Annotated in this window: 54 protein-coding genes (2 of these 54 only partly in view); 32 read left to right on the forward strand and 22 right to left on the reverse strand. The window is 70.6% G+C overall.

Annotated features, from left to right (window positions below):
* Positions 1-173 carry the beginning of a LysR family transcriptional regulator gene (locus tag DFR41_RS18070; protein ID WP_170159411.1) on the reverse strand. The gene continues 706 nt to the left of window position 1, outside the view, so the window shows 173 of its 879 coding nt (coding positions 1-173); it begins with the start codon at positions 171-173; its stop codon lies off the left edge, out of view.
* Between the two features lie 165 nt (positions 174-338).
* Here DFR41_RS18070 and DFR41_RS18075 point away from each other — a divergent pair, with 165 nt between their 5' ends.
* Genes DFR41_RS18075 through DFR41_RS18095 form a run of 5 tightly spaced genes read left to right on the forward strand, consistent with a single transcriptional unit; the run spans position 339 to position 4,973 of the window.
* Entirely contained in the window at positions 339-1,436 is a 1,098-nt protein-coding gene (locus tag DFR41_RS18075) for a mandelate racemase/muconate lactonizing enzyme family protein (RefSeq protein ID WP_114803745.1), read from the forward strand.
* Between the two features lie 36 nt (positions 1,437-1,472).
* Positions 1,473-2,447 (forward strand): tripartite tricarboxylate transporter substrate-binding protein, encoded by a 975-nt coding sequence (locus DFR41_RS18080; RefSeq protein WP_244917793.1) that lies wholly within the window; start codon positions 1,473-1,475, stop codon positions 2,445-2,447.
* Complete coding sequence (locus tag DFR41_RS18085) at positions 2,422-2,979, forward strand: carboxymuconolactone decarboxylase family protein (protein ID WP_114803747.1); 558 nt, start codon at positions 2,422-2,424, stop codon at positions 2,977-2,979. The genes DFR41_RS18080 and DFR41_RS18085 overlap by 26 nt, the downstream gene beginning before the upstream one ends.
* A gap of 31 nt (positions 2,980-3,010) precedes the next feature.
* The gene (locus tag DFR41_RS18090) at positions 3,011-4,000 is read left to right on the forward strand and encodes a Bug family tripartite tricarboxylate transporter substrate binding protein (protein WP_170159412.1); all 990 of its coding nucleotides are present in this window, start codon (positions 3,011-3,013) and stop codon (positions 3,998-4,000) included.
* A 28-nt stretch (positions 4,001-4,028) separates the two neighbouring features.
* Positions 4,029-4,973 (forward strand): amidohydrolase family protein, encoded by a 945-nt coding sequence (locus tag DFR41_RS18095; protein ID WP_017757922.1) that lies wholly within the window; start codon positions 4,029-4,031, stop codon positions 4,971-4,973.
* A gap of 12 nt (positions 4,974-4,985) precedes the next feature.
* Here the strand turns inward: DFR41_RS18095 and DFR41_RS18100 are convergent, their stop codons facing one another.
* Positions 4,986-5,741, reverse strand: coding sequence for an IclR family transcriptional regulator (locus tag DFR41_RS18100; RefSeq protein WP_017757923.1), 756 nt, complete (start codon positions 5,739-5,741; stop codon positions 4,986-4,988).
* 72 nt (positions 5,742-5,813) lie between these two features.
* Between DFR41_RS18100 and DFR41_RS18105 the strand changes: the two genes are divergently transcribed.
* From DFR41_RS18105 to DFR41_RS18125, 5 genes are read left to right on the forward strand one after another with little or no spacing between them, the layout of a single operon-like run.
* Positions 5,814-6,596, forward strand: coding sequence for an enoyl-CoA hydratase/isomerase family protein (locus DFR41_RS18105; protein ID WP_114803749.1), 783 nt, complete (start codon positions 5,814-5,816; stop codon positions 6,594-6,596).
* 1 nt (position 6,597) lies between these two features.
* Complete coding sequence (locus DFR41_RS18110; RefSeq protein WP_114803750.1) at positions 6,598-7,791, forward strand: CaiB/BaiF CoA transferase family protein; 1,194 nt, start codon at positions 6,598-6,600, stop codon at positions 7,789-7,791.
* 43 nt (positions 7,792-7,834) lie between these two features.
* Positions 7,835-8,824 carry a Bug family tripartite tricarboxylate transporter substrate binding protein gene (locus tag DFR41_RS18115; protein ID WP_170159413.1) on the forward strand — a complete coding sequence of 330 codons (990 nt, stop codon included), beginning with the start codon at positions 7,835-7,837 and terminating at the stop codon, positions 8,822-8,824.
* On the forward strand, positions 8,821-9,813 hold the full coding sequence (locus DFR41_RS18120; protein ID WP_231394106.1) for a quinone oxidoreductase family protein: 993 nt from the start codon (positions 8,821-8,823) through the stop codon (positions 9,811-9,813). Before DFR41_RS18115 ends, DFR41_RS18120 begins: the two co-directional genes overlap by 4 nt.
* Before the next feature lie 30 nt (positions 9,814-9,843).
* Positions 9,844-10,695 carry a cupin domain-containing protein gene (locus tag DFR41_RS18125; protein WP_017759834.1) on the forward strand — a complete coding sequence of 284 codons (852 nt, stop codon included), beginning with the start codon at positions 9,844-9,846 and terminating at the stop codon, positions 10,693-10,695.
* A 58-nt stretch (positions 10,696-10,753) separates the two neighbouring features.
* Here DFR41_RS18125 and DFR41_RS18130 read toward each other — a convergent pair whose 3' ends face one another.
* The 6 genes from DFR41_RS18130 to DFR41_RS18155 form a co-directional block, all read right to left on the reverse strand.
* Positions 10,754-11,311 carry a cytochrome b/b6 domain-containing protein gene (locus tag DFR41_RS18130; RefSeq protein WP_114803752.1) on the reverse strand — a complete coding sequence of 186 codons (558 nt, stop codon included), beginning with the start codon at positions 11,309-11,311 and terminating at the stop codon, positions 10,754-10,756.
* On the reverse strand, positions 11,295-11,558 hold the full coding sequence (locus DFR41_RS18135; protein ID WP_114803753.1) for a PepSY domain-containing protein: 264 nt from the start codon (positions 11,556-11,558) through the stop codon (positions 11,295-11,297). The genes DFR41_RS18130 and DFR41_RS18135 overlap by 17 nt, the downstream gene beginning before the upstream one ends.
* Positions 11,559-11,681: 123 nt before the next feature.
* The gene (locus DFR41_RS18140) at positions 11,682-12,365 is read right to left on the reverse strand and encodes a Fe2+-dependent dioxygenase (protein WP_017759837.1); all 684 of its coding nucleotides are present in this window, start codon (positions 12,363-12,365) and stop codon (positions 11,682-11,684) included.
* Between the two features lie 13 nt (positions 12,366-12,378).
* The gene (locus DFR41_RS18145; protein ID WP_017759838.1) at positions 12,379-13,536 is read right to left on the reverse strand and encodes an alpha-hydroxy acid oxidase; all 1,158 of its coding nucleotides are present in this window, start codon (positions 13,534-13,536) and stop codon (positions 12,379-12,381) included.
* Between the two features lie 82 nt (positions 13,537-13,618).
* A complete protein-coding gene (locus DFR41_RS18150; RefSeq protein ID WP_114803754.1) occupies positions 13,619-15,946 on the reverse strand; it encodes a TonB-dependent receptor in 2,328 nt (775 codons plus the stop codon).
* A gap of 470 nt (positions 15,947-16,416) precedes the next feature.
* A complete protein-coding gene (locus DFR41_RS18155) occupies positions 16,417-17,217 on the reverse strand; it encodes an IclR family transcriptional regulator (protein ID WP_114803755.1) in 801 nt (266 codons plus the stop codon).
* A gap of 158 nt (positions 17,218-17,375) precedes the next feature.
* Between DFR41_RS18155 and DFR41_RS18160 the strand changes: the two genes are divergently transcribed.
* From DFR41_RS18160 to DFR41_RS18180, 5 genes are read left to right on the forward strand one after another with little or no spacing between them, the layout of a single operon-like run.
* A complete protein-coding gene (locus DFR41_RS18160; RefSeq protein WP_017759841.1) occupies positions 17,376-18,350 on the forward strand; it encodes a tripartite tricarboxylate transporter substrate binding protein in 975 nt (324 codons plus the stop codon).
* A 40-nt stretch (positions 18,351-18,390) separates the two neighbouring features.
* Positions 18,391-19,182: an enoyl-CoA hydratase/isomerase family protein gene (locus DFR41_RS18165; protein ID WP_017761511.1), complete on the forward strand. Its 792-nt coding sequence runs from the start codon at positions 18,391-18,393 to the stop codon at positions 19,180-19,182.
* A 4-nt stretch (positions 19,183-19,186) separates the two neighbouring features.
* Complete coding sequence (locus DFR41_RS18170; protein WP_114803756.1) at positions 19,187-21,286, forward strand: acetate--CoA ligase family protein; 2,100 nt, start codon at positions 19,187-19,189, stop codon at positions 21,284-21,286.
* Between the two features lie 15 nt (positions 21,287-21,301).
* Positions 21,302-22,198, forward strand: a complete 897-nt coding sequence (locus DFR41_RS18175; protein ID WP_114803757.1) for an alpha/beta fold hydrolase — start codon at positions 21,302-21,304, stop codon at positions 22,196-22,198.
* Between the two features lie 41 nt (positions 22,199-22,239).
* A complete protein-coding gene (locus DFR41_RS18180; protein WP_114803758.1) occupies positions 22,240-23,580 on the forward strand; it encodes an MmgE/PrpD family protein in 1,341 nt (446 codons plus the stop codon).
* 132 nt (positions 23,581-23,712) lie between these two features.
* Here the strand turns inward: DFR41_RS18180 and DFR41_RS18185 are convergent, their stop codons facing one another.
* Positions 23,713-24,372 carry a TetR/AcrR family transcriptional regulator gene (locus tag DFR41_RS18185; protein WP_114803759.1) on the reverse strand — a complete coding sequence of 220 codons (660 nt, stop codon included), beginning with the start codon at positions 24,370-24,372 and terminating at the stop codon, positions 23,713-23,715.
* Positions 24,373-24,495: 123 nt separating this feature from the next.
* On the opposite strand from DFR41_RS18185, the gene DFR41_RS18190 reads away from it, so the two are divergent.
* The 10 genes from DFR41_RS18190 (at position 24,496) to DFR41_RS18235 (ending at position 33,163) form a co-directional block, all read left to right on the forward strand.
* Positions 24,496-26,250, forward strand: a complete 1,755-nt coding sequence (locus DFR41_RS18190) for an FAD-dependent monooxygenase (RefSeq protein WP_114803760.1) — start codon at positions 24,496-24,498, stop codon at positions 26,248-26,250.
* Complete coding sequence (locus DFR41_RS18195) at positions 26,247-26,822, forward strand: VOC family protein (RefSeq protein WP_244917794.1); 576 nt, start codon at positions 26,247-26,249, stop codon at positions 26,820-26,822. Before DFR41_RS18190 ends, DFR41_RS18195 begins: the two co-directional genes overlap by 4 nt.
* A gap of 26 nt (positions 26,823-26,848) precedes the next feature.
* On the forward strand, positions 26,849-27,853 hold the full coding sequence (locus DFR41_RS18200; protein ID WP_114803761.1) for an ABC transporter substrate-binding protein: 1,005 nt from the start codon (positions 26,849-26,851) through the stop codon (positions 27,851-27,853).
* 8 nt (positions 27,854-27,861) lie between these two features.
* Entirely contained in the window at positions 27,862-28,647 is a 786-nt protein-coding gene (locus DFR41_RS18205; protein ID WP_114803762.1) for an ABC transporter permease, read from the forward strand.
* A 3-nt stretch (positions 28,648-28,650) separates the two neighbouring features.
* Entirely contained in the window at positions 28,651-29,481 is an 831-nt protein-coding gene (locus DFR41_RS18210; protein ID WP_114803763.1) for an ABC transporter ATP-binding protein, read from the forward strand.
* On the forward strand, positions 29,478-30,224 hold the full coding sequence (locus DFR41_RS18215) for an ABC transporter permease (RefSeq protein WP_114803764.1): 747 nt from the start codon (positions 29,478-29,480) through the stop codon (positions 30,222-30,224). The genes DFR41_RS18210 and DFR41_RS18215 overlap by 4 nt, the downstream gene beginning before the upstream one ends.
* A 16-nt stretch (positions 30,225-30,240) precedes the next feature.
* Positions 30,241-31,023 carry a fumarylacetoacetate hydrolase family protein gene (locus DFR41_RS18220; protein ID WP_114803765.1) on the forward strand — a complete coding sequence of 261 codons (783 nt, stop codon included), beginning with the start codon at positions 30,241-30,243 and terminating at the stop codon, positions 31,021-31,023.
* Complete coding sequence (locus DFR41_RS18225; RefSeq protein ID WP_114803766.1) at positions 31,020-31,415, forward strand: nuclear transport factor 2 family protein; 396 nt, start codon at positions 31,020-31,022, stop codon at positions 31,413-31,415. The genes DFR41_RS18220 and DFR41_RS18225 overlap by 4 nt, the downstream gene beginning before the upstream one ends.
* Positions 31,416-31,465: 50 nt before the next feature.
* On the forward strand, positions 31,466-32,449 hold the full coding sequence (locus tag DFR41_RS18230) for a Bug family tripartite tricarboxylate transporter substrate binding protein (RefSeq protein WP_170159415.1): 984 nt from the start codon (positions 31,466-31,468) through the stop codon (positions 32,447-32,449).
* A 117-nt stretch (positions 32,450-32,566) separates the two neighbouring features.
* Positions 32,567-33,163: a nitroreductase family protein gene (locus DFR41_RS18235; RefSeq protein ID WP_114803768.1), complete on the forward strand. Its 597-nt coding sequence runs from the start codon at positions 32,567-32,569 to the stop codon at positions 33,161-33,163.
* A gap of 19 nt (positions 33,164-33,182) precedes the next feature.
* Here the strand turns inward: DFR41_RS18235 and DFR41_RS18240 are convergent, their stop codons facing one another.
* Genes DFR41_RS18240 through DFR41_RS18270 form a run of 7 tightly spaced genes read right to left on the reverse strand, consistent with a single transcriptional unit; the run spans position 33,183 to position 39,695 of the window.
* Complete coding sequence (locus DFR41_RS18240) at positions 33,183-34,127, reverse strand: NAD(P)-dependent oxidoreductase (RefSeq protein WP_114803769.1); 945 nt, start codon at positions 34,125-34,127, stop codon at positions 33,183-33,185.
* Between the two features lie 13 nt (positions 34,128-34,140).
* The gene (locus DFR41_RS18245; protein ID WP_017760220.1) at positions 34,141-35,118 is read right to left on the reverse strand and encodes a Bug family tripartite tricarboxylate transporter substrate binding protein; all 978 of its coding nucleotides are present in this window, start codon (positions 35,116-35,118) and stop codon (positions 34,141-34,143) included.
* 43 nt (positions 35,119-35,161) lie between these two features.
* Positions 35,162-36,139 (reverse strand): MBL fold metallo-hydrolase, encoded by a 978-nt coding sequence (locus tag DFR41_RS18250; protein WP_017760221.1) that lies wholly within the window; start codon positions 36,137-36,139, stop codon positions 35,162-35,164.
* Positions 36,136-36,336, reverse strand: coding sequence for a DUF2783 domain-containing protein (locus DFR41_RS18255; RefSeq protein ID WP_017760222.1), 201 nt, complete (start codon positions 36,334-36,336; stop codon positions 36,136-36,138). Before DFR41_RS18255 ends, DFR41_RS18250 begins: the two co-directional genes overlap by 4 nt.
* Complete coding sequence (locus DFR41_RS18260) at positions 36,333-38,006, reverse strand: FAD-dependent oxidoreductase (protein ID WP_114803770.1); 1,674 nt, start codon at positions 38,004-38,006, stop codon at positions 36,333-36,335. The genes DFR41_RS18255 and DFR41_RS18260 overlap by 4 nt, the downstream gene beginning before the upstream one ends.
* A gap of 20 nt (positions 38,007-38,026) precedes the next feature.
* Positions 38,027-39,148 carry an alpha/beta hydrolase family protein gene (locus DFR41_RS18265; RefSeq protein WP_114803771.1) on the reverse strand — a complete coding sequence of 374 codons (1,122 nt, stop codon included), beginning with the start codon at positions 39,146-39,148 and terminating at the stop codon, positions 38,027-38,029.
* Positions 39,141-39,695 carry a VOC family protein gene (locus DFR41_RS18270; protein WP_114803772.1) on the reverse strand — a complete coding sequence of 185 codons (555 nt, stop codon included), beginning with the start codon at positions 39,693-39,695 and terminating at the stop codon, positions 39,141-39,143. The genes DFR41_RS18265 and DFR41_RS18270 overlap by 8 nt, the downstream gene beginning before the upstream one ends.
* 108 nt (positions 39,696-39,803) lie before the next feature.
* Between DFR41_RS18270 and DFR41_RS18275 the strand changes: the two genes are divergently transcribed.
* The 4 genes from DFR41_RS18275 (at position 39,804) to DFR41_RS18290 (ending at position 45,424) form a co-directional block, all read left to right on the forward strand.
* The gene (locus tag DFR41_RS18275) at positions 39,804-40,700 is read left to right on the forward strand and encodes a LysR family transcriptional regulator (protein ID WP_114803773.1); all 897 of its coding nucleotides are present in this window, start codon (positions 39,804-39,806) and stop codon (positions 40,698-40,700) included.
* 12 nt (positions 40,701-40,712) lie between these two features.
* The gene (locus tag DFR41_RS18280) at positions 40,713-41,666 is read left to right on the forward strand and encodes a LysR family transcriptional regulator (protein WP_017762060.1); all 954 of its coding nucleotides are present in this window, start codon (positions 40,713-40,715) and stop codon (positions 41,664-41,666) included.
* A gap of 103 nt (positions 41,667-41,769) precedes the next feature.
* A complete protein-coding gene (locus DFR41_RS18285; protein ID WP_114803774.1) occupies positions 41,770-42,558 on the forward strand; it encodes a class II aldolase/adducin family protein in 789 nt (262 codons plus the stop codon).
* Between the two features lie 622 nt (positions 42,559-43,180).
* The gene (locus DFR41_RS18290) at positions 43,181-45,424 is read left to right on the forward strand and encodes a gamma-glutamyltransferase family protein (RefSeq protein WP_114803775.1); all 2,244 of its coding nucleotides are present in this window, start codon (positions 43,181-43,183) and stop codon (positions 45,422-45,424) included.
* 48 nt (positions 45,425-45,472) lie between these two features.
* On the opposite strand, the gene DFR41_RS18295 is transcribed toward DFR41_RS18290, so the two are convergent.
* Together DFR41_RS18295 and DFR41_RS18300 are read right to left on the reverse strand one after the other, a co-directional pair.
* A complete protein-coding gene (locus DFR41_RS18295; RefSeq protein WP_114803776.1) occupies positions 45,473-46,798 on the reverse strand; it encodes a lyase family protein in 1,326 nt (441 codons plus the stop codon).
* 23 nt (positions 46,799-46,821) lie between these two features.
* A complete protein-coding gene (locus DFR41_RS18300) occupies positions 46,822-47,829 on the reverse strand; it encodes a Bug family tripartite tricarboxylate transporter substrate binding protein (RefSeq protein ID WP_114803777.1) in 1,008 nt (335 codons plus the stop codon).
* Positions 47,830-47,944: 115 nt separating this feature from the next.
* On the opposite strand from DFR41_RS18300, the gene DFR41_RS18305 reads away from it, so the two are divergent.
* On the forward strand, positions 47,945-48,916 hold the full coding sequence (locus tag DFR41_RS18305; protein ID WP_114803778.1) for a LysR family transcriptional regulator: 972 nt from the start codon (positions 47,945-47,947) through the stop codon (positions 48,914-48,916).
* On the opposite strand, the gene hpaI is transcribed toward DFR41_RS18305, so the two are convergent.
* The 4 genes from hpaI to DFR41_RS18325 all read right to left on the reverse strand — a co-directional run bounded on the left by hpaI (position 48,910) and on the right by DFR41_RS18325 (position 53,848).
* Complete coding sequence (hpaI, locus tag DFR41_RS18310; RefSeq protein ID WP_017757491.1) at positions 48,910-49,707, reverse strand: 4-hydroxy-2-oxoheptanedioate aldolase; 798 nt, start codon at positions 49,705-49,707, stop codon at positions 48,910-48,912. The two genes, DFR41_RS18305 and hpaI, sit on opposite strands and share 7 nt — an antisense overlap.
* A gap of 24 nt (positions 49,708-49,731) precedes the next feature.
* The gene (locus DFR41_RS18315) at positions 49,732-51,201 is read right to left on the reverse strand and encodes an NAD-dependent succinate-semialdehyde dehydrogenase (RefSeq protein WP_114803779.1); all 1,470 of its coding nucleotides are present in this window, start codon (positions 51,199-51,201) and stop codon (positions 49,732-49,734) included.
* Positions 51,202-51,282: 81 nt separating this feature from the next.
* Positions 51,283-52,809 (reverse strand): UxaA family hydrolase, encoded by a 1,527-nt coding sequence (locus DFR41_RS18320; RefSeq protein WP_114803780.1) that lies wholly within the window; start codon positions 52,807-52,809, stop codon positions 51,283-51,285.
* Positions 52,810-52,864: 55 nt separating this feature from the next.
* Positions 52,865-53,848 carry a tripartite tricarboxylate transporter substrate binding protein gene (locus DFR41_RS18325; RefSeq protein ID WP_114803781.1) on the reverse strand — a complete coding sequence of 328 codons (984 nt, stop codon included), beginning with the start codon at positions 53,846-53,848 and terminating at the stop codon, positions 52,865-52,867.
* Between the two features lie 107 nt (positions 53,849-53,955).
* On the opposite strand from DFR41_RS18325, the gene DFR41_RS18330 reads away from it, so the two are divergent.
* Both DFR41_RS18330 and DFR41_RS18335 read left to right on the forward strand, forming a co-directional pair.
* Positions 53,956-54,939, forward strand: coding sequence for a LysR substrate-binding domain-containing protein (locus tag DFR41_RS18330; protein ID WP_114803811.1), 984 nt, complete (start codon positions 53,956-53,958; stop codon positions 54,937-54,939).
* Positions 54,940-54,949: 10 nt separating this feature from the next.
* A protein-coding gene (locus DFR41_RS18335) for a diguanylate cyclase domain-containing protein (RefSeq protein ID WP_211322621.1) crosses the window boundary here: on the forward strand, positions 54,950-55,307 show its start. Its footprint extends 1,067 nt past the window's final position; 358 of the gene's 1,425 nt are visible here — the first part of the coding sequence; it begins with the start codon at positions 54,950-54,952; its stop codon lies beyond the right edge, outside the window.

The raw sequence follows: 55,307 nt of genomic DNA on the forward strand, positions 1-55,307 counted from the left end.
CCCCGGCCCTTGGCCGACAGGCTCAGCCGGCGCCGGTCGCGGTCGAAGACCTGAAAGCCCAGGCGCGCGTCCAGCTGCCGCAGCATGAGGCTGGCCGCGGGCTGGGTCATGGCCAGCACGTCCGCAGCGGCCGTGACCGAGCCTGTGCGGTGCACTTCCCAGATCAGACGCATCTCGCGCAATTTCATATCTATTCGCATATGGAAACGGCCAAAAACCCAATTTGACCGCGTTCGGCATGCGCTCCCACACTCCGGGCACCGGCCGGTCATGGATTTTCGGCCGGCGTTGCATACCCAGAGGCTCTGCACGGGCCCATTCCGGAGACATCCCGCGTCATGAACGCTGCCCGTATCGCGGCCATCCGCTGCTTCGCTGTCCGCCTGCCTTTCGACCACGGTGCGCCGGCGCCCCGCTTTGCCGGCACGCCACGCACGACCCTGGACAGCGTGTGGATGCGCGTCGAGCTCGACGATGGCCTGGCGGGGTGGGGCGAGGCCTATGCACCCGATCCCGAGGCCCTGGCCTCGCTGGTGCGCAGCCGTGTCGCGCCGCTGGCGTTGGGCCAGGATCCGTTGGACGAACAGCTGTGCGAACGGCTGGAGCGCGTGTTGCACAACGCGGGGCGCTCCGGTCCGGTGCTGCATGCGCTGAGCGGCCTGGACATCGCGCTGTGGGATCTGCGCGGCAAGCGCGCCGGGCTGCCGGTCAGTGAGCTGCTGGGCGGCCGACGCCGCGAGCAGGTGAGCGCCTATGCCTCGCTGCTGCAGTACTACGGCGATGTGGGCCCGCTGGAGCGCCAGCTGCATGCCGCGCTCGAAGCCGGCTTCACCCAGGTCAAGCTGCATGAGCGCGACGCGGCCTCGGTCGAGGCCACGCGCCGGGCCATCGGCGTTGGCGTGCCGATGATGGTCGACACCAACTGTGCCTGGCTGCCCGCCGAGGCCGAGGCGCCCGTGCGCGCGATGAAGGCCTTCAGTCCTCTTTGGATCGAAGAGCCGCTGTGGCCGCCCGAGGACCTCGCGTCGCTCGGCGCGCTCGGCCGGGCGACGGGTGTGCCCATGGCGGCGGGAGAGAACGCCGCCAGCCTGCACGAGCTGCTTCAGATGGCCCATGGCGGCAGCGCGGACTGGCTGCAGCCCAGCGCCATCAAGTGCGGCGGCCTCAGCGCCTTGCGTCGCGTGGCTGCCGAATGTGCGGCACACGGCCGGGTGCGACTGAGCCCGCAGACCGCCTTCTTCGGCCCGGGATTCCTGGCCACCTTGCACCTGATGGCCACGCTGCCGGAGCCGACCGCCATCGAGCGGCTGTTCTGCGGGCTGGCCACCGTGCCCTATGCGCAAGCCGTGCCGCTGGAGCAGGGCACCTTCACGCTGCCCCGTGGCTCCGGCCTGGGCGCCGAGCCCGACGCGTCGCTGCTGAACGCGCCGCTGTAGTTCCCGCTGCACACCCTCATCTCCGGAGACATCGCCTTGACCCACCTGACCCGACGCGCTGCCCTGTTCGGTGCCGCCGCTGTGCTGACGCCCTGGCACGCCACCGCGCAGGACGCACGCGGTACCGTGCGCCTGATCGTGCCGTATCCGCCCGGCGCCGCCACCGATGCGCTGGCACGGCTGCTCGCGCAGGCGCTGCAATCGGAGCTGGGCGGCAGCATGATCGTCGAGAACAAGGGCGGCGCGGCCACTCAGATCGGCACCAAGGCCATCGCCGTGGCCAAGTCCGATGGGCAGACCCTGGGCTTCGTCGACACCTCCTTCGTCATCAACCCCGGGCTCTTCGGCGCGGCGCTGCCCTACCGGACGCCGCAGGACTTCACGGCCATTTCGCTGCTTGCCACCGCGCCCCTGGTGCTGGTGGCGCACAAGTCGGTTGCGGCCACGGACATGAAGGGCTTCCTGGCGCTGGCGCGGGCCCAGCCGGGTGCTTTCGGCTTCGGCTCGGCAGGCGTGGGCAGCGCACCGCATCTGGCGGGCGAGCAGTTCAAGCGCGTGGCCCAGGTCGACGTGCGGCATATCCCGTATCGAGGTGGCTCCACCGTCATCACCGACCTCATCGCGGGCCATGTGCAGTTCGGCTTCACCACGGTGCCGACCATGCTGGACCACATCCGCGCCGGCACCGTGCACGCGCTGGCGGTGACCGGTACCCAGCGCGCCGCCCAACTGCCCGAGGTGCCCACGATGGCCGAGCTGGGGATGGCCGGCGTGGACACCAAGCCGCTCTTCGGGCTCATCGGCCCAGCGGGCTTGCCCGACGACCTGGTGCGGCGTCTGGGCGATGCGACGACTCGGGCCGTGCAGCGCGGCGACCTTGGCAAACGGCTGGAGGGCCTGGGCTTCGAGCCCGTCGGCAGCAGCCCCGCCGTGTTCGCCGAGCGCATTCGCGCCGAGATCGCCAAATGGACCGAGGTCATCCAACGTGCCGACATCAAGCCCGCCTCCTGAGCGCTACCCGCTGCCGCAGGCCACCGATGGCGCGTCCTTTGCGGCGCTGCAGGCCATCACCGGTGCGCGTGGCAAGCTGCCGCGTCCGTACGGCGCGGCGCTTGGCGCGCCCGACGGTGCGCTGGCCCTCGATGCGTTGTCGCGGTCGCTGTGGCGATCGAAGACGCTGCCGACCGACCTGCGCGAGGCGATCTATCTGCTGGTCGCGCGGCAGTCTGCCTGTGCGCATCAGTGGCGCAACCACCTCGGCCCGGCACGCACCGCGGGCGTGTCCGAGGCCGATCTGCAGGCCATTGCACGGGGCCGGCCCCTGCCTGCCTCGTCCCGGCTGGCAGACGGCCTGGAGTTCGTGCGGCAGCTCTGCGAAGAAGGCCGCGTGAGCGACGGCATCTGGGCCGCGGTGCGCCAGCGCCACGGTGCTGCCGGCGTGGCGGAACTGCCGCTCTTCGTGAGCCTGGCGCAGGCCATCGCGTGGCTCATCAATGTGCAGCACACGGATGCGCAGCCCGACGAGGCGCCCTGGACGGCCTGAGGGCTATCGCACGCAACCGGAGACCTCTCTCATGATTCCGAGAACCATGTTCGATCGCCGCCGCGTCCTGGCCGGCCTGCTGGCCCTGATGGCCGCCGGCGCAGGCCCGGCGCATGCCCAGGACAACGCCTATCCCAGCCGCCCGGTCAAGCTGGTGGTGGGTGCCCCGCCCGGTGGCGCGCCGGACACGGTGGCACGGCTGGTGGCCCAGCGCATGCAGCTGGGCCAGCCGGTGGTGGTGGAAAACCGCAACGGCGCCGCCTCGCTCATTGCCACCGAATACGTGGCCAAGGCGCCGGCCGATGGCTACACGCTGTTGCTGACAAGCCAGACCGGGTTGGCCGTCTCGCCCATCATCAACCGCAGCAAGGCCTTCGACGGACGCCGCGACTTCACCGGCGTCGGCTACATCGGCAGTGCGCCGCTGGTGCTGGTGGCCGGGCCGGCGCTGCAGGCCAACACGGTGGCCGAGGTGATCGCGCTGGCCAAGGCCCGGCCGGGCGCCCTGGACTATGGCAACGGCGGCGTGGGCACGTCACCCTACATGGCGGGTGCGCTGTTCTCCGTCATGACCGGCACGAAGATCACGAGCATCCCCTTTCCGGGCGAGCAGGCCGCCATGGTCGAGATCATGGCCGGCCGGCTGCCGATGATGTTCGCCAACGCGGCCTCGGCCATGCCCCACATCAAGGCCGGCAAGCTGCGCGGCCTGGCCGTGACCAGCGCCGAGCGCGTGGATGTGGCGCAGGGCCTGCCCACGGTGGCCGAGTCGGGCGTGCCCGGCTTCGAGATCGGCACCTGGCTCGGCGTGGTGGCGCCGGCCGGCACGCCGGGACCGGTCGTGACGAAGGTGCATGAGGAGTTGCGTCGCGTGGTGCAGCTGCCCGAGGTCCGCGAGGCGCTGGACCGCCTGGGCTTCGTGCACGAGGACAAGGACCTGGCTGCCTTCAACGCCTTTCTGCGCGCCGACCACGACAAGTGGGCGCGGCTGATCCGGGAAGCCGGCATCAAGGCCGAGTGAGCCTGCGCGGCATCCCTTCACGTTCCTCATGAAGCACTACACCTACGCCGCTTGCCCGGTGCCGCCGGGCCGGGCCGGCATCCTTGGTGCCTGGCATTCGACACCCGCCTTCGAGGTTCCGCCCGATGCCTGCGATTGCCATGTGCATGTGTTCGGCCCGCGCGAGCAGTACCCGCTGGCCGAGGACCGCACCTTTGCGCCGGGCGTGGCTTCGGTCGACGACCTGTTGCGCATGCATGCGCGCATCGGCGTCTCGCGCGTCGTCATCGTCCAGGCCAGCCCTCAGGGCCTGGACAACCGCGGCGTGCTCGATGCGATGACCGAGCTGAGCCGGCGCGGCCATGCCGCGCGTGCCGTTGTTGTCCTGCCGCCCGACACGGACCTGGGGACGCGGCAGGCCCTGCATGCGCAGGGCGTGCGTGGCCTGCGTGTCAACCTGCAGTCCTATGGGCAGACCGACCCGCAGCTCGCGCGTCGGCGCCTGGAGGCGGCTGCAGCGATGGCCGCCGAAACGGACTGGCATGTGCAGACCTACACCACGCTGGCGGTCATCGAGGCCCTGCAGGCCGACATCGCGCGGTTGCCGGTGCCGCTGGTGGTCGACCATTTCGGCCTGGCCGACCCGCGCCTGGGCGAGGCCCAGCCCGGTTGGTCGGCGCTGCTTTCACTGGTGCGGCAGGGGCAGGTCTACGTCAAGCTGTCGGCGCCGTACCGGCTGGTCGAGACGGTGGGCGGAGAGGACGGCGCCACCATGGCGCGGGCGCTGATCGAAGCCAACCTGGATCGAATGCTCTGGGGCACCGACTGGCCGCACACCGGCCCCTTTCCGGGTCGGCCGCGCGAGCGCGACGGCGTGGACCCCTTTCATCCGGTGGACAACGGAGCACAGCTCTCGATGCTGGGCCGCTGGACCACGCCGGCGGAGCGGCAGCGCATCCTGGTGGACAACCCGACCGCGCTCTACGGCTTCTGAGCGGTTCCCGACTCAACGCGCCACCGCAGCCTGCAGCGGCGCCGTCGCCTCCATGAGCACGGCGATCAGTCGCTCCTGCTCCTGCACCACCTCCGCCATGGGCCCGCCCACGCTCAGAGTCATGGGGCGCTCGCCACGCGGCACCGGCAGCAGCACCGCCAGGGCGGCCGCGCCGGGCACGGAAGTCCCCAGCGACAAGGCATAGCCATTGCGGCGCGTCTGCTGGCGCTCGCGCAGCACCGCGTCGAGCGCCAGCACCTGCCGCGCGTCGGCCTCGGTGGCGTTGACACGGCGCAACAGCAGGGCGATCTCGCGCTCGGGCTTGAGCGTGAGCAGCATCTTGCCCGTGGCACTTCGAAACAGCGGCCGCAGCGAGCCGGTCTTGGCCGTGAACCGCCCCTCCCGCGTGGCCTGGAGCACGTGCAGGTAGCGCACATGCATGCCGTGCTGCGTGCCGATCATCACGGTATGGCCGGTCTGTTCATGGACCCGTTCCATCAGGCCGAGCAGGCTCATCTCGCTGAACAGGTGTTCGCCGACCCAGCCCGTGGACAGCAGGATGCGGACGCTGGGCGCGAACATCCCGGTGCGTGCGTCGTGGTCGTAATAGCCGGCCGCCACCAGGGCGCGCAGCAGCACGGAAGTGCTCGATTGCGGCCAGCCCAGCGATTGCGACACCTCCTTCACGCTGGCCGGCTTGCGCCACTCGGCGAAGAACTCGAGCAACTCCATGGCCCGTCGTGCCGACTTCACCGAAGGTTCGGACATTCATATTCCTGATGTTGAATCACGTATGTGATTCTGCGCGCTGTGGCGGCGTGCGCTTCGTATTCTGGGGCCATGACCTCAAGCCCGCCCGCCTCGAGCCCGCCCCATCTGGAAGTGGCCGAGGGCATCGCCTGGCTGACGCTGCGCCGTCCGGCGCACCGCAACCGGCTGCACAACGAAGACCTGGTCTTCCTCATGGAAAGCTTTCGGCGCGTCGACGCCGATCTCAGTGTCCGGCTGCTGGTCCTGCAGGCCGAGACGCTGGCCGAGCGGCCGGTGTTCAGTGCGGGCTACCACACCGGCGAGTTCGATGCCGGTGCGCCGCCGGTGCGCTTCGAGGAAGTGGCCGATGCGCTGGAGCGCCTGCGGCCCGTGACGCTGTGCGTGCTCGAAGGCAGTGTCTATGGCGGTGCGACCGACCTGGTGCTGGCCTGCGATCTGGCGCTCGGGGCCGAGGGCATCGAGATGCGCATGCCTGCCGCAGCGCTGGGGCTGCATTACTACCCCTCGGGCCTGCGCCGCTATGTCTCGCGCATCGGGGTTGCGGCGTCGCGGCGCGCCTTCCTCACGGCAGAGGCACTGGACGCCGCCACGTTGCTGCGTGTCGGCTATGTGCAGGAACTGCTGCCACGCGCCCAGCTGAGGCCCAGGGTGCATGCGCTGGCGACGCAGATCGCCTCGCTGGCACCGATGGCGCTGGAGATGCTCAAGCAGTCGCTCGCCGAGCTGGCGCGCGGCGAGTGGGCCCTGCACCGGTTGCGCGGACGCGAGGAGGCCACCATGGCCAGCGAGGACTTCGCCGAAGGGCGTCGTGCCTTCCAGGAAAAGCGGGCACCGCAATGGAAGGGGCGATGAGATGACCCGGATTCAGGCTGGCCAGGCACTGGCTTCGCTTCGTGTGCTGGATCTGTCGCGCGTGCGCGCCGGCCCGACCTGCGTGCGCATGCTGGCGGACTTCGGGGCGGACGTGGTGCGCATCGAGCCGCCGCCAGGCATCGATGCCAACGACAACATGTTCGTGGACGACCGCGAGGGTGGCGACTTCCAGAACCTCAACCGCAACAAGCGCTCGCTCACGCTCAACCTCAAGAAGCCCGAGGGCATGGCCGTGCTGCGCCGCCTGGTGGCCACGGCCGATGTGGTGGTGGAGAACTGGCGGCCCGACGTGAAGCAGCGGCTGGGGCTGGACTATGCGTCACTGCGGGCAATCAATCCCCGCATCGTGCTGGCCAGCATCTCGGGCTTCGGGCAGGACGGACCCTATGCCTGGCGCCCGGGCTTCGACCAGGTGATCCAGGGCATGGGCGGACTCACGTCCGTGACCGGCTTTCCGAGCCAGCCGGTGCGCGCCGGCATCGCCGTGGCCGATTCGAGTGCGGGACTCTATCTGGCGCTGGGCATCTTCGCGGCGCTGCTGGAGCGCGAACGCTCGGGCGAGGGGCAGTGGGTCCATACCTCGCTGCTCCATTCGATGATCGCCATGATGGACTTCCAGGTGGCGCGCTTCCTCAACGAGGGCGCGGTGCCGCAGCCCTGCGGCAACGATCACCCGACGGCCAGCCCCATGGGCCTGTTCCGGGCACAGGATGGCCTGCTCAACCTGGGGGTGGCGGGCAGCGGCAACTGGCGTCGCTTCTGCGCGGCACTGCAGCGGGCTGACTGGCTGGATGACGAGCGATTTGCCACCGAGCGCGATCGCATCGTCCATCGGGCCGCGCTGACCGAGGCCATCGAGGCGGTGTTCGCGCAGCAGCCGGTGGCCCATTGGGTCGAATTGCTCAACCGGGCCGGCGTGCCGGCCGGCCCGCTCTACACGGTGCCCCAGGTGTTCGACGATCCTCAGGTGCGCCACATGGGCGCCACCGCCCAGGCCCGCACGCGCAGCGGCAAGACCTGCACCTTCGTCACCCAGCCGGTTCATCTGGCCCGTACCCCTGCCTCGGTGCAGGCCGCGGCGCCCGATTGCGGCGAGCACAGCGACGAAGTGCTGCACGAGGCCGGCCTCACGCCAGACGAGATCAGACGGCTGCGTGCGCAGGGCGTCGTCTAGCGCGGTCCGGCATCCACAAAAACACGACGAAGGAGACATGTCCATGCAATCCCACTGCGCCCTCCGCGGGCTCGGCCGCCGCCACTGGCTGGCCCTGGCGGCCCTGACCCTCGTCGGCGGCCATGCGCCGCTGCGCGCCCAGGCCTGGCCTGAGCGGCCCATCAAGATGATCGTGCCTTTCCCGCCCGGCGGCGGCGCGGACAACGCCGCCCGCTTCTTCGGCGAGAAGCTCGGCACGGCCCTGGGCCAGCCCGTGGTGATCGACAACCGGCCGGGCGCCTCGGGCAACATCGGTGCCGAGCTGGTGGCGCGCGCGCCGGCCGACGGCTACACGCTGCTCTTCGCCAACGAGTTCCTGGCCACCAATCCGGCGGTGTTCAAGGCGTTGCGCTACGACAGCCTGCGCGACTTCGTGCCGGTCGCGCGCGTGGCCAGCTCGGCCTCGGCCATCGCGGTGCATCCCTCGCTGCCTGTGAAGACGCTGCAGGAACTGGTGGCCCTCGGCAAGACCCGGACATTGAACTACGGCTCGCCGGGCGTCGGCACCGGGCCCCACCTCTATGGTCAGCTGATCGCCTTGAACACCGGGGCCAAGTTGAACCATGTGCCGTACAAGGGCACGGCGCCCGCCATCACGGATGCGGTGGGCGGCCAGCTGGACTTCGTCATCTCCACCGCGGCGCCCATGGTGCCGCACGTGCAGTCGGGCAAGCTGCGGGCATTGGCCGTGACCGGGGCCCAGCGCTCGGACCAGTTGCCCGAGGTGCCCACCGTGCTGGAGACGCGGGTGGTCAGCGATCCCTATGACGTGTGGTATGGCCTGCTGTCGCCAGCCGCGGTGCCTGCGCCGGTGCTCGAGCGCCTGCAGCAGGCCTCGGCCCAGGTGATGCAGGACGCGGACCTCAGGGCGCGCCTGCAGAAGGCGGGCTACGAGCTGCGGACCGTTTCCGCCGCCGAGTTCGGCACCGAGATCCGCCGCGACCTGGATCGCTGGACCCGCGTGGTGCAGCAGGCCGGGATCGAACGCGAATGAGCGGACCGACCATGCGGGCCTGGTGGATCCGCACCGGTGCGGACACCATGGTGCTGGAACTGAGGGAAGTGCCGCGGCCCGCGCCCGGCCCAGGGCAACTGGCGCTGCGCATCGAGGCGGCGGCGCTCAACCGCGGTGAATTCATCGCCGGCCATGGCCTGCATGCCACCGGTGCGGCGGCGCGGCCTGCGGGCTTCGAGGCCGCAGGCACGGTCACTGCCGTCGGGCCGGACGTGCAGGGCTGGCAACCCGGGGACCGCGTGATGGGGCGCTGCGATGGTGCTTTCGCCGAGCATGGCCTCATGGAAGTGGGCGAGGCCTTTGCCATGCCGGAGGCCCTGAGCTGGGAGCAGGCGGCCTGCGCCACCGTCACCTACCTCACGGCGCACGACATGCTGATGGCCCAGGGCAGGTTGCGCGCCGGCGAATGGCTGCTGGTGACGGGCATCGCGTCGGGCGTGGGCGTGGCCGCCCTCCAGGTGGCGCGGGCATTGGGCGCACGGGTGATGGGTACCTCGGGTTCGTCGGCCAAGCTGGAGCGCCTTCGGGCACTCGGGCTGGACGTTGCACTGCACACCCGCGGTCCAGACTTCGTGCCCGCCGCGCGTGAGGCGAGCGGCGGCCGTGGGGTGGACCTGGTGGTCAACACCGTGGGCGGCTCGGTGTTCGGCGCCTGTGTCGAGGCGCTGGCTTTTCAAGGCCGACTGGCCACTGTCGGCTATGTGGATGGCGTGGTCGCCGCGCCCCTGGACCTGATGGCATTGCACAAGAAGCGGCTCATGCTCTTCGGCGTCAGCAACAAGCTGCGCACGGTGCCGCAGCGCGTGGCCGCTGCCCAGGCCTTCGGTCGCGAACTGCTTCCGCTGATGGCCGAGGGCCGGCTGCTGCCGTTGGTGGATTCCGTCTTTCCTTTCGATGGCCTGGAGCATGCCCGCCAGGCCATGTTGTCCGGCCGGCACATCGGAAAGATCGTGCTGCGCATGGGCTGACCGCCACCGCTTTCATCGGAGATATCACCCATGGTCCAGATCCTCAACCTGCGCGATCTGCAGATGATCGAGCGCGTGCATGCCCGTGGCGGCCGCTTTCGCTACTACCCGCTCCTGGCTGGTCAGGAAGGCGCGCCCGGCAACTTCTTCCTGCAGTTGTCGAACACCTTCGACGACTTCGCGTCGCCGCGCCATCGCCACAACTTCGATCAGGTGCGCATCCAGCTGCAGGGCGACGCCGACTTTGCCCGCGACGGCGTGATGCGCCCGGGGACCATCGGCTACTTTCCCGAAGGCGTTTTCTATGGTCCTCAGACCATCGCCGGCGAGTCGCTCACGCTGGTGTTGCAGTTCGGCGGCGCCAGCGGCAGCGGCTACCTGTCGGAAGCCGCCTTTCAGCGGGGCATTGCCGAACTCAAGCAGAAAGGCCGCTTCGAAGGTGGCATCTACAAGGTCGACAAGCCGGAGGGCGGCACGCGCAACCAGGACGCCTACGAAGCCGTGTGGGAGCATGTGAACGGGCGCCGCCTGCGATATCCGGAAGGTGAAGGAGCACAGGCCCCGGCCTTCCTCCAGCCGGAGGACTTTCCCTGGCAGCCCAGCCCCGGCGAGCCGGGCGTGGAGCGTCGATTGCTGGGACGCTTCTCCAGCGCGCAGACGGCGTTGTCGGTACTGCGGCTGGCGGCAGGCGCCAGCGCGAGCCTGTCGCCCAACGCCGTGCTCTTCGTGATGAAGGGCAGCGGCGATGTGACGACTGGCGAAGACAAGCCGCCCCAGGGCGACTGGGAACGGTATTCGTCGATCTACACAGGCGACAGCGCCGTGCGCCTCGTTGCATGGACGGAGAGCGAAGTCGTGCAGGTGCGCCTGCCTCAGCTCTGACACCACCACGGGGGTCGACGCCTCCGACGCGCGACCTGTGGCGCAGCGGTCGCAGCAGTCAGCCCACGTCCCCCGGCCGCGGCGGCGCCTTGCGACCGGTGAGCATGGCCTTCACCAGGTTCTCGCGATGCGCGATGCTGGTGAACACCACGCCGCCCACATGCAGCGCGACGAGCGCCAGCAGCGTCCAGCCCAGGGCGGCATGGAGCCACGCCAGCCAGCCGTAGCCCCAGAACAGGTCGGTGGTGTAGAGCCAGCCGCTCGCACCCAGCAGCCCGATGCAGCCCAGCAGGGCGAGCACCATCCAGCCACCCAGCGGGTTGTGGCCGATGTAGCGGGGCGCGTTGCCGCGCAGCACCTGCCGCGCATAGCCGAGCGTGTCCGCGCGCGATCGCACGAACTGTCCGAAGCGGGCATAGCCCCCGCCCGCCAGACCGATGGCGCTGCGCACCACCGCTGCGGCCAGCGCGACGTAGCCGGCCACTTCATGGACGGGGCCCAGGTCCTCTCTAAAGGCCCAGGCCACGATGACCGACGCGATCAGCCCGAGGTGCAGCAGCCGCACGCTGCGGCTCCAAACGCGGAACTGCTGCCCGGCCTCACTTCTCTTCGACACGTTCCAGCGTCTTCGGGTCGAAGAAGGCTTCGACGCGCTTGCCCTGCGGGTCCTTGCCGTAGACCTCGTAGCAGGTGGGCGTCATCTCCATGCGGCGCACGGTCCAGCCCTCCTTGACGAGCTTGGCCTGCAGGTCGGTGTGAGGCTTCCATTCGGCCTTGGGCGAGGCGGGGCACTGCACATTGCCGTGGGCAAAGGCGGCACCGGCGGCGCAGAGCAGGACGGGAGCGAGAACGTGGCGGATCATGGTGGGAAGGCCTTGCTTGTGGGGTTTGAAGGAGATCGCGGCGCGCAATCGCTTGCGCGACGGCTCGGACGCTGTGAATGACGGCGACACGGCCGGGCGGGCATGGCGGGGGTGCACCTCTGCTCAGGTCAGCGCCCAGCGGCGCAGGAGGTTGTGGTAGACGCCGCTCAGCTGCACGAGGCGCCGGTCCGCGGCCGGCAGGTCGGCGCCGAGCCGCTGGATGGCCTGGTCCAGGTCGAACAGCAGCGCGCGGTCGGTGGGGTCGGGCACCAGGCTCTCGATCCAGAAGAAGGCGGCCAGCCGCGCACCGCGGGTCACGGGTGTGACCCGGTGCAGGCTGGTGGAGGGGTAGAGCACCAGGTCGCCGGCATCGAGCTTGACGGCCTGCACGCCCGAGGGGCCCTCGATCTCCAGTTCGCCGCCGTCGTAGTCCTGCGCGTCGGCCAGGAAGAGGGTGGCCGACAGGTCGGTGCGCAGGGCGTCGCTCGTGCCGGGCAGCTGCATCACCGCGCTGTCCACATGGGCGCCGTAGGTGCCGCCGTCGGCATAGCGGTTGAAGCGCGGCGGAAAGATGCGCCGGGGCAGGGCCGCCGAAACGAACAGCGGATGCCCAGCGACGGCCTGCAGCACCTCCAGTCCCAGTGTCTGAGCCAGCGGCGATCGCTCGTCGAGCTGCTCGTTGTGCTTGACCTCGCGCGCCAGGCTGCCGGCCGTGTCGGCCCCGGCGCGCCAGGGCTGCGCCTGCAGCTGCCGCGCCATGTCGCGCGCGGTGTCGCGGGGAAGGATCTGGTCGATGGTGAGCAGCATGGGCAGCGGGGCCTCAGGGGATCGCGTTGAAGTCCGGCACGGCAAGCAGCCGGTCGGGGCCGATGTCGGCGACGCTGGCGCAGCCCGCCACCGCCATGCAGGCCTGGAGCTCTTCGCCCAACAGTTGCAGCAGGTGGGCCACGCCCAGCGCACCGGCCGCGGCCAATGCATAGAGCTGCAGGCGCCCGACCAGCACCGCGTTGGCGCCCAGGGCCAGCGCCTTGAACACATCGGCGCCGCTGCGGATGCCACCATCGAAGAGCAGCGGGACGTGGGAGCCGATGGCCTCACGCACGGCGGGCAGCAGCGACAGGCTGGGCGCCACGCCATCCACGGTGCGACCGCCATGGTTGGAAACGACGATGCCGGCGCAGCCGGCGTCCGCCAATGCGCGCGCGTCGGCGGGATCGAGCACGCCCTTGACCCAGACCGGCAGCGTGGTCGCGCCGCGCAGCCAGGCCAGGTCCTCATGGCGCGCCGACTGGGCCATGGCCCCCTGGAAGATCCGGCTTGCCCCTGCGGGCAATGCCGAAGCAGGGACCCCGATGCTTCCATGCGCGGGCACGCAGTCGGCCGGCATGCGGAAGCCCGCGCGCAGGGCGCGATGACTGGCCAGCTGAATGCTCGCGTCGAGCGTCAGCACGATGGCGCCGTAGCCGGCCGCTTCGGCACGGCGCAGCAGGGCCAGCGTGTCCTCACGGCGTGGCTGCAGGTAGAGCTGGAGCCAGGGCCGAGGTTGGCCGGCTTCGGGCGACAGCAGCCCGGCCACTTCTTCCAGCGGCGTGGTGGCCAGCGTGCTCAGCAGCAGGGGGGAGTGGGTCGCCGCGGCGGCGCGGGCGGTCTCTCGCTCGCCGCGCGGATGCACCAGCTTCTGGAAAGCCACGGGTGCGAGACCGATGGGTTGCGCCCACACTTCGCCCGCGATGCGCACCCGCGTATGGCCGGTGCGCAGGTCGCGCAGCACGCGCGGCACGATGGACCAGCGGCCGAAGGCCGCGCTGTTGGCGCGCGCCGTCCAGTCCTCGCCGCTGCCACCGGCAATGTAGGCGAGCCGATCGGCCGGAATGCATTGCTCGGCCAGCCGCTCGTAGTCGCGCGCCGCCAACACGCCGGGCGGGATGCGCTCGGGCGGTGCCGGGATGGTGGACGGGGGCGACGCGGACATCATCATGAAGAAAGCCAGGCAGGGCCTGGCATTGGATCAGAAGCCGCAACAACACAGGGGCCCGCGGGCCCCGTGCCGCGGCAGCGCGTCAGAACTCGTAGTCGAAGGTCACCCGCACGGCCCGGCCATCGCCCTTGTAGAGGAAGGCGCCCGAGCGGTAGACCGCCGTGTAGTAGTCCTTGTCGGTGGCATTCAGCACGTTCAGGCGGATGTCGGCGTGCTTGTTCAGCCGGTACGAGGCGAACAGGTCATACACCGTGAAGCCGGGCACGGGCTGCGCGCACACGCCGTTGGTGAAACCGGCACCGGTGTCGGGCTGGCCGCCGCAGCGCTTGCTCTCGTGGCGGGCCACGCCGCCGATGGACAGATCCGGCGTCAGCTGGTACTTGGCCTGCAGCGTGGCGGCGCGGTCGGCAAAGTTGGACAGCGGCAGGCCCACGTTGGTGGCCGTGGCCGAGGCCAGCACCTTCGACTTCATGAAGGTGGCGCCGGCCTGCACCGTGAGCTTGTCGGTCACGTTGCCCACCAGGCCGAACTCCACGCCCTGCACCCGGTTCTTGCCGGTGTTGAAGGTGCCGACGGCGTCGTAGTTGGCGCCTTCCATCACGTCCTTCTTGGTGGTGCGGAAGGCGGCGGCCGTGAACAGCAGCTTGTTGTTCAGCAGGTTCCACTTGGTGCCGATCTCCAGGTTCTCGGAGGTCTCGGGCTTGGCGCCTGCGGCGCTGCCCTGATAGATCACCAGGCCGCCGTAGCCGGCGCTGGTGCCGGTGTCGGACTCGCCGCCGTTGATGTCCTGCGCCGTGCCGTAGCTGGCGTAGACCATGCCCGCCTCGCTCAGCTTGTACGACAGGCCCAGGTGGCCATTCCACAGCGTGTCGGTGTATCCGTAATTGCCGGTGGCCAGGCCGGTGGAGGCGCTGGTGGTGAGCAGGCGGAAGTCGGTGTAGTCGGCGCGCAGGCCGCCGAAGGCCGTCAGGCGATCGGTCAGGTCCACCGTGTCCATCACGCTCAGGCCGGTGGACTTGACGTGCCAGTCGCGGGTGCGCGGCGTGCGGGTGTAGCTGCGGTTGGCCAGGTACCCGACGCCGGGCACCGCATTGCCCAGGGCATCGTTGATGCACCAGGCGTTGTTCACGCGGCTGGTGGCGCTGTTGCGGCAGTTGTAGGCGCCGGCGTTGGTGACGTTGTAGCCGCCCGAGATCACCTGGTGGTCGGTGTACTCGACGCTGAAGATGAACTCGTTCTTGCGGCCGGCGATCTCGGTGTCCCAGCGCAGGTTGCTCTGGTGGGCGAAGTAGGTGACGTCCTGCCAGCCGGTGTGCCCGTTGTCGATGGTGCCGGCCAGGTAGCCCTGGTTGCTGCCCAGCGGATAGACCGTGCGGCTGGAGGCGCCGGTGGTGGCATAGGCGTTCTCGCTGCGGCCGTAGCGCGTCAGGCTGTTGAGCTTGAGGTTGTCGGCGAAGCGGTACTGCACGCGGGCGGTGACGGTGTCCACGTCCGACTGCAGGAAGTCGTTGGCCTGGGCGTAGAGCGGCACGTTCTTCGCGGGGTAGCGGAAGGGCGCGGTGCCCACCAGGTAGCTGCCCAGGTCGGGGCGCTTGTCCTTGGCGCGCAGGCCGTAGTAGTCCAGCGTGACCGACAGGTCCTTGTTGACTTCCCACAGACCCGACAGGGCCAGGCCGTCGCGGCGGCGGCTGGAGCCGTCGCGGTCTGGCACGCCCTCGTTGCCGGTCAGCACATTGGCGCGCAGCGCGAAGCTGTCGGTGAAGCCCTTGTTGAGGTCGGCGGTGACGCGGTGGTACTTGTCGGTGCCTGCACCGGCCGAGATCCGGTAGAAGTCGTAGTCCAGCGTGGCCTGCTTGGTGATCGCGTTGATCGCGCCACCGGCCGAGCCGCGGCCGGCGAAGCTGGAGTTGGGGCCCTTGGTGATCTCGACCTGCTCGATGGCGAAGCTCTCGCGCGTGGTCATGCCGGGGTCGCGCAGGCCGTCGACGAAGACGTCGCTGCGGGCTTCCTGGCCGCGGATGATGTAGCGGTCGCCGAAGGCGTTGCCGTTCTCGCCGGTACCCAGCGTGATGCCGGGCTGGGCCGCCAGGATCTGCTTGAGGTCGGTGGCGCCGGAGTCGTCGATGGCCGTCTTGGTCACCACCGAGATGGTCTGCGGCGTCTCTGCGAGTGGCCGGGTGTGGCGCGTGTCGCCCGAGGTGCGGGCCTTGTAGGGCACGCCGCCTTCGGCATTGGGATTGGGGTCGATGGCCTGTTCCTGCACCGTCACCGCCGGCAGGGCGGCGGCGGGCGGCTGGGCCGCGGTCTGGGCGAGGGCGCCCAGGGGCAGCAGGGCTGCGGTGGACAGGCTGGCGGCCAAGCCGTCGGCCATCCGCAGGCTCCGAGGCCGGCGCGTCGCGTTGTTTTTCATGGTTCTCCGCTCCGTGGGTTTGTAAGCGGACGCGATTCTCATTGGCAATCGTTCGCATTTCGATCCTCGGGACGGGCTTCGCGTGTTTGGGGCGATCTGCTTTACAGAGCGTTTACATAATGTGCGTATTTCTGTCGCGCATCAGCAACAGGCACGGCTTTTCTGGCCTTCCGGACCACGTGCGGTCAGGCCGCTTTCGGCTGTGGAGCACCAAGAAAAAGAGCCGCCAGGTGCTTTGACACCTGGCGGCCCTGAAAAAGCGCACCTGCTCCTCTGTGCGTGGAACAGGCGGCAGCAATGTGATGCGGCGAGGAAGTCTGCTTTCTCTGCCTCGCCGCCACTCACGCTTGCAGCCCTTCTGTGGGTGGTCGGTCCCTCCTGCGCTTTCCTCCCTGCCCGTCTACGCGGAACCTGGGAAATCTAAGCGCCAGCTGAGGCCGACCGTAAGTCAAACGGATGAGCCGGCGATCTCACCGTCCCTGGCTGTCCGCGGCCCAGTCCTGGGCCACGCGGGTGGCGAGTGTGCGCAGCGCGTCGCCCAGTTCCTCGGCCACCACGGCCACCGGAAGGGGCGTGGACAGGCTCACGTTGAGCACATAGGCCGCCCCATCGGCCGATGGCAGTGGGGCGGCCAGCGCCACGACCTCCGGCTGCCAGGAGGCGGCGCAGAAGCCGCGGCTGCGGACCTGTCGCGCTGCATCCTCGATCTCGGCCGACAGCGCGGGCCACTGGCTGCCGCGGCGTTGGGCGATCGCGCGCAGGACGGCCTTGCGGCGGGCGGCGGGCGCCACGGCCAGATAGGCGCGGCCCAGTGAGGTCAGCTCCATCGGCACGCGCTGGCCCGACACCACGTGCCGCAGCGCCACGCGTCGCGCATAGCGGATGGATTCGAGGTAGACCATCTCGTCGCCGTCCGGCGCGGCCAGGCCCACGTTGATGCGCCGTGATTCGGCCAGCGCGCGCATGTGGGGGGCGGCCACGGCCAGCACGCGCGAGCCAGCCCGCATGGCATGGGCCAGGCTCAGCACCGGCGGTGCAAGCCGGTAGGCGCGCGAGGCGGCCTCCCACTGCAACAGGCCGCAGCCGACCAGCGTCTGCGTCAGCCGGCTGACCGTGGCCTTGGGCAGGCCGGTGCGTTCAGCCAGCTCGCTGTTGCCCAGAAGTTCGGAGCCGGGCCGGAAGGCGCGCAGCAGCGCAATGCCCCGCTCCAGGGAGCGATTGGCCGGCGAGAGGCCGGGTTTGTCGGTCGGGGTTTCGGCGGTTCCAGGCATGGCGGCGGGCTCGCAGGCGAAGGGGCCAGGAGCTTAGAGCAATTCCACGCAATGGAACATGGGCCGCTCGCCGCCACCCGAACGGTCCTAGAGTCGCCCCACGGCCTGACGCTGCCTGCCACTGCATCCGGCCACCAAGACCACCACGGAGACAGACCATGATCGAACGCCTTCTGCGTGCAGGGCGAGCCTGCCTTTTCGCCCTCGGCGCCCTCGGCCTGGCGGGTGCCGCATCGGCCGCCTACCCCGACCATCCGATCCGACTCGTCGTGCCCTTCTCGCCCGGCGGCGGCACCGACCTGATCGCACGTACGCTGGGCCAGGAGATGTCCAAGTACCTGGGCCAGCCGGTGATCGTCGACAACAAGCCCGGCGCCGGCACCCTGATCGGCACGGACAACGTCGCCAAGAGCCCGGCCGATGGCTATTCGGTGGTAGTCGCGTCCTTCGCGCATGCGGTCAACCCTTCGCTCCAGCCCAAGCTGCCCTACGGCAGCAATGCCGCGTTTGCGCCCGTGATGCTCATCGGGCGCGGCCCCAATGTGCTGGTGGTGCGGCCCGACAGTCCCTACAAATCGGTGGCCGACCTGGTCGCAGCGGCCAAGGCCCGCCCCGACAAGCTCAGCTATGCCTCGCAAGGCACCGGCACCTCGGCCCATCTCGCTGGCGAGATGCTGGCCAATCTGGCCAGGTTGAAGCTGGTGCATGTGCCCTACAAGGGCGCCGGCCCGGCCCTCACCGACCTGCTGGGCGGTCAGGTGGACATGATGTTCGCCACGGCCGCCGCGGCGTCCGGCTTCGTCGACAGCGGCAAGCTGCGCGCGCTGGGCGTGACCACGCCCGAGCCCTCGCCAGCCTTCAAGGGGGTGCCCGCCATCGCCGCCACCGTGCCGGGCTACCAGATGGAAAGCTGGTATGGCCTCTATGTGCCCGCCGGCACGCCGCCCGCCGTCATCGAGCGCCTCGGCGCCGCCGCCCGCAAGGCGGTGCGCACGCCCGACTTCGCCCGCAAGATCGAACACGAAGGCCTGGTGGTCAGCGGCGGCACGCCCGCCGAACTGGCCGCCTACGTGCAGGCCGAAGAGGCCCGCTGGACTCGCATCGTCAAAGAGAACGGCATCAAGCCGGATTGAACAGAAACCGGCCCACGCCACCCCGCACTGGAACCCCGCCATGACCTACGACTTCATCACCCTCTCGGTCGAGAACGCCATCGCCACCCTCACGCTCAACCGGCCCGACAAGCGCAACGCCATGAGCGACGACATGCGCCGCGAGTTCGCGCATGCGCTCGAACACGTGGGTGCCGACAAGTCCATCCGCGCCCTGGTGCTGACCGGCGCCGGCAAGGGCTTCTGCGCCGGCGGCGACATCGCCGGCATGCAGCGGCGCATGAATGCGCCCACTGGCGAGGTCGGCTTCAACGGCTGGCACCGCCAGCAGCGTGTGCACCAGGTGCAGGCCCTGCTGCATACCTGCCCCAAGCCGGTGATCGCCGCCGTCAATGGTGCCGCCTCGGGCCTGGGCGCGGACACTGCGCTGGCCTGCGACTTCATCATCGCCAGCGAATGGGCCAGCTTCACCTGGTCGTACATCCACCGCGGGATCATCCCGGACGGCGGCGGCATGTACTTCCTGCCGCGCCGCGTGGGTCTGCCCAAGGCCAAGGAGCTGATCTTCACCGGCCGCCAGGTGAAGGTGGACGAGGCCCTGGCGCTGGGCATCGTGGACCGCAAGACCTCGGCCGAGACGCTGCTGGCCGATGCCCAGGCCTGGGCCGCCGAGTTGTCCTCCGCCTCGTCCACCGCGCTGGCGCTGACCAAGTCCATCCTCGACCAGAGCTTCGAGCTGTCGTCGCACGATGTGTTCGCGCAGGGCAGCCAGGCGCAGGGCATCTGCTACACCAGCAGCGAGCACCGCGCCTCGGTCGAGGCCTTCCTGGCCAAGACGACCGCCAAGGAGTGAGGCCATGAGCGACGCCATCGCCAGACTCCTGTCGCCGCGCAGCGTGGCGGTGATCGGCGCATCGGCCGACCCGAAGAAGACCTCGGGCCGGCCCGTGGCCTACCTGCGCAAGCATGGCTATGCCGGGCGCATCCTGCCGGTCAACCCGAAGGTGGCGCAGATCGACGACCTGGTCTGCTACCCCGACATCGCCTCGCTGCCCGAGGTGCCCGAGGTGGCCGTGGTGCTGCTGGGTGCCGAGCGCGCGCATCTGGCCGTGAAGGAGCTTGCTGAGCGCGGCTGCGCCGCGGCCATCGTGCTGGCCAGCGGCTACACCGAGACGGGCGAGGAGGGCGCACGGCGCCAGCAGCAGCTGGTGCAGGCCGCGGGGTCCATGCGCATCCTGGGACCCAACACCATTGGCCTGGTCAACCTCACCGACGGCATCGTGCTCTCGCCGTCCGGCGCGCTGGAGATGGACCACTTTCCGGTGGGCGGCATCGGCGTCGTGTCGCAAAGCGGCGGCATCCTGGGCTCGCTGCTGTCGCGGGCGGCCGCGCGGGGCATCGGCCTGTCCAAGCTCATCGCCACCAGCAACGAGGTCGACCTGGAACTGGCCGACTTCATCGAACACCTGGCCGACGACCCGGCCACGCGGGTCATCGCGCTCTATGTGGAGGCGGTGCGCAACCCGGCGCGCTTCCGGGCGGCCTGCCTGAAGGCGGCGCGCGCCGGCAAGCCGGTGGTGGCCTTCAAGATCGGCCGCTCCGAGGCCGGCGCGCAGGCCGCCGTCTCGCACACCGGCGCCATGGCCGGGGCCGAGCGCATGTACGACGCGCTGTTCCGCCAGGTGGGCGTGATCCGCGCGCAGAGCTTCTCGGATCTGCTGGACATCCCGGCGGCGCTAGCCACCGGCCGGCGGTTGCGCGGCCGGCGCGTGGCCGTCCTCACCTCCACCGGCGGCGCGGGCACCCTGGTGTCGGACGACCTGGGCGTGGCCGGCTTCGAGACGCCCGCGCCCGATGCCGCCACGGCCCAGGCGTTGCGCGCCCTGCAGACCGGCAGCGAGGCCGTGCTGGACCGCAACCCGATTGACGTGACCCTGGCTGGCCTGCGGCCCGACCTGCTGCGCGGCGCCATCCGCGCCCTGCTGGCGAGCCCGAGCTACGACGCGCTGGTGATCATCGTGGGCAGCTCCAGCCTGGCCATGCCCGAGCTGCTGGCCGGCGCCATCCAGGACTGCCTGCCCGATTCCGACAAGCCGGTGATGGCCTATGTGAGCCCGCATGCGCCGGAGATCGGCGCGCTGCTGACGCGGCGGGGCGTGCCCGCCTTCGCGGCGGCCGAGAGCTGCACCGCGGCGCTGGCCGGCATGCTGCATGCCGCAGGCTTCGAAGCGCCCGCCGACGTGGCCGCCGCGGGGGTGCCCGTCGATGCCGGCGATCTGCCCAACGGCTCGCTGGACGAGGCCGCGGCCAAGGCCGTCTTCGCCCGCTTCGGCGTTCCCTGCGCCACCGAGCGCGTCGTGCACGATGCGCGCGAGGCCGAGGCGGCGGCGCGCGAGCTGGGTGGGCGCGTGGTGCTCAAGATCCTTTCCTCGCAGATCACGCACAAGAGCGACGTCGGCGGCGTGGCGGTTGGCCTGGACGCGGCCACCATCGGACCACGACTGCCGCAGATGGCCTCGGAGGTCGAGGCCCGTGCCGGCGTGCTGCCGCAGCGCTTCCTGGTGCAGCAGATGGTCTCGGGCGGCACCGAGCTGATCCTGGGCCTGCACCGCGATGCGCTGGGCACGGCCGTGCTGCTGGGCATGGGCGGCGTCACGGCCGAGCTGTTCCAGGACACGACCCTGCGTCTGTTGCCCCAGCAGGACGGACGGCTCCTGCCGCTCGGCCGCGCCGATGCGCTGGCCATGGCGCAGTCGCTCAAGACCTGGCCGCTGCTGGACGGCTTCCGCCGCCGGCCCAAGGCCGACGTGGCGGCGCTGGTCGATGCCATCGTGGCCTTCTCCGCCATGGCCGCGCAGCTGGGCGAACGCATCGTCGAGGCCGAGATCAACCCGGTGTTCGTGCTGCCTGAAGGGCAGGGCGTGCGCGCGGCGGACGGTGTGCTCGTGCTGGCCTGAAGGCAGACTGCGCGCATGACACCTGAACTTGCATCGCTCTCCATCGATTTCGCCACCCGCGCACCGCGCGCCGCCCGGCTCGACGCGCTGGCCCGTCAGCTGGACCTCGGTCCCATCGGAGGCCGTGTGCGCTGGCGGGGATGGGGCCTCGACGGCAGGCGCCGCCCTCCGCTGGTGCTGCTGCATGGCGGCCACGGCAACTGGATGCACTGGGTGCGCAACATCGAAGCGCTGGCCGAGGAGCGCGCCGTGTGGGTGCCCGACATGCCGGGCTATGGCGACTCCGATGCCGTCGACGAAGGCGGGCTCGACACCCTGCTCGGGCGGCTGATGGCCGGCATCGCGCAGCTGCCCGACGTCCCGGAGCGGGGCGTCGACCTGGCCGGCTTTTCCTTCGGCGGGCTGGTGGCGGCCCATCTGGCGGCGCGGGCGGCCGAGGCGCCCGCTTCGAACGAAACGGCCGTGCACGTGCACCACCTGCTGTTGCTCGGCCCCGCCGGCCATGGCGGCGCGCGGCGTCCTCGCGGTGCCCTGCAGGACTGGCATGCCGCCGCGCAGGCGCAAGACACCGCAGCGCTCACGGCCATCATGCGCCACAACCTGCTCATGCACATGCTGCACGACGACGCAGCCATCGACGACGAGGCGCTGGCGCTGCACACGCGGGCCTGCCAGGCCACCCGCTTTCGCAGCAAACGGCTGTCGCGGGCCGGCGGCCTGCAGGCGCTCATCGCTGCGCATGCCGGCCCGGCGGCGGCCGTCTGGGGGGCGCACGACGTGACGGCCGATCCGGCCGAAGCCGCCGCGCTCGTCGGCTGCCCGGCGCAGGTCATTCCCGCCGCCGGGCACTGGGTTCAGTATGAAGCGGCGACGCAGGTCAACGCCTGGCTGTGCGAGGCGCTCGGCGGCTGAGGCAGCGCTCCACCCGTTCCCCGTCTTCTTCCCTGGTCGCCATGCATGCCATCGACGTCTTCGCCCGCCATGCCACCGAGTTCCGCGACCTGCGGCTGAACGACGAGGTGCTGCACCATGCCAAGCGTGCCGTCATCGACTGGCATGCGGCGCTGTTTCCCGGCCTGGATTCGCCCCCCATGCCCCAACTGCGCCGTGCACTGGCCGAGGACCTGGGTCGGGGCGGCGCCCGGCTGCCGGACGGTTGTGCCGCCACCTGGCGCACCGCGGCCCTGCTCAACGGCACGGCGGCGCATGCGGCCGAGGTGGACGACAGCTTCCGCGACGCCATGTACCACCCGGGTGCCGCCACCATCGCGGCGGCGCTGGCCACGGCGCAGCAGGTCGATGCCAGCGGCCTGGACTTCCTGCGCGGCGTGGTGCTGGGCTACGAGGTCTCGACCCGGATCGGCGTGGTGCTGGGACGCGCGCACTACCGGCACTGGCACAACACCGGTACTGTCGGCACCTTCGGCGCGGCGGCGGCCACGGCCGGATTGCTGGGGCTGCACGGCGCGCCCTTCGGCCATGCGCTGGCCACGGCCGCCACCTTCGCGGCGGGGCTCCAGCAGGCCTTCCGGATGGACTCCATGTCCAAGCCCTTGCATGCCGGCCGCGCCGCCGAGGCCGGCGTGCTGGCTGCGCAACTGGCCGCCGAGGGCGTCACCGGCTCGCGCGATGTGCTCGACGGCGAGGCGGGCCTTGGCCGGGCGATGAGCGATGGCCCCGACTGGGCCGCGGTGGGTGAGACGCTGGGCCGCGACTTCCACATCACGCGCCTGACCTTCAAGAACCACATCGGCTGCGGCCACACCTTCGCCGCCATCGACGCCGCGCTCGAACTGCGCCGCCGACATGGCCTGGTGCCGGCGCAGATCCGCCGCGTGCGCGTGGCCACCTACCGCCCGGCGCTGGACATCGCCTGCTATGCAGATCCGAAGACCGAGAACGAGGCGCGCTTCAGCCTGCCCTTCGTCGTCGCCACGGCGCTGGTGCACGGCAGCGTACGGCTGGATGCCTACACGCCCGAGCGGCTGACCGATGACCGCACCCGGGCGCTGATGGCCCGCATCGAGGCCCGGGTCGACGCGGAACTGGACGCCGCCTTCCCCGGCCGCCGCGCGGCCCGTGTGGAGATCGAGACCCAGGACGGCCAGCGCCACACGTGGCTGCAGCCCGACCGCAAGGGCGACCCCGAGCTGCCCCTGTCCGATGCCGAGCTGGAGGACAAGCTGATGGAGCTGGCGGCGCCGGTGATCGGCCGGGGCCGTGCAAAGGCGCTGCTGGCGGGCGTCTGGGGGTTGGAGCGAGCCCCCAGCCTCGCCGCGCTGCAGGCGGTCTGACTGCACAAGGCCGGGCGTCCGGGTGCCCACACCTGGGGTCCGTCGATGGCCTGGTCGCCATTTCCCCTCGGACGGCTCGAATCGCCCGCACCGCGCCCGCTGCCTGTGCCGACGCGTGCACCGGGATTCTTATCAGGCCGACGTCTGCTGCTGGCTTGTAGGCCGGTCCAGATCCACGGACAACACGTCAGCCGCCAGATGCTCCAGCTGCTTCATCGTCCAGTCCATCACCTGCCGCTCGGTGATCGTGCGCTCGGACAGCCATGCCAGAACCAGCTGGTCGTGAAAGCCGACCCAGGCGCGCAGACAGACCCGCACCGCGGGCGTCGGCGCCTGCACGCCCAGCGCATCGCACACCCGATCGATTGCTTCCTGGCGGGAGGCCTCCCAGATCGCGGCCACCTTGGCGTGCGTGGCCACGTTGTGCGAGCGAGCCCGGAAGAGTGCGTCCCCCTCGCGCTGCTTGACCGAGCGCAGGTGCGCGCGAAGGAAGGATGCCACCTGTTCACGCGCGGTCCTGCCACGGAATGAGGCCAGCTGGACCTCGTTCATGCGCTGCGCGGCCACCCGGCTGACTTCGGCGTAGAGCTCCTCCATCGCACCGAAGTGATGGAACAGCAGGCCGTGCGCCACGCCGGCCTCGCGCACGATTTCTGCGGCCGACACGTCCATGAAGCCCCGGCTCGCGAAGAGCCGTTCGGCCGCCTCCAGGATGCGTTGCTTGCCCGTGGGCGCCTTCGCATCGGCAGCCTCCTTCTTGCGGCGTTGCGGGCGGCTGGCGGTGTCACTCATGGATTCAATGATAGGTGGGGCGCACCGGGGGCGCGCCCGTTGCTTCAGGGAAAACCAGCAACGCAGTCCGTGCGTTCGACATTAAGCTGACTGACAGTCAATCAGCAGATCAACATTCTGTCCATGTCGAGCATCAAACTTTCCGCAGATGGCGAGGCCCTGCGCCCTGACGTCCTGATCGTGGGCGGCGGGCCCTGCGGGCTGGCCGCGGCCATCGCCCTGGGGCGCTGTGGCGTGCGCACGCTGCTGGTCGAGCGGCATGCCTCGACCAGCTTCCATCCCCGTGGCCATGTGGTGAGCGCCCGGACGATGGAGATCCTCAGGACCTGGGGGCTGGACGACGCCGTGCGCGCACGCGGCATTCCGCAGGACCGCAACCAGGGCGTGGTCTTCGTGCGTTCCGTGGCAGGCGAGGTCATCGGCGAGATCAACACCTATGTGGATCCCCAGCGCAATCGCCTCGCGGAATCGCATGGCCCCAGCGCCAAGACCTCCTGCCCGCAGGACGTGCTCGAGCCGGTGCTGCGCCGCGCTGCGGAGTCGCAGACCTGCGTCGATGTGCGCTTCGGCACGCAGCTTCAGGACCTGGTGCAGGACGAAGAGGGCGTGCGCGCATGCATCCTGGGCGCCGACGGCGTCGCGCACACCGTGCATGCGCGCTATGCCATCGCGGCCGACGGCGCGCGGGGCGCCCTGCGCGAGAAGCTCGGCATCCCGCTCGATGGGGATGAGGCGCTGGGCCAGCAGATCGGCGTCTATTTCGAGGCCGACCTGTGGCCCTGGGTGCAGAAGCGCCCCCACCTGCTCTGGTGGATCTACAACCCCCAGACCGTGGGGGTGCTGATCGCGCTGGACGGTCGCCACCGCTGGACCTACAACTTCGGCTACGACGCCTCCCGCGACTCGCCGGAGCGGTTCACGCCCGAGCGCTGCGCTGCCATCGTGCGCGCGGCCATCGGCGTGCAGGACCTGCCGCTGCAGGTGCGCGATGTGCGCGCCTGGCGCATGCAGGCACGCATCGCGCGGCACCTGCGCAGCGGACGCGTGTTCCTGGCCGGCGATGCGGCGCATCCGCTGCCGCCCACCGGTGGCCAGGGCATGAACACCGCCGTCGGCGATGTCCACAACCTGTGCTGGAAGCTGGCGCTGGTGCTGCGCGGCCAGGCCGACGCTTCGATCCTGGACTCGTACGAGGACGAGCGCCTGCCGGTGATCCGCTTCAACGTCGAGCAGAGCGTGCGCAATGCCCGGCGCATGGAGCGCGCCGGCCTGGGCGGCATCATGAAGACGCACGAGGACTTCCGCGAGGAAGACATCGCCCGCATGCGCGACGCGATCCCCGGCCAGCGTGCGCACTTCGACTACCACGGCCAGACCTTCGGCTATGGCTACCGCTCCAGGCTCGTCCTGGGCGCCGACGCCACCGTCGCCGCACCGGAGGTCGACACCTATGTGGCATCGGCCGCGCCGGGTCGGCGCGCGCCGCATTGCTGGCTGCGCCGCGCCGAAGGCGGCGTCACCGTCTCCACCGTCGAGCTGTTCAAGGACCGTTGCTTCACCCTGCTGGCAGGCCGCGAGGCACAGGCCTGGCAGGCGGCGTTCCTGAAGGCCGCTGTGTCGGCCGGCCTGGTGGCCCAGGCCTTCGCCGTCGGACCGCAGGGGGAGCTGATCGACCACGGCGGCGCATTCCACGACCTCTACGGCATCGGTGCCGACGGCGCGGTCCTGGTGCGCCCAGACGGCCACGTCGCGTGGCGCAGCCAGGGCGCGAGCGACGACGCAGAGCAAACCATGCGCCAGGTGATCGGCGCGCTCACCGGCCGGCCGGCCGCCTCGCAGGCCGCGCCGGTCCAACCGTTTCAGAAAGGCCAGGCATGAACACCTCTCCCGCCACCACCGCCGCTGCCACCGACATGCCCGTCGTGCGGCCCCGCCGGCTCGCCCACATCGCCTTGCGCACGAACCGGCTCGACGACCTCGTGGCCTGGTACTGCACGGTGCTCGGTGCCCATGTGGCCCATGCCTCGTCCAAGGTGGCCTTCCTGACCTACGACGACGAGCACCACCGGCTCGCGCTGATCGCGCTGGAGGAGTACCAGCCGCGGGACGACGCCTTCCGCGTAGGGCACTACCACACCGCCTTCGCCTACGACTCGCTGGCCGAGCTGCTGGGCACCTACGAGCGCCTGCGCGCGCTGGAGATCCTGCCCTACCGCGCCATCAACCACGGGCCCACCGTGTCCTTCTACTACGCCGATCCGGAAGGCAACCAGATCGAGCTGCAGGTCGACAGCTTTCCCGATGCCGCGGCCACCAACGCCTGGATGCGCAGCGAGGCCTTCCGCCGCAATCCGATCGGCATCGACTTCGACCCCGACGACATGGTGCGCAGGCTGCGCGCCGGCGAGCCGGAAGCCCGGCTGCTGCGTCGCCCCGATTCGCTCGACTGAACCCACCCCAGAAGAAGGAGACACGCATGCCCCACACCCTCATCCGCCGCCTCGCGATCGGCACCGTCCTGGCCGTGGCCTCGCTGGCCGCCTCGGCCCAGGCCACCAAGGCCCGGCTGGTGCTGCCGGCGCTCTCCGTGCTGTTCGCCCCGGTGTACATCGCCGAGGACGCGGGCTACTTCAAGGAAGCCGGCCTCGATGTGGACGTGAGCCAGCTGGCCGGGCCGGCCGCGCTCAACGCCCTGATCGGCGGCAGCGCCGACTTCACCACCATCGCCGGTCTGCTGCAGCTGCGTGCGGCCCAGCGGGGCCAGAAGACGCTGGCCATCGCCGGCCTTCAGGAGAACGCGACGACCGAGATCGTGCTGTCTGCCGAGGCAGCAGGCCGGCTGTCGGCAGCCCGCTCGCCGGTGGAGCGGGCCCGCGCGCTCAGGGGGCTGACGCTGGCGGTGGATGCGGCCAACGGCCTGCCTCATGCCTTCCTGCGCTACGTGGCGCGCCAGGCCGGCATCGATGCGGACCGCGACATCCGCCTGGTCTTCATCGCGCCGCCGGGCATGGACGCCGCGCTGCAGAAGAAGGACGTGGACGGCTTCGCCTTCTCGAGCCCCTTCACGCTCGAAGCCGTGCGCCGCGGTGCGCAACTGTGGATCAGTGGCCCGCGCGGCGACTTTCCGGACCTGAACCCGACGACCTACAACGTGCTGGTCGCGCGCGACGGCTACTGCACCAGCGCCGCGGCCAACTGCAGGAAGATGGTCGCCGCGCTGGACCGCAGCCTGGCCCTGATCGGCACCGAGCCGCAGAAGGCCCTGGCCCTGCTGGCCAGGCGTTTCGACAAGATGGATCCCGAGCTGCTGAAGCAGGCCTTCGACAGCTTCCAGCGCAACACGCCCGCGCGCGCCATGCCCATGGGCAAGGCCTTCGCGCACACGGTCGAGACCATGTTCGGGCCGCAGGACGACAAGGCGGCGCTGTCTGCGCTCGCCGGCACGATCTACACCGATGACTTCGTGGGCGGTGCCCGTTGAGCCAGCACATGAGGGCCCCGGTGCATCGTCCGTGGATCGATCGGCTGGTGCTGGGCGTGGCGCTGCTGGCGGCCTGGGAGGCCACGTCCCGCCTGCTCGGCGCCTACTGGATCAGTTCGCCGATGCTGGTCGTGAGCCGGCTCGGGGCCATGGTCGCGAACGGCGACCTCTGGTTCCATGGCCGCTTCACCCTGGGCGAGGCCCTGGGCGGCTTCCTGCTGGGCGCCGTGCCCGGTTGCGCACTGGCCATGGCGCTGCGTCGCCATCCATGGGCCCGAGAGGCGGTGCTGGCCGTCGCGGGCATCGGCTACGCCATCCCGAAGACGGCGATGGTGCCGCTGTTCATCCTGTGGCTGGGCGTGGGGCCCGGCGCCAAGGTGGCGCTGGTGGCCACGGCCATCTTCTTCATCGTGTTCTACAGCACCCTGGACGGCGTGCGGGCGGTCGATGTCCGGCTGCTCGGCACGGTGCGCGTCCTGGGCGCCAGCGAATGGCAGCTGCTGCGGCATGTGGTGTGGCCGGCGGTGGTGCCCTACCTGTTCGGCGGCCTGCGCGTGGCGGTGCCTTACGCCATCGCGGGGGCCATCGTCGGCGAGATCATCTCGTCGAACCGGGGCATCGGCTACCTGGTGCAGTACGGGGCCTCGGACTTCGACACCACGCTGGTGTTCGTCGCGCTGGTCACCGTGATGGCCATCGTGCTCGGCCTGGGCGCCGTGCTGTCGATGCTCAACCGGCACTGGCTGCGCTGGCAGGCCCCGCAGGCGCAAGCCGCGCGTGCTGTCGGAGTCTGAAGCATGAGACCCGACACACCTGCCGTGGCCCAGTCCACCGCACTGCTTCAGCTGTCGCAGCTCGGCGTCTGCTACGAGGGCGGCGGCGCGCAGGCGCCACGCTGGATCCTGCGCGACGTGGACCTGACGGTGCACGAAGGGGAGTTCGTCACGGTCATGGGGTCCTCCGGCGCCGGCAAGTCGACCTTGCTGAATGTGGTGGCCCAGACGCTGGCGCCCTCGGCCGGCCGCATCCTGTTCCGGGGCCGGCCCGTCGGCGGTGAGGGAATGCCCGCCCAGCCCGGCAGCGGCCGGCAGATCGGCTATGTCACCCAGGACGACAACCTGCTGCCCTGGCGGTCGGTGTGGGACAACGTGATGTTCCCGCTCGAACTGGCCGGCAAGCCCTCCGCCGCGGACGTGGCGCGGGTGCGCCGGCTGGTGGAGCAGGTCGGGCTGGGCCAGCGGACCGGGCACTACCCGCACCAGCTCTCCGGCGGCATGCGCAAGCGGGCCTCGCTGGCGCGCACCCTGGCCTACAACCCGCCCGTCGTGCTCATGGACGAGCCGTTCGGCGCCCTCGATGCCGAGACGCGCGCGCAACTGCAGGCGGACCTGCTGGCGCTGTGGGCGTCGGAGCGCAAGACCATCCTCTTCGTCACGCACGACATCAACGAGGCCATCGCGCTCGGCGACCGCGTGGTGCTGCTGTCCGGCTCGCCAGGGCGCGTGGTGCTCGAGCGGCACATCGACATCCCGCGTCCGCGCGATCCGGAGTCCATCTTCAAGGCGCCGACCTTTGCCGGGCACTACGACGCCATCCGGGCCTGCCTGCGCCACGGAGTCGGAGCATGAGCGGGCGCGGCCGGCTGACGGCCCGTCTGCTGGGGCTCGCCGCTTTCGTGCTGGTGTGGGAATGCGCCAGCCGCGCGCTGGGCGCCTACTGGGTGCCTGGCGTCGGCCAGGTGGCGGCGCGCATCCAGGGCGACTGGGTGGCCGGCCGGCTGCTGGCTGATGTGGCGTCCACCTCGGCGCTGCTGGCCGCGGGCACGGCGATGGGGGCGCTGGCGGGCGGCGGGCTGGCGGTGCTGCTGCGCCTGTCGGCGCGGGCCGATGCGGCTGCGCAGCCCTTCGTGACCGCCGTGATGAGCATTCCCAAGCTCGGGCTGGTGCCACTGCTCGTGCTGTGGTTCGGCACCGGCTGGATGCCCAAGCTGCTGCTGGTGGCGCTGACGGTGCTGTTCATCGTCTTCTCGCTCACTTATGCGGGGCTGGCGACCGTCGATGCGCGATTGCTGATGACGGCGCGCGTATTCGGCGCGACACAGGGCCAGCTCACGCGCCACGTCGTCGTGCCGAGCGTGCTGCCTTTTATCTTCACCGGGCTGCAGGTGGCGCTGCCCTGGGCAGTGAGCGCCGCGCTCGTCGGCGAGTACCTGGCCGCCAAGCGCGGCATCGGACATGGCATCGAGGCCGCCCGCCAGCTCGGCGACACCGTCGGCGTGTACCAGGGCATCGTGCTGGCGACCGCGCTGGTGCTGCTGTGCAGCGGACTGCTGCGCGGATTGCGCCGGCTTCTTCCCGACATTCATCCCTAGCGCAAGGCAGGAAACCATGAAGATCTACCACTTCCTCCACGAGGGCCGCGCACGCTTCGGCGTGCTGGAAGAGCAGGGCGTCGTGCGCGCGATGCGCGGCTCTCCGTTCGACGGCGACATGACCCTGGACGAGGAGCGCTGGCCGCTGGCCGGCCTCCAGCTGCTGGCGCCGACCGTGGCGCGGCCGCGCATCTTCGGCGTCGGCTTCAACTACCGGTCGCACATCCTGGAGACGGGCCGGCCGCTGCCCGACATCCCCCCGCTGTTCATGAAGCCGGACACGAGCCTGCTCGCGCCGGGCGGTGCCATCGTCTATCCGCGCGGGAGCACGGTGGTGCACTACGAGGCGGAACTCGTCGCGGTGATCGGCCGGCGCGCCCGGCATGTGCGGCAGGAGGACGCCCTGGCCCATGTGCTGGGCTACACCTGCGGCAACGACGTGAGCGAGCGCACCATCCAGCGGCAGGAGATGGCCATGGGCCTCATGACGCTGGGCAAGGCCTTCGACACCTTCGCGCCCATCGGCCCCTGCATCGAGACGGCGGTCGATCCGGCCGCGCTGCGCTTGCGGGCCCGGCTCAACGGCAAGGTGGTGCAGGAGGGCAACACCGCGGATCTGCTCTTCGGCGTCGACGCCCTCGTGGCCTACCTGAGCCGCGCCGTCACGCTGCTGCCCGGCGACCTCATCATGACCGGCACGCCAGGCGGTGTCGGTCCCCTGCGGCCCGGGGACGCGGTCGAGATCGAGATCGACGGCATCGGTACCCTCGCCAATACCGTGGTCGAGGAGGACGCATGACCATGGCCCACGAGATCTCAGCCCTGCGGGACCGGGTGCTCGCCGCGGACGAGGCCCGCTACCAGGCCCTGTACGTGCAGGACGTCGAGGCACTGGGCCGGCTGCTCGCGCCGGACTACCTGCACACGCATGCGAACGGCAAGACCGAGGACCGGGCCGCCTTCCTGGCGACCATCGCGTCGGGTCGCTTCCGTTTCGTGGATGCGGTCCGCACGGACCAGCAGGTACGTGCCGCGGGTGCGGCGGTCGTGCTGAGTGGCATCACCACCACGACCCTCGACGTCGGCGGTGCCACCAAGGTGATGCGCAATGCCTTCGTCACCGTGTGGATCGACGCGGCCGACGGGCTGCGGATGCTGCATTGGCAGGCCACTGCCTTGCCCGAGGCATGAGCCATTGGAGGCCGGCCGCCATCGATGAACCCATGACAAAGGAGACGCCCTTGAACCCGACGATCTGCGGCCGAGCCGCCGGCCGCCTGGCCGCTTCGCTGTGCGGCCTGCTCCTGTGCGCCTGCGCGATGGCGCAGCCGGCATTTCCCTCGCGGCAGATCACGCTCGTGCTGCCGGCCGCCGCCGGCACCGGCGTCGACATCATCGGCCGCATCGGCGCCCAGCGCCTGGCGGAGGTGCTGGGCCAGCCCGTGGTGGTGGAGAACGTGGTGGGCGCCAGCGGTGTCATCGGCGTGCAGCGGGCGGTGCGGGCCAGGCCGGACGGGCACACGCTGCTGTTCACCTTCAACCAGACCATGACGATGAATCCGCATGTCGTCGCCAACCTGCCCTACGACCCGCGGAAGGACCTGGTGCCGGTGTCGCGCTTCGCCGCGTCGCCCTTCGTCTGGATGGTCAATACGCAGGTGCCTGTCCATTCCTTCGCCGAGCTGGTCGCCTACGCCAAGGCGCGCCCGGGCAAGCTCGCCATCGGTGTCATGGGCTATGCGTCGGCCGCCTACCTGGGCGCGCAACTGCTCGCCGTGCAGACCGGCGCCGAACTGCTGGCGGTCAACTACGCGGGCAATTTCAGTGCGGACCTGCTGTCGAACGTGGTGCAGGTGTCCATGAGCCCGGCCGCCCAGGTGCCGTCGCTGCTGGCAAGCGGCAAGGTGCGGGCCCTGGCGCAGACGGGCGCCCAGCGGGCCGCATCCATGCCAGACGTGCCGACGGTCGGCGAGACTGTGCCCGGCTTCGTGATCGACGCGTGGTATGGCGTCTGGGTGCCCGCCGGCACGCCAGTGGAGACGGTGGCCACGCTCAGCGACGCATGGCAGAAGGTGGCCGCAATGCCGGAGGTGCGCCGGCAGCTTGCCGCCGTGTCTGCCGTGCCTGTGGGCAGCACCTCGGACGCCCTGCGGACGGTCGTGGACGATGAGCTCACGCTTTGGGGTCAGGTCGTCAAGGCGCGGCGCATCGCGCCTTCCCAGTAGCGCAGGGACCGCACGTCGCACCTGAGGCGCGAGGAATGTCGAGCCGGCCGTGCGGGCGACCGTGCCCGCCTTCGTGGCACGGCCCTTGCAAACGCTCCGTTCCCCTGGAGTTTTCGAATGAGCAACCCCCGTCAACCCGCCCATCCCATCGATCCGCTGTTCACCGAGCGCTGGTCGCCCCGCGCCTTCACCGAAGAGGCCATCGCCGAGCCCGCATTGCTGAGCCTGCTCGAAGCCGCGCGCTGGGCGCCCTCGGCCTACAACGTGCAGCCCTGGCGCTTCATCTACGCGCGCCGCGATACGGCCGCCTGGCAACCCATCTTCGACAGCCTGGTCGAGTTCAATCAGATGTGGACGAAGCGCGCCGCCGCGCTGGTGGTGATCGCGTCCGCCCGCGAGGCCGTGTTCCCCGGCAAGACCGAGCCGGTGCCCAATGCCTCGCATGCCTTCGATGCTGGCGCTGCCTGGGCCAGCCTGGCCTTCCAGGCGCAGCTGTCGGGCTGGTCGGCCCATGCCATGGCCGGCTTCGACGCCGACAAGTTGCGCGCCGCGATCGGCCTGCCCGATGGTTTCGCCATCGACACTGTTGTGGCCGTGGGCCGCAAGGGCGATCCATCCGTGCTGCCCGAGGGCGTCCGCGCGCGCGAAGTGCCGAGCGACCGCCGGCCGCTGGCCGAGTCGGCCTTCGAGGGCCGGTTCGGCGCGCAGGGCTGATCCGCCACCGCGGCGCGGCTCAGGCCGCGCCAGCAGACGGGCTGCGGATCTCTACGCCCATCTGCGTCTCCACCCAGCGCACCAGTTCGGAGACGCTCGCGCCAGGACCCCGCGCCTCGTCCGCGGCCTGCCACAGCGACAGGCCGGCGGCGCTGAGCGGCGCGGGCATGTCCTGCGACCTGGCGAGGTCCAAAGCGATGCCCATGTCCTTGAGCATCAGTTCGAGCTTGAACGGGTCGTCGAAGCGCCGGCTGAGCACCCGCTGGTCGATATGGGTACGGGTGATCCACGAACCGCCGGTCGATTCGTTCAGCACCTGCGTCATCACGGCCGGGTCCAGCCCCGCCCGTGTGCCGAGCGCCAGACCCTCGGCGGTGGCGGTGAGCGTCAGCGCCGTCACCAGGTTGTTCAGGCACTTCATCGTGTGGCCGGCGCCCAGCCCTCCGAGGTGGAAGACCGCACGGCCCATCGCGTCCAGCAATGGCCGCACGCGCGCCACATCCGCCGCCGCGCCGCCCACCATGAAGACCAGTTCTGCCGCCTGGGCGCCCCAGGCGGCACCCGAGACGGGCGCGTCCACCATGGCGATGCCGCGGGCCGCCAGGCCTTCGGCCGTCTCGCGCGTGAGCCAGGGCTCGGCCGAGGATGTGTCCAGCAGCAGGCCGCCCGCCTTCCAGCCGGCCAGCAGGCCCGTCTCCGGGGCGAATACCACCTCGCGCACGACGCGGCCGTTGGGCAGCATGGTGACGACGATGTCGCTGTGGCGGGCGACCTCGCAGGCCGTCGTGCAGGGGCGGATGCCCGGCTGAGCCTCCACCAGGGCGGCCGTGGCACCGGCCTGCGCATCGTGCACCGCCACGCGGTGGCCGACACGGGCCAGATGGCCGGCCATGGGGCCGCCCATCACGCCCAGACCGATGAAGCCGACGCGCAGGGCGGCAGACGTGGAAGCAGCGTCGTGCATGCCAGCCGCCCGCTCAGTCCAGCTGCACGCCGGATGTGCGGATGACCTGGCCCCAGTACGCGCTCTGGGCCCGGGCCATGTCGTAGAACTCCTTGGGCGTGCCCGGCAGGGCCTCGAAGCCGAACTCGCCGAACACCTGCTGCACGCGCGGCGCCTGCAGCGCCTTGCGCAGCTCGGCGTTGAGCTTCTCGACGGCGGGCGCCGGCATGCCCGCCGGCCCGATGAGGCCATGGAAGGCGAAGGCGTTCACCTCGGGGTAGCCCAGCTCGTTGAAGGTGGGCACGTCGGGCAGGGCCTTGGCGCGCTGGGGCAGCGCGATGGCCAGGGCGCGCAGCTTGCCGCTCTTGAGGTAGGGCAGGGCGGTGCCCAGGTCCAGCATCATCATCGGCACCTGGCCGCCCAGCATGTCCTGCAGCGCGGGGGCGGCGCCCTTGTAGGCCACGTGCGTGATGGTGAGGCCGGCCTTCTGCTTGAGCAGCTCCATGGCCATGTGGTGCGGCGTGCCGATGCCTGGCGATGCATAGCTGGCCTTGTCGCCGCTGGCCTTCACATAGCCGACGAACTGCTGCAGGTTCTGCGCCTGGAAGTCGCTGCGCACCACCAGCGCGATTGGAATGCGCCCGATGGCGCCGATGTAGGTGAAGTCGGAGGCCGGCTTGTAGGGCAGCTTGGCGAACATGTGCTCGTTGAAGAGCAGGGCCGCGTTCTCCGCCTGCATCACGGTGTAGCCGTCGGGCTTGGCCTGCATCAGCAGGCCCACGGCGATGTTGGTGGAGGCGCCAGGACGGTTGTCGATCAGCACCGGCTGGCCGATGGAGGGCTGCATGGCGTCGGCCAGCTGCCGCGCGATGCTGTCGGTGCCGCCGCCTGCGGCATAGGGCACCAGCCACTTGATGGGCTGGCTGGGATAGGCGCCCTGGGCCAGCGCGGCACCGGCGGTGGCGGCGGCCAGGGCCAGGGCGGCGCCCAGGCGGTGGAAGAAGCGGGTCATGGGGTTGTCTCCTGTGTTGTGATCGATGCGAAGGAACGCGCGCTCAGCCGTGCAGGACCTGCCACAGCGCGCGGTCGCGCTCGGCAGTCCAGACGGCCGGATGCTCGGTGCCGGTGAGCTCGTCATAGGCGCGCGAGACGTCGAAGGGCAGCACATGCCGGAACACCGGCCAGTCGCCGAAGCGCGGCACCATGGCCGCCTCGGCGCGCGCAAAGCAGCCCTTGAGCGATTCGCCGGCGTCGATGCCGGCCTGCACGGCGCCCAGCAGCGTGGCCAGGAAGTCCTGTGTCAGGCGGATCGCCTCGGCGCACGCAGCCTCGCCCTGCAACACGGCACCGCGGCCGGGCACCAGGGTGCGCGGGCGCAGCGCGGCCACGGCATCGAGCGTGGCGGCCCAGTCGCGGATGTACGCATCGCCGGCATAGACGCCGCAGCGGTTCTCCACGACATCGCCCGAGAAGCACACGCCGGCCTCCGGCAGCCAGGCCACGGTGTCGCCGCTGGAATGGCCGCGGCCCAGCGCCAGCAGCTGCAGCTCGCGGCCGCCGCCCAGCCACAGGCTCATGCGGCTGTCGAAGCTGACGGTCGGCCGGGTCAGGCCCGGGATCTCTTCCACGCCTTCGAACAGGCGCGGAAAGCGGCCCACCTCGGAATCGAAGTCGGCCTGGCCGCGGGTGCGGATCCAGTCCAGCGTGCCCTGGCTGGCGATGATGGCCTGCACCTCGTCGAAGGCGCTGGCACCCATCACGCGCACGGCGTGGTAATGCGTGAGCACGATGGTGCGCACCGGCTTGTCGGTGACGCTGCGGATGGCCGCCAGGAAGTCGCGCGCCATGCGTGGTGTGGGCCGGGTGTCGATGAGCACGACCTGGTCCTCGGCGACGACGAAGCCGCAGTTGGGATCGAAGTCGCTGATGTAGCCGTACACATCGGGCGCCAGCAGGGTGAGGCGCGGCTTCTGCTCGCGGGTGTCGGAGGCCGAGGCGAAGGAGATGGGGGCAGGCGCGGTGGTGGCGGTCATGGGGCAGGTGTGTCGATGTCGAGGGTGGCGGCGCGGATGCAGTCCAGCAGCACCTGCTGGTCGCCGCACTGGTTGGCCAGCAGCAGAACGAGGCGGGCGTTGAGGTCGGCGCTCTGTGCCTCGCTCAGGCCCTCGTGTGCCTGCAGCAGCGCGGCATAGAAGCCGTCGGGATCGGGGATGTGGGGCTCGGTGATCATGGGGCGGGCGTGGAAGGGACAGCGGGCGTCAGGGCGGTGTCGAGCGCCTGGCGCAGGCCGTCGGCCGTGGCGGCGGGCAGCAAGGCGGCGCGGTAGGCGTCGGGGCGCACCAGCAGCAGGCTGCCGGGCTGTTGCAGGCCCAGGTGTGCGAGCTCGGCCGCACCCGCCGCATGGCCGGGGAGGCCGCAGGCGGCATCGGCACGCGGGCCCACCGCCACCAGCCGGATCGGTCGCCCGGCGACGGCGCCCAGGGCGGCATCCACCTGCGCAGGATCGGGCGCATGCCACAGGCCCAGCCAGTGCGTGCCGGGCCGAAGCAGCGCCGCGAGCGAAGTGGACCGGCCTTGCGCATCGGTCAGGGGCACGTTCTGCACGGTCCGGCTGCCGGCCGGCTGCCAGGGCGAGGGCGGGTAGTCGTTGGCGACCGACATGCGGCCGGTGTTGACCAGGCCGCGCGCGAAGGGATGGCGCTCGGCGAGTGCCACCACCGCCCGGCGCAGCACATGCTCGGCGGGTGAACGCGGTGCCAAGAAGCGCGCCGAGCGGCTGGTCACTTCCAGGTTCTGCACGGCCGCGGGCCGGCGCTCGGCGTCGTAGCTGTCCAGCAGGGTGGCGGGCGCCTCGTCGCGCAGCACCAGGGCCAGCTTCCAGGCCAGGTTGGCCGCGTCCTGGATGCCGGTGTTGCCGCCGCGCGCGCCGAAGGGGCTCACCACATGGGCTGCGTCGCCGATGAAGAAGATGCGGCCGTGACGAAAGCGCTCCAGCAGATGGTCCCGGTAGCCGTAGGGGCCGATCCAGACGAACTCGAAGTCCACGTCGGGCCCCAGCTGCTCGCGCAGGCGGGCGGCGGCCACCTCGGGCAGGCTGACCTCGGCGGGGTCGGCGTCCTCGGGCATCTGGTAGTCCATGCGCCAGACGCCGTCGGCCATCAGGTGCTGCCACACGCCGCGGCCTTCGTTGAAGGGCGCGTCCACCCAGGTCCAGCGCTCGACGGGCAGCGGCTTTTTGAAGCGCACGTCGCTGATGCACCAGCGGTCGGTGCTGCGCGAGGCATGGGCCGGCAGGGCGAGTTGCGTGCGGATCGGGCTGTTGGCGCCGGTGGCGTCGATCAGGTGATCCGCGTCCAGCGCGTAGCGGCCCGCGGGCGTCTCGACATGCAGGCGCACGCCGTCGTCTTGCGTTTCCACCTCCAGAACGCGGTTCTTCCAGCGCAGGTCGGTCAGGCCCAGTTCGAGGATGCGGTCCACCAGGAACCACTCCACGTAGAACTGCTGCAGGTTGATGAAGGGCGGCTGCACCGAGACGCTGTCGGTGCGCAGGTTGAAGCTGTAGACCTCGGTGTCGCCCGAGAAGGTGCGGCCGAAGGACCAGGTGGCGCCCTTGGCCGCGATGCGCTCGTAGATGCCCAGGCGCGCGAAGATCTCCAGGCTCTTCTGCGCGTAGCAGATGCCGCGCGACGAAGCGCCGCGCACGCCGACGGTGTCGTCCTCGTCCAGCAGCACGCTGCGGATGCCGCGGCTGGCCAGGTCGCAGGCCAGCGTGAGGCCCGACAGGCCGCCGCCGACGATCACGACCGGATGGCGGCCGGCCTCGCCCGCCGAAAGTTCGGGCGGCGGCACGAAGGGCCACTGCGGCAGTTCGTAGGGTGGGGCAAAGGTGATGGAGTCCATGGTCGAGGGCGCTCCGTGGGTCAGAGGGCGTGGCAGAAGGCGGCGATGGCATCCGCCGCTTCGCGCACCAGTTGCGGCTGGCCGGCCAGGTAATGGTTGCCGCCGACGATGTCGACGTTGCGGATGGCCGAGCCGCCCGCCGCCATCCAGGCGTCGCGCGTGCTGGGAAAGGTGGATTGGTCGGCGGTGTAGGTCAGCAGCAGCTTGGGGCAGGTGGTGTGCGCCAGATTGGTGGGCCCGTCCGCCTGCGAGCGCGAGGACCACTGCGACAGGAAGGCCGTGAGCGAGGTGGTGCGGCCCATGGCGTTGGCCGAGTAGTTGACCTGCCGCGCATCGCCCCACACGCTGCCGGGCGCACGGTCGTTGGCATCCAGCGACAGGTCCACGCAGCGCGGATCGGCATGGGTGCGGTAGACGACGAAGGCCTGGTCCCGCGGCGCGCCGGGCGTGGCGCGCAGCTGTTCGAGCCGGGCCAGCACCCACTGTTCGATGCGCTGCAGCCGGGCCTGCTGGGCGCCCTTGAAGCGGGCCAGGAAGGCCGGGCTGTAGGGCCGCGCGTGGCGGGGGTCGTACATGTCGAGCGCCGGGTCCACGGAGAGCGGGTCGTGCTCGTCCGTGACCGAGGGATCGATCCAGTCGGCCAGCAGCCGGCTGCGGCCCAGGTGCGCCGCGCACAGGGCAATGCCGGCCACCGGCGGCAGGTCAGCCGCATGCAGGCCGCTCGGATCGCCGTCGGGCAGGTGCGTGGCCGTCAGGCGCTCGGCCTGGGCCTGGTAGAAGCTGGCCAGCGCGGCGCCGCCCGAGTTGCCGATCAGCACCACGCGGTCGTAGCCCTGCGACTGCAGGAACTTGACGCCTGCGCCCAGGTCCTGGATGGCCCGCTCCATCAGCAACACTGTGTCGTTGCCCATGTAGCGGGAGTTGAGGCCCAGGCAGCACACGCCGCGCTCGGCCAGCGGGCCTATCAGGTAGTGGCCCATGAAATTGCTGGTCGGGTGCATGACGATGGCCGCCACCCGCGCGCCGTCGGGCGGCGCCATCCACGCGCCGTAGATGCGCGGGCGCAGCATCTGCAGGCCCGACTGGCTTTCCAGTGCGGCGCCGGGCCGCACGTCGATGACGGCGAGTTGCGGCTCAGCCATGCTGCGCTCGCTCTTCGCGCTGGCCGGCCTTGCGCTCGGTCCACTCGTCGAGCGACGCATGGGCCTCGCGGGCATGCGCATCCATCTCGGCCTGCGGCACGGTGGGCGTGGTCAGCTCCACCCGGATGCCATTGGGATCGAAGAAGTAGATCGAGCCGATGATGTGGTGGTCGGTGATGCCCAGCACCGGCACGCCAGCGGCCTCGATGCGGGCCTTGGCCGCGCGCAGCTCCTCCACCGTGTCCACCCGCAGCGCGATGTGGTTGACCCAGGCCGGCGTGTTGGGCGAGGGCGCCGCCACGGTGTCGTCGCCCAGGTCGAAGAAGGCGATGTACGAGCCGTCGCGCATCTGGAAGAAGATGTGCACGTAGGGGCAGTACTCGCCGGTGCTGGGCACGTGCTCGTTCTTGATCACGTGCACGAGCGGCAGGCCGAGCAGGTCCTCCCAGAAGCGGCGGGTTTCCTCGCCGTCGCGGCAGCGCCAGGCGAAGTGGTGCAGGCCGCGGATGGGCACGGGGCCGCGCGGCGGGGTCGTGGGCTCTGGCATGGTGTCTCCGTCTCGCGAGGCCGGTGTGGGCCCCGCGTTGCCGCGATTGGGCACGAGGCACTTCTATGATGCAATCGAAATAAATTCATCGATTGATGAAGGAAGGCCATGAATCTCACCCTGCGCCAATTGCGGGCCTTTGCGGCCGTGGCCGAGGCCGGCAGCTTCACCGCGGCGGCGCGGCAGCTGCACCTGACCCAGTCGGCGTTGAGCGTGCTGGTGCGCGAGCTAGAGCGCGAGATGGGTGTGCAGCTGCTCGACCGCCACACGCGCGCGGTCGAGCTGTCCGAGGCGGGCCGAGAGTTCCTGCCCTCGGTGCACCGCCTGCTGGCCGAGCTGAGCACTGCGGTGGCGAGCGTCACCGACCTGCGCGACAAGAAGAAGGGCCTGCTTCGCCTGGCCGCGCCCCAGCTGATGGCCTGCACCTTCATCCCGCGGGCGGTGTCGGCCTACCGGCAGCGCCATCCGGAGGTGGAGGTGCGCGTCACCGACACGCTGCCCGAGCAGCTGCTGGCCGGCATGCGCGCCGGCGATGTGGAGGTGGCCGTGGGCCAGGACATGGCGGTGGACGACGCGGTGCTGCGGCGCCCGCTGCTGCGCGACCGCCACTGGCTGATCTGCCCGGCCGACCATCCGCTGGCCCGGCGTCGCACCGTGCGTTGGCGCGAGCTGGGCCCGTGGACCTTCATTGCGCCGACACGCGACTTTCGCCAGCGCATCGCGCCCGAGGTGGACGCCGATGTGCGCGCCCTGCTCAACGGCCCACAGACTCAGGAGGTGTCATACATGACCACGGCGCTGGGCATGGTGGCCAACGGCCTGGGGCTCACGGTCTGCCCGACCTATTCGGCGCCGCTGGTACGGGCCTGGGGCCTGGCGATGGTGCGGCTGGCCGAGCCGGACTTCCACCGCGAGGTCTGCGTCTACACGCCCGCCCGGCGCTCGCTGTCGCCGGCCGCGGCCAGTTTCGTGGACATGCTGCTGGCCAACCCCACGCTCGCTTGAGAAGGACCACCGATGCTGCTGAACCTGCGCGAACTCCAGGCCTTCAAGGCCATCGCCGAACTCGGCTCGCTGGGCAAGGCAGCCGAGGCGCTGTCGCTGACGCAGCCCGCCTTGACGCGGACGCTCAAGCGTCTGGAGCGGCAATTGGGTGTGCCTCTGTTCGAACGCCATCCGCATGGCATGGCGCTGACGAGCTACGGACATGCGCTGGCGCCGCATGCGGGGCTGCTGCTCAGCGGCTCGGACGAGGCGCTGCGCGCGGTGAACGAGTTGCTGGGCCTGTCGCGCGGCACGGTGCGCATCGGCGCGGTCTCCAGCGCCGTGGAGCACCTGCTGCCGCCAGCCATCGGGCGTCTGCTTGCAGCCCGTCCCCAGCTGCAGGTGCAGATCGTGGAGGCGCTCTCGGACGAGTTGCTGCTGGCACTGGGCAAGGGCGAGATCGACCTGGCCCTCGGCTTTTCGGCGGCCGAGGACGAGGATGTGGTGCTGGTCTCGGAAAGCGGCTGGCAAGAGGGCTGTCATGTGGTCTGCGGGGCGGGGCATCCTCTGCTGGCGCGGCCGACCGTGTGCCTGGCCGACCTGGCCGGCGAGCGCTGGGTGCTGCCGCCGCGGCGCATGGGTCCGCGCGAGGAATGGCAGCAGCTGTTCTGGGATCACGGCCTGCCCGCGCCGTCGGTGGCTGTGGAGGCGCGCTCGATCAACGCTATCCGCGCTCTGGTGGCCGGCAGCGGCTTCCTCAGCTGGATGCCGCGGTTGCTGCTTAGCGGCTCGCAGCCGCTGCCGCGGTCCATCGAGGTGCTGCCCGTGCGGGAGGTTCAGGCGGTGCGCAGCTTCGCGCTGTACCAACGCCGCCGCGGACTGCTGCCGCCGGCCGCGGCCGCACTGCGCGACGAGCTGCTGAAGCAGGTGGCGGCCCTGCCCGCATCGGCGCCACTGCGCCGCCCGCAGCGGGCGGCTCGGGGTTAACACCGCATACCGATCCGCTATGGCATTGCACGCCGATGTCATGGGTACCCCGGCGCGACGTTTCCTAGACTGCCGGTCACCCCACCTCAAGGAGACCGGCAAGATGGACGATCAGGATTGGCAACGGGTGCTGCAGGCGCGCCGCGAGCGGGTGCGCCACCAGGTCAGTGCAGAAGAATGGGTCGCGCGCGAGGACCTCGCCGCCTGCTACCGGCTGTGCGTGCACTACCGCATGACGGACATGATCTACAACCACATTTCGCTGCGGGTGCCCGGCCGGCACGATCAGTTCCTCATCAATGCCTTCGGCCTGCTCTACAGCGAGGTCAGTGCCTCGAACCTCATCAAGGTGGATCTGGACGGCCAGCCGGTGGACGAGACCGAACTCGAAGCGAACCCGGCCGGCTTCGTCATCCACGCGGCGGTGCACAAGGCCCGGCCCGATGTGGACTGCGTCTTCCACACCCACACGCGTGCGGGCGTCGCTGTCTCCGCCCAGCAGGAAGGGCTGCTGCCGTTGTCGCAGCATGCGATGCGCTTCTACCAGCGCATCGGCTACCACGACTACGAGGGCATCGCGCTCGACCTGGACGAGCAGCAGCGCCTGGTGCGCGATTTGGGACCGCACAAGGCGCTGATCCTGCGCAACCACGGCCTGCTCACGGCCGGCGCCACGGTGCGCGATGCCTTCGAGGAGATGTACTACCTGGAGTTGGCCTGCCAGATCCAGCTGGACGCCACCGCCAGCGGCCGTCCCGTGATGCTGCCGCCGCCCGCGGTGTGCGCCCATGCGGCCGAGCAATTCGCCGGCTCCAACAGCTACATCCGCAACCGCGACTGGCAGGCGCTGCGACGGATGCTGGACCAGACGGATCCGGGTTATCGGCAGTGAGGGGCTGAGGAGGGCCAGGCCATGCGCGCCTGATGTGGCTTGTGGCCTGTGGCGTACTGGCCTGTTGAGGCAATGGGCTGCCAGCCCAGAAAAAAAGCCCGACCAGGTCGGGCTTCAACGCATTTCTGCGGATTGGCAGGGAGGCGCCAACCACCTCGTTGCGGAGGCGAGCGAAGTTTAAGGGCGGAGGTGTTGTATTGAGATAGGAAGTTCTTCACTGTTTGTCCATTCCCCTTTCGGTTGATGGGGCCACGAAAAACGAAAGAACGTAAACAAATGGCAATTAAGTCAATCAGCTGATATTTGCTCGCCGGACTCAATAAGCGCGCGTCTATGCGCTGTGGAAGCAGGCGGCACCGGCCTCTGCGCTGCAGAACTCGGCGTGCGTGGGCAGGCGGCAGTGCGCGGCCGCAATGCTGACCATCCCCTGATATCGGCGGCAGGGCCTGCAGGTGCGACCGGCCTGTGCGGCGCAGAACGCACCTGCTGCTCCGCCCCGCACCCCGCGTCAGCTCATCGACTGTGAAGGGGGCGACATCTGCGTGGCCGCACGGCAGGCACATTCCGTGCTTTTTCACGTTCAATCGGTCCTCCGGACCATTCCGCTCAACCCCTTCATCCCATGCACTTCCCCTTTTCACGCACCGTGACGGCCACGCTCGTCGTGACGGCCGGCTGGCTCACCGGCTGCGGCGGCGGCTCGGGCTCGACCGTGTCCTTGGCCTCGCCACTCCCGCAGCCGCCTTCGGCGGGCACGCCATCGCCCGCGCCGGCTCCCGCCCCCACCGAGCCCACGGCGCCTGTGCGCACCGTCAGCTTCGACCCCGCCCTGTGCACGCTCCAGGCGGGCGCGCCCTATGGACAGACCGTGGGCATCACGGGCACCAACATGATGGTCACCTCGGCCGATGTGCAGGCCTCGATGGCGGGCTGTCGCATCCTGGCCTCGGGCGGCTCCGCCATCGATGCGGCCATCACGGTGCAGGCCATGCTCAACGTGACCGAGCCCTTCGCGTCGGGGCTCGGGGGTGGCACGGTCATCACCTATTACGACGCCGCCACGAAGAAGGTGCGCACCTTCGACGGCTTCTCGGCCGCGCCAGCCACCACCGGCGGCGTGGCGGACATCTACCGCGCCGTGGCGCAGGACGTGAGCACCACGGGCGGTTTCAATGTCTGCAAGACCGGCCTCACGGCGGGCGCCAGCATCTCCTCGCAGCAGGGCAACACCAACATCTCCGCTCGCGCGGCCGGCGTGCCCGGCACGCTGGCGGTGCTGGACCTGGTGCACAAGTCCTATGGTCGGCTCGCCTGGAACAAGCTTTGGGACGAGAGCATCGCCACGGCCACCGACGGCTTTCCGATGACGAAGTACATGTACCAGACGCTGTACGCCGACTCGGGCGAGTACGACGACGACGGCAACCCGGTGTCCGCCGGCAGCGGCGTGCCGGCCTGGGTCAACTCGGCCGGCACGGTGCGCGGCGCGGCCCGTTGCAAATACCCCGACATCAACGCCCGCTACTGCCTGCCGAGCGACACCACCAAGCAGCAGCCGCTGCCCGTCGGCACGCTGATCCGCAATGCGGAGCTGGCCGACACGCTCACCAAGGTGCGCGACGGTGGCGCCGCTGCCTTCTACGATCCGGCCGGCGCCATCGCGCCGGCCATCGTTGCAAAACTGACCACCGGCCAGTTGCCCTGTGCGTCGGTCCTGCCCTCGGCCGGCACCAGCAGCAACCCCAGCACGGCCAGCACCATCGCCCGCATCCCCAGCCTGATGACCGCGGCGGACTTTGCCAGCTACAAGGCGGTGGAGCGCAAGCCGCTGGTGGGCACACGTTTCGGCATGACCATCTACACGCAGCCGGCGCCGTCCTTCGGCGGCGTGGTCACGCTCTACAACCTGGCGCTGATGGAGCGCAAGGCGATTGCGGACACGGCCTTCAACAGCACCGCGTGGCTGCACCTGGTGACCGAAGGAAGCCGGCTGGCCAATGCCGACCGCCGCAACGTGGTGGGCGATCCGGCGTACTCCAACATCAACGAGCGCGTGGCGGCCCTGCTGTCGCCGGCCTACCTGGCCAGTCGGGCTGCGCTCATCGGCGACACGGCGCTGGGGACGGTTCCGGCCGGCGGCACGGGCGACGGCATTCCCGCCTTCAGCAGCACCGATCCGACGGTCTACGACCCGATGGCCAGTGCGCGAACCTCGCCCATCGTGCTCGCACGCCACACCCCGGCCAGGCCGACGCGCCTGGCCAAGGCCGCCGCCGAAGCCGGCCATGAGGACTGGAACACCACGAGCAACGTCGCCATCATCGACGGCTGGGGCAATGCGCTGTCGATGACCACCACCATCAACACGCACTGGGGCGCCCACATCGAGGCCGCGGGCATGATGATCAACAACGTCATGTCCAACTTCTCGGCCAGCACGCCGGGCCTGGACGTCAACGGCTACGCCGCATTCAAGCGCCCGCGCAGCTCCATCGCGCCGGCCATCGCCTTCGATGCGGAGGGGCGCCTGCGGCTGGTGTGGGGTTCGGCCGGCGGCGGCCCGATCCCCGACTACATCGTCAAGACCTTCCTGGGCCATGTGGTCTACGGCATGGACCTGCAGGCCGCAATCAACGCCGACAACTTCACCGGTCAGAACGGCATCGCCCAGCTCGAAGCCGGCAAGCCCATCGCGGACGAAGTGGCGCGCCTGATCAGCGGCTATGGCAACACCAGCAGCAACGCGCAGGTGACGGGGCTGACCAGCGGCCTGTCGGGCATCGCCGTGGGCTACGACGCCAACGGCTTTCCCATCTACCGCGGCGCGGCGGACAACCGGCGCAACGGGGGCGCGAGCGGGTACTGAAGACGGTGCCCGAGGTGGCCTCGGGCGCCAGTGGCAGGCCTTGGCACCCTAGCGCTGGCGCACCCGCGCCACCGCCGCGTCGGTGATCGCCAGGGCCTGGCCAAGGTGACTGGTGGCGTCGAACAACCCTGGCGTCTCGGCCAGCAGCGGCGCGAGCGCGGGGTCCGCCAGGGCCGCCTGCTGCAGCGAGCAGCCCTGCGCCTGGGCGGTGCGGGCGAGCTGCTTCATCTTCTCGTGCGCGCTGTGCTTGCCCAGGCGGCCGGCCAGGGCGAAGGTGATGGCTTCGGACAGCACCAGCCCCTGGCTGCGCGCCAGGTTGGCCGCCATGTTCTGTGGCATGACCACCAGCACGTCGAGCAGTCGCTGCAGCATCGCCAGCAGGTCGGCCATGCCCGCGCACATCTCGCGCAGCACCTCGCCGTGCTGGGCCGAATCGCGTTCGTACACGATGCCGATCCAGGCCAGCAGCGGCTGCAGACGCGCGCTCACCTCGCGGGCACGCGACACCACCTCGATGCTGAGCGACGGATTGCTCTTGTGCGGCATGGTCGAAGAGCCGACGGCGCCGGTGGCCTCGCGCAGCTCGTCCAGGTCGTCGCCGCACAGCAGGAAGATCTCCTGCCCGATGTGGCCCGCCGTCCCGGCCGCCAAGGCGACGGCGCAGCCGAATTCGGCGAAGCGGTCGCGGCTGCCCTTCCAGTCCACGGCCTCCGGTGCGTCCAGGCCCAGCTCGGCCATCACCTCGCGCTCGATGGTGGGCCCGGCGTCGCCGAAGGAGGCATAGGTGCCCACGGCCCCGCTCAGGATGCCGGTGCGGTAGCGCGCCAGCCAGCCCTGCAGCCGCTCGATGCTGCGGCCGTGTTCGGCCAGCCAGGTCGCCACCTTCATTCCGAAGGTGAAGGGCAATGCATGGCGACCCAGCGTGCGGGCCACCATGGGCGTGGCGCGGTGTTCGGCGGCAATGTCGGCCATGCGCTGTTCGATGCCGCGCATCTGCGCCACCAGCCGCGCGCCGGCGGCCTGCAACTGCTGCACCAGCACCGTGTTGAACAGGTCGGCGGTGGTGGCGCCGTAGTGCAGCCATTCGCGGCTCCCGGGCGCCAGCTGCGCGCGCCAGGTGTCGAGGATCGCCACCAGCGGATGGCCTACCTTCGCGCGATGCCGGGCCCATTCGTCCTCGGGAAAGAAGGACAGCTGCGCCTTGGCGGCCATGTCCTCGGCTGCGGCCTGCGGGATCAGCCCGCGCCGCGCCTGCACGCGGGCCAGTGCGGCCTCGAAGGCCAGGATGCCGGCCACGCTGGCGCGCGCCGAGAATATCTCGTGCACCGCGGCGCCTTCGGGCGTGGCACTGGGGTCGTCGGACAGGCAGAGCAAGGCGGTCGTCCTCGGCGTCGTCTTCAGCGGTCGAGCTTCACCGTGGCGGCGAGCTTGCGGTAGCGGGCGTCTTCGCGCGCCATCAGTTCGCCGAACTGTGCCGGTGTGCCCGGCTCGACGCGATAGCCGAGCTTGGCGAGGCCTTCGCGCACCTCGGGCTTGGCCAGGGTCTGCGTCAGGGCTGCGTTCATGGTCGTGATCACGGCGGCTGGCGTCTTCGCCGGCGCGAGCAGGCCCATCCACGCGTCGGTGGTGAAGCCCTTGATCTCGCGGCCTTCGTTGATGGTGGCGATGTCCTTGGCGCGCTCGTCGCGGTGCAGGCTCATCAGGCCCAGCGACTTCATCTTGCCGTCCTGGATGTAGCCGATGGCCGAAGGCAGCGTGACCACCGCCAGGTCGACCTGGCCGCCCAGCAGGTCGGCATTGAGCGGCGCAGCGCCCTTGTAGGGCACGGTGAGCCAGTTGACCTTGGCCTGGCTGGCCAGCATGGCGGTGGCCACATGCTGCAGTGTGCCCAGGCCGGGCACGCCGACGTTCAGGGTGCCGGGCTTCTGGCGCGCCAGCGCGAGCAACTCGTCGATGGTGTTGGCGGGCAACTTCGGGTTGGCCACCAGCACGAAGGGCGTGACGCCGATCTCGCCGATGGGCGCCAGGTCCTGATGCTTGTAGGGCGTGCCGGCCGTGACGATGGGCGCGAGCACCACCTCGTTGACGGTGCCGGCCAGCAGCGTATAGCCATCGGGCGCGGCGCGCACCACCTTCTGCGCTGCGATGGCGCCCGACGCGCCGGCCACGTTGTCCACCACCACGGTCTGGCCCAGCACCTGGCCCAGGTGCTGCGCGACCAGCCGCGTGACGGTGTCGGTGGCCCCGCCGGCCGGGAAGGGCACCACCAGGCTGATCGGTTTGGCCGGGTAGTTCTGGGCAGCGACCAGGCTGCCGGAGAGCGCCAGCGCGGCGCCGAAGGCGGCGCGGGCGAGGAGCGTGCGGCGGTCGAGGCCGGCGTGGGCATGGCGGCGGAAGGTCTGCATGAGGTCGTCTCCAGCGATGTGGGGTGCGGCAGATTTTTGGCGCCGCCTGTCCAGGCAGCAACGCACGACTGGGCCTAAGCTATAGGGTCAACCTATAGCCAATTCGTCCCGACCCATGTCTGCCGCCGATGCCGCCGCCTCCCTCGCCCGCCGCCTGCTGCACTACGCCCGTCCGCGGCAACTTCAGCTGGTCGTGCGCATGGCCGAGCTGGGGGCGATGCAGAAGGCCGCGGCCGACCTGGGCATGAGCCAGCCCTCGGCCACCGAGGCGCTCAACCGGGTCGAGGCGCTGCTGGACCTCACGCTCTTCGACCGCCACGCGCGTGGCGTGCGCCTCACGCGCGAGGGCGCGCTGCTGCTGCCGGCGTTGCGGCGCGCCCTGGACGCGTTCGACCTGTTGGCCGGCGATGCGGCTCGCCTCGCGCAGGGGGCCGGCGGACTGGTGCGCATCGCCGGCATTGCGGCGGCCAGCACGGCCATCGCCGCGCCGGCGCTTCCGGCCCTGTGCGCGGCCCAGCCGGCGCTGTGGCTCGACTACCGCGAGATCGAGGCCGCCGACATTGCCGCCGTCTGCCAGGACCGCACGGCCGATCTGGTGCTGTGCCGGGCCTCGGTGCAGGTGCCGGCGGGCCATGAGTTCACGCCGCTGCGCGCGGACCGCATCGGCGTCTACTGCGCGAGCGACCATCCGCTGGCGCGGCGCCGCAGCGTGGACCTGCAACGCTGCGCCAAGGAGACCTGGTTGCTGCCGCCCGAGGGCTCGCCGCCGCACGCGGCCTTCGCGGCGCTGTGCGACACGCTCGGTGCCCCACCGCCGGTGGCACGGGTGAGCACGCGCACCCTGGCGCTCGGCGTTGCGCTGGTGTGCGAACTGCGGCTGCTGTACGTGGGGCTGGACAGCCACATGGACCGCTTCGTCGCATCGGGCCGGCTGCACCGGCTGCCCATCGACGTGCCGGGCGCGCCGGTGCCCATCGGTTGCCTGCATCCGCAGCAGCTGGCGTCGGAGGCGGCGGCCACCGTGCTGACCCACCTGGTGCGGTGGGCCTCAGGCGGTGGAGACAGCGCCAGGCCTGATGCTCAGTAGGGACCGGCCTGCGGGGCGGCGGCCACGCCCGCGCCGCGGCCGAAGTCGGCCGCCAGCTTGCGCGAGGCCTGCACCAGCAGCGTGATGTCCAGGCCCACCGCCACGAAGGTGGCGCCCAGGTCCAGGTAACGGCGCGCCAGCGTGGCATCGCTGGTCAGCGTGCCGGCGGCCTTGCCGCTGGCGACGATGGTGCGGATGGCGTCGTCGATGGCCGCCAGCACTTCGGGATGGCCGGCCTTGCCGCGGTGGCCCATCGAGGCCGCCAGATCGGCCGGGCCGATGAAGACGCCGTCCACGCCGTCCACGGCACAGATCGCCTCCAGGTTCTGCAGCGCCGTGCGGGTCTCGGCCTGCACCAGCAGGCAGACCTCGTCGTTGGCTTCGTCCAGGTAGTCGCGCCGCCCGCCCCAGCGCGAGGCCCGGGCCACGGCGGCACCGACGCCGCGGATGCCTTCGGGCGGATAGCGCGTGGCCGACACCAGCGCGGCGGCCTGTTCGGCCGTGTCCACCATGGGCACCAGCAGCGTCTGCGCGCCGATGTCCAGCAGTTGCTTGATGAGGGCGGTGTCGCCGTTGACGGCCCGCACCACCGGATGGCTGCGGTAGGCTGCCACCGATTGCAGCTGCGGCAGGATGCTGAGCACGTTGTTGGGCGCATGCTCGCCGTCGATCAGCAGCCAGTCGAAGCCGGCCGTGGCGCAGGCCTCGGCCGAGTAGGAGTCGGCCATCGACAGCCACAGGCCGACCTGGGCCTGGCGCGCGGCCAGGGCGTTCTTGAAGGGATTGCTCATGGCGAAGTCTTTCTCTCGTCTCGTTCAGTCCAGCTGTCCCTGGCAGACGTACTTGATGTGCAGGTAGTCGTCGAGCCCGTGCACCGAGCCCTCGCGGCCATAGCCCGACTCCTTGACACCCCCGAAAGGCGCGGCCTCGGCCGCCAGGGCGCCTTCGTTGATGCCGACGATACCCGTCTCGAGCGCATCCGCCACACGCCAGATGCGCCTTACATCCTGGCTGTAGAAGTACGCGGCCAGGCCGAAGGGCGTGTCGTTGGCGGCGGCGAGCACCTCGGCCTCGTCGTCGAAGCGGGTCAGCGGCACCACCGGGCCAAAGGTCTCCTCGCCGCTGCAGGCCATCTGCGCGGTGGCGCCCGTGAGCACGGTGGGCGCGAAGTAGTGCGGGCCCAGCACGTCCAGCCGCTGGCCGCCGACGAGCACGGTCGCGCCCTGGGCGACCGCATCCTGCACATGGCGAGCGATCTTCTCGACCGCGCGGACATTGATCATGGGGCCGATCTGCGAGGCGGGATCGCTGGCCGGGCCGACCTTCAGCGCGCCGACCCGCGCGGCCAGCTTGCGCGCGAAGGCATCGTGCACGGCGCCGTGCACGAACACACGGTTGGGGCAGACGCAGGTCTGGCCGCCGTTGCGGAACTTGGCCGCCATCAGGCCCTCGACGGCCGCATCCAGGTCGGCGTCCTCGAAGACGATGAAGGGCGCATTGCCGCCCAGCTCCAGCGACAGCTTCTTGAGCGTGTCGGCACTGCGCCGTGCCAGGTGCTTGCCCACCGGCGTGGAGCCGGTGAAGGTGATCTTGCGCACGCGCGCATCGTCCAGCCAGGCATCGACCACGGCGGGCGTGCGCTCGCGCGAGGCGGTGACGATGTTGAGCACGCCGGGCGGCACGCCGGCCTCGTGGGCCAGCAGCACCAGGGCCAGCGAGGTGAGCGGCGTGTCCTCGGCGGGTTTGCACACCACGGTGCAGCCAGCGGCCAGGGCGGGGGCGATCTTGCGGGCGATCATGGCGGCCGGGAAGTTCCAGGGCGTGATGGCAGCCACCACGCCCACCGGTTCGCGCAGCGCGAACATGCGCCGGCCCGGCATCGGCGCCGGTATCACCTCGCCGTTCATGCGCGTGGCCTGCTCGGCGAACCATTCGATGTAGCTGGCCGCGTAGGCCACCTCGCCCTTGCCTTCGGCCAGGGGCTTGCCCTGCTCGCGGCTGATGAGGCGGCCCAGGTCGTCCTGGTGGGCCATCACCCGGTCATTCCAGCGCTTGAGGATGGCGGCGCGCTGACGCGCCGGCACCCTGCGCCAGGCGCCGAAGGCCGCCTGGGCCGCATCGACCGCGGCACAGGCCTGCGCCGGCCCGGAATCCGGCACCTGTGCGATGCGCTCGCCGGTCGCGGGGTCGGTCACGGCCAACCAGCCCTCGGCGTCGTCGCGCCATTGGCCGTCGATGAAATTGGCGGTGCGCACCAGTTCGGCACGCGAAAGGGTCAGGGACATGGGTCGAGGCTCAAATGTGGCGAGTGGAAGGCGTCAGGGTTGCGCAGAGCGTCCGAAGGCCGCGAAGCGGCATGGGGGGTGTCAACTCACGATCCCCAGGTGCCAAGGCACGAACTCATGGTCGCCCAGGCCCAGCGCCTCGCTCTTGGTCTTCTCGCCGCTGGCGTGGCGAAGGATCTGCCCGAAGATGCGCTCGCCCATCTGGGGCACGTCCAGCTCGCCGTCGAGCACCAGGCCGCAGTTGATGTCCATGTCCTCTTCCAGCCGGCTGTACATGGCCGTGTTGCTGGCGAGCTTGATGGTGGGCGCGGGCTTGCTGCCGAACATGGAGCCGCGGCCGGTGGTGAAGCAGATCAGGTTGGCACCGCTGGCGATCTGACCTGTGGTGGCCACCGGGTCGTAGCCGGGCGAGTCCATGAAGACGAAGCCGTGTTCTGTGATCGGCTCGGCGTACTCGTACACCGCCCGCAGCGGCGTGGTGCCGCCCTTCATGGCCGAGCCGAGCGACTTCTCGAAGATGTTGGCCAGACCGCCGGCCTGGTTGCCCGGGCCCACCACGCCGTTGAACTGGCCGTTGTGGCCGCGGGTGTAGCGCTCCCACCAGGCCAGGCGGTCCAGCAGCTTCTGGCCCACGGCCGGGCTGATGGCGCGGCGGGTGAGCATGTATTCGACGCCGTGGATCTCCGGCGTCTCCGACAGGATGGCCGTGCCGCCGTGGCGCACCAGGATGTCCATCGCCGCGCCCAGGGCCGGGTTGGCGGTGATGCCCGAGAAGCCGTCCGAGCCGCCGCATTCGAGGCCCACCTTGAGATGGCTGGCGGGCACCGGCACGCGCTGCACGTCGTTGGCCGCGGGCAGCATGGCCTCCACCGCGCGGATGCCGGCCTCGATGGTGGCGCGGGTGCCGCCCACCTCCTGCATCACGAAGGTCTTCAGGCGCTCGCCGGCCGCCAGGCCCTGCGAGGCGACCAGGTCGGCCACCTGGTTGCGTTCGCAGCCCAGCCCGACGATCAGCACCGCCGCCAGGTTCGGATGGTTGGCATAGCCGGCAATCGTGCGTCGCAGCACATCGAAGTGCTCGCTGGGCGAGGACATGCCGCAGCCGCTGCTCTGCGCAAAGGCCACCACGCCGTCGACGTTCGGATAGGCCGCCAGCCGCTCCGGCGTGAAATGCGCCGCCACACGCTGGATCACGGTGGCCGAGCAGTTGACCGACGAGATCAGGCCCACGAAGTTGCGGGTGGCCACCCGCCCATCGGGCCGCACGATGCCCATGAAGCGGGCGCGTTCGGGCTCGGGCAGGTAGTCCACCGGCCGCACGTCCTGGCCAAAGCCTGGATCGCGGTCGAAGTCGATCAGCACGATGTTGTGCGAATGCACATGCTCGCCGGCCTCGATGTCGCGCGCGGCGGCGCCGATGACCGTGTCGTACTTGCGCACCGGCTCGCCGGCGGCGATGCGGCGTGCCGCGATCTTGTGGCCTGCCGGCACCTGGGCGCGCAGGCGCAGGCCCAGCTCCGGCAGCGGCTGGCCCAGCGCCAGGGGCGCGCGGGCGATGAGCACGTTGTCGTGGGCGTGCAGGCGGATCAGGGTGGCGGCGTCGGGCATCGTGGTGGGGCAGGGCGGTTGTGTCGGTCACCCCGGCGGGGCGACCTGCAGGGGTTCAGCTCTTGAGGAGCTCCTTGAGGTTCAGGCGCTCGATGAGCACCTTCTCCTTGTCCATGGTGGCAGAGACGTACTTCTGGTAGTCGGGCGCATCCTGGTACATGAGCGGCGCATCGATGCGGGCGCAGGCCGCGGTGAACTCGGGGCTGGCGGCTGCAGCCTTGAAGGCGGTGCGCAGCCGCGCCAGCACGGGCGCCGGCACGCCGGCGGGGGCGCCGATGCCATTGGGCGCGTCGACCACCACGTCGTAGCCGGCGTCGCGCAGCGTGGGCGTGTCCTTGAACTCGGCCGAGCGTTGTTCGCCCCAGGTGGCCAGCAGCCGCAGTTGCCCGGCGCGCACCTGCGGCGCCCAGGAGCTGGAATCGGCCAGCACGTCCACATGGCCGCCCATGAGCGCGGCCAGCGCATCGGCACCGCCCTTGAAGGGAATGGCGTTGAACTTCACGCCGGCCGCCATCGCGAACTCTTCCATGCCCACGTGGGTGGCACCGCCGAAGCCGGCCGTGCCGTAGGTGACCAGGCCCGGCCGGGCCTTGGCGTCGGCCACCAGGTCCTTGAGCGTCTTCCAGGGCGCGTTGCTGCGCACCGCGATGCCGAAGGTCTGGCCCGACACGCGGGCGATGTAGCTCAGGTCCTTCAGCGGGTCCACCTGCACCATGCCGAGCTGCGAGAAGCGCGTGACCGAGATCGGGATCTGGCCGATGGTGTAGCCGTCGGGCTTGGCCGAAGCCAGGGCCTTGAGGCCGATCATGCCGGAGGCGCCGGTCTTGTTCTCCACCGCGATGGCCTGGCCCAGTTCGCGCGACGCGGCGGTGCACAGCGCGCGCATGGTCACGTCGGCGGTGCCGCCGGCCGGCCAGGGGCACAGGAACATGATGGCGCGCTCGGGGTAACCGGCGGCTTGGGCACTCAGGGCGGGTAGCGCGGCGGCGGCGGCCGTGCCCAGGCTGCCCAGCACGAAATGGCGGCGGGTGGTGTTCATCGCGGTGTCTCCGTTCTTGGGATGCGGCGCATTCTGGGCGGCCGTGCCATGAGATGCCAATGAAGAAGCAGACTGGCTTCATGCCGTTCTGGTTATGCTCGTTGACCATGGCCGACATCGACCGCGTCCTGCGCTCCAACCTCAAGCTCCGGCATCTGCAGCTGCTGGTGGCGCTCGATGAATTCCGGCACCTGGGTCGCGCGGCGGAGTTCCTGTCGGTCACGCAGCCCGCGGTCTCCAAGGTGCTCGCCGAGATCGAGCGCATGTTCGCGCTGCAGCTGTTCACCCGCTCCACGCGTGGCACCGAGCCCACGGCCTACGGTGCCACCGTGGTGCGCTTCGCCCGCTCGGTGCTGGCCGACTACCAGCGCACCCGCGAGGAGATCGCCGCCGTGGCCAGCGGCGGTGCCGGCCGCGTGAGCGTGGGCGCCATGGTGGTGGCCATGCCGGGCCTGCTGGTCGATGGCGTGCGGCTGCTCAAGCAGCGCAGCGCGCTCACGGCCGTGCTGGTGGAGGAGGGCGATCTCACCCGCCTGCTGCCGCGCCTGCGCGTGGGCGAACTGGACCTGATCGTCGGCCGGCTGGAGCCCGGCTATGCCTCGCCCGACCTGGAGACCGAGGCGCTCTACACCGAGCGCATGTGCATCGTGGTGCACCGCGACCATCCCCTCGCCACGCGTCGGCGCAAGCCGGGCTGGGCGGAGCTGGCGGGCCAGCCCTGGGTCATGCCGCCACCCTGGGCCTCGTCGCGCATCAAGCTCAACCAGCAGTTCTACCGCCACCAGCTGGTGCCGCCGGCCGATGTGGTCGAGACGGCCTCCTTCCTCGCCACCTTCGCCTTCGTGCGCGACCTGCAGGCGGTCGGCTTCGTGGCCGAGACGGTGGCCCAGCGCTTCGAGGCCGAGGGTTTCCATGCCATCGCGTTGCCGGTGCCCATCGAGCTGCCGCCCGTGGGCGTCATCACCCTGCGCGGACGGCGCCGGCCGCCGGCCGCGGTGCAACTGCTCGAGTGCCTGCGCGAGGCGACAGTGCGCCACGGCCTACCCCGCGCGCGGCGTGCCGTGGCTAGCATCGGCCGGCCGAAGACCTGAGGAGGCGCCCTTGCCCAGCACCCACCACGACACCGACCCCGGCATGACCGAAGCCGGCCGCCTGCGCGCGCTGGCCGAGCTGCAGATCATGGACACGCCACCCGAGTCGGCCTTCGACGACGTTGCCTGGCTGGCGGCCTCGATCTGCCAGGTGCCGATCGCGCTGGTCACGCTGGTCGACGCCGAGCGCCAGTGGTTCAAGGCCCGGTGCGGGCTGGACTTCGACAGCACACCCCGCAACGAGGCGTTCTGCACCCATGCCATCGCGCAGTCCGACCTTCTGGAGGTGCCGGACATGCGTGCGGACGCCCGCTTCGCCGGCTATCCCTCGGTGCTCGGCGCGCCGCACCTGCGCTTCTATGCGGGCA

The organism is Pseudacidovorax intermedius (genome assembly GCF_003350475.1).
GTDB lineage: Bacteria > Pseudomonadota > Gammaproteobacteria > Burkholderiales > Burkholderiaceae_C > Xenophilus > Xenophilus intermedius.

Coding starts and splice junctions, on each gene's coding strand:
- DFR41_RS18315 (WP_114803779.1), bottom strand. CDS start 51,201: ATGTCCCTGACCCTTTCGCGTGCCGAACTGGTGCGCACCGCCAATTTC.
- DFR41_RS18175 (WP_114803757.1), top strand. CDS start 21,302: ATGACACCTGAACTTGCATCGCTCTCCATCGATTTCGCCACCCGCGCA.
- DFR41_RS18075 (WP_114803745.1), top strand. CDS start 339: ATGAACGCTGCCCGTATCGCGGCCATCCGCTGCTTCGCTGTCCGCCTG.
- DFR41_RS18190 (WP_114803760.1), top strand. CDS start 24,496: ATGTCGAGCATCAAACTTTCCGCAGATGGCGAGGCCCTGCGCCCTGAC.
- DFR41_RS18235 (WP_114803768.1), top strand. CDS start 32,567: ATGAGCAACCCCCGTCAACCCGCCCATCCCATCGATCCGCTGTTCACC.
- DFR41_RS18200 (WP_114803761.1), top strand. CDS start 26,849: ATGCCCCACACCCTCATCCGCCGCCTCGCGATCGGCACCGTCCTGGCC.
- DFR41_RS18180 (WP_114803758.1), top strand. CDS start 22,240: ATGCATGCCATCGACGTCTTCGCCCGCCATGCCACCGAGTTCCGCGAC.
- DFR41_RS18225 (WP_114803766.1), top strand. CDS start 31,020: ATGACCATGGCCCACGAGATCTCAGCCCTGCGGGACCGGGTGCTCGCC.
- DFR41_RS18250 (WP_017760221.1), bottom strand. CDS start 36,139: ATGACCGCCACCACCGCGCCTGCCCCCATCTCCTTCGCCTCGGCCTCC.
- DFR41_RS18170 (WP_114803756.1), top strand. CDS start 19,187: ATGAGCGACGCCATCGCCAGACTCCTGTCGCCGCGCAGCGTGGCGGTG.
- DFR41_RS18110 (WP_114803750.1), top strand. CDS start 6,598: ATGACCCGGATTCAGGCTGGCCAGGCACTGGCTTCGCTTCGTGTGCTG.
- DFR41_RS18105 (WP_114803749.1), top strand. CDS start 5,814: ATGACCTCAAGCCCGCCCGCCTCGAGCCCGCCCCATCTGGAAGTGGCC.
- DFR41_RS18245 (WP_017760220.1), bottom strand. CDS start 35,118: ATGACCCGCTTCTTCCACCGCCTGGGCGCCGCCCTGGCCCTGGCCGCC.
- DFR41_RS18135 (WP_114803753.1), bottom strand. CDS start 11,558: ATGATCCGCCACGTTCTCGCTCCCGTCCTGCTCTGCGCCGCCGGTGCC.
- DFR41_RS18120 (WP_231394106.1), top strand. CDS start 8,821: ATGAGCGGACCGACCATGCGGGCCTGGTGGATCCGCACCGGTGCGGAC.
- DFR41_RS18185 (WP_114803759.1), bottom strand. CDS start 24,372: ATGAGTGACACCGCCAGCCGCCCGCAACGCCGCAAGAAGGAGGCTGCC.
- DFR41_RS18280 (WP_017762060.1), top strand. CDS start 40,713: ATGCTGCTGAACCTGCGCGAACTCCAGGCCTTCAAGGCCATCGCCGAA.
- DFR41_RS18215 (WP_114803764.1), top strand. CDS start 29,478: ATGAGCGGGCGCGGCCGGCTGACGGCCCGTCTGCTGGGGCTCGCCGCT.
- DFR41_RS18255 (WP_017760222.1), bottom strand. CDS start 36,336: ATGATCACCGAGCCCCACATCCCCGATCCCGACGGCTTCTATGCCGCG.
- DFR41_RS18330 (WP_114803811.1), top strand. CDS start 53,956: ATGGCCGACATCGACCGCGTCCTGCGCTCCAACCTCAAGCTCCGGCAT.
- DFR41_RS18205 (WP_114803762.1), top strand. CDS start 27,862: ATGAGGGCCCCGGTGCATCGTCCGTGGATCGATCGGCTGGTGCTGGGC.
- DFR41_RS18210 (WP_114803763.1), top strand. CDS start 28,651: ATGAGACCCGACACACCTGCCGTGGCCCAGTCCACCGCACTGCTTCAG.
- DFR41_RS18240 (WP_114803769.1), bottom strand. CDS start 34,127: ATGCACGACGCTGCTTCCACGTCTGCCGCCCTGCGCGTCGGCTTCATC.
- DFR41_RS18145 (WP_017759838.1), bottom strand. CDS start 13,536: ATGATGATGTCCGCGTCGCCCCCGTCCACCATCCCGGCACCGCCCGAG.
- DFR41_RS18300 (WP_114803777.1), bottom strand. CDS start 47,829: ATGCAGACCTTCCGCCGCCATGCCCACGCCGGCCTCGACCGCCGCACG.
- DFR41_RS18265 (WP_114803771.1), bottom strand. CDS start 39,148: ATGGCTGAGCCGCAACTCGCCGTCATCGACGTGCGGCCCGGCGCCGCA.
- DFR41_RS18125 (WP_017759834.1), top strand. CDS start 9,844: ATGGTCCAGATCCTCAACCTGCGCGATCTGCAGATGATCGAGCGCGTG.
- DFR41_RS18320 (WP_114803780.1), bottom strand. CDS start 52,809: ATGCCCGACGCCGCCACCCTGATCCGCCTGCACGCCCACGACAACGTG.
- DFR41_RS18285 (WP_114803774.1), top strand. CDS start 41,770: ATGGACGATCAGGATTGGCAACGGGTGCTGCAGGCGCGCCGCGAGCGG.
- DFR41_RS18270 (WP_114803772.1), bottom strand. CDS start 39,695: ATGCCAGAGCCCACGACCCCGCCGCGCGGCCCCGTGCCCATCCGCGGC.
- DFR41_RS18260 (WP_114803770.1), bottom strand. CDS start 38,006: ATGGACTCCATCACCTTTGCCCCACCCTACGAACTGCCGCAGTGGCCC.
- DFR41_RS18160 (WP_017759841.1), top strand. CDS start 17,376: ATGATCGAACGCCTTCTGCGTGCAGGGCGAGCCTGCCTTTTCGCCCTC.
- DFR41_RS18165 (WP_017761511.1), top strand. CDS start 18,391: ATGACCTACGACTTCATCACCCTCTCGGTCGAGAACGCCATCGCCACC.
- DFR41_RS18140 (WP_017759837.1), bottom strand. CDS start 12,365: ATGCTGCTCACCATCGACCAGATCCTTCCCCGCGACACCGCGCGCGAC.
- DFR41_RS18150 (WP_114803754.1), bottom strand. CDS start 15,946: ATGAAAAACAACGCGACGCGCCGGCCTCGGAGCCTGCGGATGGCCGAC.
- DFR41_RS18220 (WP_114803765.1), top strand. CDS start 30,241: ATGAAGATCTACCACTTCCTCCACGAGGGCCGCGCACGCTTCGGCGTG.
- DFR41_RS18100 (WP_017757923.1), bottom strand. CDS start 5,741: ATGTCCGAACCTTCGGTGAAGTCGGCACGACGGGCCATGGAGTTGCTC.
- DFR41_RS18090 (WP_170159412.1), top strand. CDS start 3,011: ATGATTCCGAGAACCATGTTCGATCGCCGCCGCGTCCTGGCCGGCCTG.
- DFR41_RS18195 (WP_244917794.1), top strand. CDS start 26,247: ATGAACACCTCTCCCGCCACCACCGCCGCTGCCACCGACATGCCCGTC.
- DFR41_RS18095 (WP_017757922.1), top strand. CDS start 4,029: ATGAAGCACTACACCTACGCCGCTTGCCCGGTGCCGCCGGGCCGGGCC.
- DFR41_RS18325 (WP_114803781.1), bottom strand. CDS start 53,848: ATGAACACCACCCGCCGCCATTTCGTGCTGGGCAGCCTGGGCACGGCC.
- hpaI (WP_017757491.1), bottom strand. CDS start 49,707: ATGAGCAATCCCTTCAAGAACGCCCTGGCCGCGCGCCAGGCCCAGGTC.
- DFR41_RS18155 (WP_114803755.1), bottom strand. CDS start 17,217: ATGCCTGGAACCGCCGAAACCCCGACCGACAAACCCGGCCTCTCGCCG.
- DFR41_RS18305 (WP_114803778.1), top strand. CDS start 47,945: ATGTCTGCCGCCGATGCCGCCGCCTCCCTCGCCCGCCGCCTGCTGCAC.
- DFR41_RS18290 (WP_114803775.1), top strand. CDS start 43,181: ATGCACTTCCCCTTTTCACGCACCGTGACGGCCACGCTCGTCGTGACG.
- DFR41_RS18275 (WP_114803773.1), top strand. CDS start 39,804: ATGAATCTCACCCTGCGCCAATTGCGGGCCTTTGCGGCCGTGGCCGAG.
- DFR41_RS18115 (WP_170159413.1), top strand. CDS start 7,835: ATGCAATCCCACTGCGCCCTCCGCGGGCTCGGCCGCCGCCACTGGCTG.